This window comes from Glacieibacterium arshaanense, from assembly GCF_004681125.1.
Taxonomy (GTDB): Bacteria; Pseudomonadota; Alphaproteobacteria; order Sphingomonadales; family Sphingomonadaceae; genus Polymorphobacter_A; species Polymorphobacter_A arshaanense.
The window spans coordinates 1-54,363 of the sequence record NZ_SIHO01000003.1; the positions used below are offsets into that span (position 1 = coordinate 1).

Below are 54,363 nucleotides of genomic sequence, written 5' to 3' on the forward strand. Positions count from 1 at the left end.
CGCCTCGCTGCGCGGTTCGGCTGGCTGGCTGCACACCAGTGGCGATCGGTCGCCGCAGGCTCTCGTCGCCATCACGGGCACCAACAGCCCGGCGTCGATCTACGGTGTGGCGTTCGACGAGGATGCGGCTTCGCTCGAAGCCGGTGTCGACTACAGCTTCGGCGCCTTCCGCGTCGGTGTTGGCTATGTCGGTGTCCTGGGCAAGAACACCAAGGACAACGGCGTGACCGCAACGCTGACCTGGGGCTTCTAAGCCAGACACGTCACACCTGCGGCAAAACACGCAAGCGGCGGGGGTCAACATTGACCTCCGCCGTTTCGCTGTCTAGCGCTGGTCCATGAACTTCCTGTCCGACAACGCCGCCGCCACTTGCCCCGAAGTCATCGAGGCCGTGCTCGCTGCCAATATGGCCACCGCGCAAGCCTATGACGGCGACGCCTGGTCAGCCCGCCTCGACGCCGCCTTCGCCGACTTCTTCGGTGCGCCGTGCAGCGTCTTCGCCGTGTCGAGCGGCACGGCGGCAAACGCCCTTTCGCTGGCGGCGATGGTGCCGCCCTTTGGGGCGGTCGTTTGCCACAGCGAGGCGCATATTCACGTCGACGAATGTGGCGCCCCCGAGTTCTTTACCGGCGGTGCCAAACTGTTGCTGGTCGACGGACCACACGGCAAGCTCAGCGTCGAGCGCATCACCGCCGGGCTCGCGGCACACCGCGGCGACGTTCACCAGGTACAAGCCCGGGTGCTATCGCTGACGCAGGCGACCGAATGCGGCACGGTCTATACGCCCGGCGAACTTGCGGCACTGGGCGCGAACGCGCGGGCACAAGGGTGGCGCTTTCACCTTGATGGCGCGCGCTTCGCCAATGCACTCGCAAGCCTTGGCTGCCACCCAGGCGATATCAGCTGGCGCGCCGGCGTTGATGCGCTGAGCTTCGGGACGATCAAGAATGGCGGCATGTCGGCCGAGGCCATCGTGCTCTTCGACCGGAGCCTCGCCGACGAGCTGCGTTTCCGCCGCAAGCGGGCCGGACAAATGCCGAGCAAGGGCCGCTTCAATGCTGCGCAGCTGCTGGCGATGGTTGAAACCGGCGCAGCGCTGCGCAATGCAGCTTCAGCCAACGCCGGCGCAGCGCGGCTGGCGCAGGCGGCTCCGGCGCGGATGCTGCACCCGGTCGAGGCCAATGAGGTTTTCGCGCAGCTGGGCACGGGCGGGCCCGAGAAACTGCGGGCGCTCGGCTTTAACTTCTACGACTGGGGCGATGCCGGGTCGAACGAGGCACGCTTCGTCATTGCGTGGGACACGCCTGCCGCCAGTATCGACGCGCTCGCTGCGGCATTGGCCGCGCTCTAGGTCTGACGCATGACAACAACGTCTGGCGCGCCAGCGACCCCACAGGTGCGCGCCTTCAACCCGGCAGTTGTAGCGCAATTTGCCGGCGTCACGCTGATCTGGGGCTCGACGTGGATCGTCATCCACAGCCAGCTCGCGCTGGTGCCGCCGGCATGGTCGGTGGCGTACCGGTTCCTGCTTGCCGGCAGCGTACTGCTCGCCACTTGCCTGCTACGGCGCGACCTGCGCCAGCAGTTGCTGGGGTTTGCCGCGCGCGACCATGGCTTCGCACTGATTGTCGCGCTGATGCAGTTCTCGATCAACTTCAACCTCGTCTACATTGCACAGCGCTATCTGACATCGGGGCTGGTGGCGCTGCTGTTCGCGCTCCTGCTGGTGCCCAATGCTGTGCTTGGTGCCGTGTTTCTCGGCCAGCGGCTGACACGGCGCTTCGTCGCCGGCAGCGTCATCGCCATCACCGGGCTGGCGTTGATGTTCGGCCGCGACCTGCTGTCGGCCGGCCATGACCGCGCCGGACTGCTCACCGGGCTGGGCTTCGCACTACTTTCGGTGCTTGGCGCGTCGGTGGGTAATGTCTTGCAGGCAACGCCACGTGGCCGCGCACTGCCGGTGACGCCGCTGCTGGCGCTCGCCATGGCCTATGGTAGCCTGCTCAACTGCGCCTATGCCTGGGTCAGTGCCGGACCACCGCAAATCAACCTGTCGCCGCTCTATATCGGCGGCTTGCTCTATCTGGCGCTGGTCGCCTCGGTGCTGGCGTTCAGCCTGTACTACCGGCTGCTCCGTAACATCGGCCCCGGCCCAGCGGCCTATACCAGCGTGCTGATCCCGGTGCTGGCGATGGCATTGTCGACGGCGTTCGAATCCTATGTGTGGTCACCACTCGCCGCAGCCGGCGCCGCACTCGCGATCGCAGGTATGGTATTGGCGTTAAGCGGCCGCCGCTGAGGCCGCCGTACCGGGTTCCTATTCGGCAGCGACCCGCGTTTCGAGTGCCTGACAGGCGCGCCAAACCTTTTCGACCGTCGCCGGCATTTCGATTTGGACCCCGTCCAGCGCATCGATGATGGCGTTGATGATCGATGGCATGGCGCCGATGGTGCCGGCTTCGCCGCAGCCTTTCACGCCGAGCGGGTTGGTCGGGCTGGGGGTGCCGAGCGTATCGAAATGGATGTGCGGCATGTCATCGGCGCGCGGCATGCCATAGTCCATGAACGAGCCGGTGACGAGCTGCGCGTCGTCCGAATAGACGACATCTTCGAGCAGCGCCTGGCCGAGACCTTGCGCGACGCCGCCGTGGATCTGGCCCTGCACGAGCATCGGATTGACCAGAATCCCGAGGTCGTCGCACAGGCTGTAGCGCGCCACCTTGGTGGTGCCGGTTTCGGGGTCGATCTCGACTTCGGCGATGTGGCAACCGTTGGGGAAGGTCGGGCGCGGGTTGTCCGGCTTGTAGCGCGCGCGGCCATCGAGCGCGCCGGGGTGGAGCGTCGCCAGTTCGGCAAGGCTCAGCGTGCGGTTGGTGGCACGGGCACGGAACACGCCTTCCGAATAGTCGACATTGGCGTCGTCGAGCGCGGTCTTGGCGAGCTCGATGCCGCGCGCGACCATCTCGTCGCCGGCCTGCAGTGTCGCGGCGCCACCCCAGGCCATGCTGCGCGAGCCGCCGGTGCCGTTGCCCTGATCGAGGCGGTTGGTGTCGCCTTGGACTATGCGGACCTGCTCCATCGGGATGCCCAGCCGTTCGGCGAGGACCTGCGCATAGACGGTCTCATGGCCCTGGCCGTTCGACTGGGTGCCGACAGCGGCTTCGACGATGCCGGCCGGGTTGACCTTGATGTCGGCGAATTCGTCCTGGCTGCCGCCGCCGGCGATTTCGACATAATAGGCCATGCCGCGACCGTAGCGGTGGCCACGCTTTGCAGCCGCCGCCTTGCGCGCCGGGAAGCCGGCCCAGTCGGCGTCGGCCAGCGCCTTGTCGAGCACGGCGGGGAAGTTGCCGACATCGAACTCAAGGCCGAGGCCGTTGTGGTGCGGCAGTTCATCGGGGCGCAGCAGGTTGCGGCGGCGGATTTCATCGGCGGGGATGCCCAGCGTCCGGGCGCCAGCCTCGATCAGCCGCTCCATGATGTAGGTCGATTCGGGACGACCGGCGCCGCGATAGGCATCGACCGGTGCAGTGTTGGTCATCACGCCATGGACATGGTTGTGGATGGCGGGAATCCGGTAGACGCCGCCGATGATGCGGCCGCCGGCCATCGTCTGGATCGCCGGGCCGAACTGCGCCTGATAGGCGCCGAGGTCGGACCAGGTTTCGACCTGCAACGCGGTGATCATGCCGTCCTTGTCGAAGCCGAGCTTGGCATCGCTGACCATGGCGCGGCCGTGCGAGTCGGTCTGGAAGGCGTCGCTGCGCTCACCGGTCCATTTGACCGGCTTACCGAGCGCGCGCGCGGCGTGCAGCACCAGAACATATTCGGGGTACATGAACGCTTTCATGCCGAAGCCGCCGCCGACATCGCCGGTGACGACGCGGACCTGGTCGGGGGTGGTGCGCAGGATGCCGGCGATCATCGGCCGGCCGGCGGCGACGCCCTGGCCGCCGAAAGTCAGCGTGAAGCCGGTGGTTGCGTCATATTCGCCGACAGCGGCGCGGACTTCCATCGATGTCGGCGCGACGCGGTTCTGGACGATGCGCAGGCTGGCGACATGGTGCGCGCCGGCGATGCCCTTGGCAGCGCCTTCGCCGTCCCCGAGCTGCCAGTCGAAGATCAGGTTCGACGGCGCATCGGGCCAGACCTTGGGGGCGCCCGGCGCGATGGCGGCGTCGATCGAGGCGACCACCGGCAGTTCGTCATAATCGACCTCGATCGCCTCGGCGCCGGCCCGCGCGGCTTCGCGGGTTTCGGCGACGACGAAGGCGACGCCGTCACCGACGAAGCGGACGCGCTCGGCGGCGAGCAGCGTGCGCGGTGTCTTGATCGGGCCCGATAACGGCACCAGGCACGGCACCTCGCCATACTCGGCGATATCCTTGTAGGTATAGACCGCCACGACACCTTCGACGGCGAGCGCCGGTGCGGTGTCGATGCTGCGGATGACGGCATGCCCATAGGGCGAGCGCAGCGTCACGGCGAACAGCGTGCCGGGCAGTTGCAGGTCATCGGTGTAGCGCCCGGCGCCGGTCAGCAGCCGGAAATCCTCGACGCGCTTGACTGATTGTCCAACCCCGAATTTCATCGATCCATATCCTTCAGACAGCCCCGCAGGCCTTGTACATAGTCAGCGTAGCGCAACCGCACGCCAAGGTCGCGCGTCATTTTCGTCGCAGCGATTCGGCGGTTTTCAGCATAGAATCCGCGCGCCATTTGCGAAAGCAGCGGCGTGTCGAGCGGCTCGATCGGCGGGTAGGGTACGCTGAGTAAGTCGCAGGCAAATTCGATCACCGCGTTGCCGGTGGCGGGCAGGCTGTCGGCGATGTTGTAGACGCCCGGCGCACCGCGCGTCAGGCTCGCCATCACCGCCTGCACGATGTCATCGACATGGATGCGGCTGAACAAATGCCCAGGTGCGTCGATGCGGTGGGCATTGCCGCTGGCGACGCGGTCAAGCGCCGAGCGGCCGGGACCATAGATGCCGGGCAGCCGGAATACGCGGACTGCGGGGTGCAGTGCCTGCCACGCCAGATCGGCGGCGACGCGCGCGCTGCGACGGCCATTGCCGACGGGCGCGGTTTCATCGACCCAGGCGCCATCGGTGTTGCCATAGACGCCCGTCGACGACAGGTAGCCGAGCCATTGTGCCGGGGCAGCGGCCAGCGCGGCGGCGTGCGCGGCGAGCACCGGATCGCTGCCATCGCGTGCCGGCGGCACCGATGACAGAATGTGCGTCGCGGTGGCGATTGTACCGGGCAGTTCGGGTGAGTCGAGCGTCAGCACGCCGGCGCCGGGTTGCGAACGCACTGCCGTGACGCTGCCGCCCAGCGCAGTGAACGCCGCGGCAACGCGCGACGCAGTATAACCGAGGCCAAGGACGAGTAGGTGCATCGACAACCCAATACGTCGGCAAGCTGCCCGTGGCGAGACTATGCAGTGCGGTTGCGATAAATTCCCCCTCGGCGTTATGCTGTGATGCCGACTCGGCAGGACGATCGCGCGGCATCGGGGAGATAGAGGATGGCCACACCGACATTGGCGCATTTTGCTGCGGATACCGCAATCGAACCCTTGATGGCCGCGCTGCGCCGTGACGGTGCGGTGATTGTCGATGACGTTATCGCCCCTGACGCGCTCGCCGCGCTAAATGCTGAGCTGGCGCCCTATATTGCGGCAACGCCGAACGGGCGCGACAGCTTTACCGGCAATCTGACGACGCGGACCGGCGCGCTGGTAGCGCGGTCGGCGCAAGTGCGCACGCTTGTCATGGACAGACTGATTGCAGCCGCTGCCGACGCGTTGTTGCTGCCGTTCTGCGAGCGCTGGCAACTCCATCTAACGCAGGCCATCCGCATCAAGTCAGGGCAGGGTGCACAGGTCATCCACCGCGACCGCTGGGCCTGGGGCACGCACCTTGGGCATCTCGAGCCGCAGCTCAACACCATCTGGGCGGTGACCGATTTCACCCGGGCCAATGGCGCAACGCAGGTAGTGCCGGGCTCGCTCGAATGGCCCGATTCACGCAAGCCCGAGCCGCATGAAATTGGCTATGCCGAAATGAGTGCCGGTTCGGTGCTGATCTACACCGGCGGGGTGTTCCACGGCGGCGGCGCCAATGTCAGCGACGGTGATCGCATCGGGCTTAACATCACCTACACGCTGGGCTGGCTGCGGCAGGAGGAGAACCAGTATCTCGCTTGCCCGCCGGACATTGCGCGCGGCCTGCCACCCGAGCTGCAGGCGGTGCTGGGCTATGCGATGGGCAGTTATGCGCTGGGCTATTATACGCCGCCGCTGCCGCCGGGCGCGGGGCCGGAGGTGGTTCCACCTGAATACTCGCTCGGCCGCAGTGCTGCCGATGCAACTTTGGGCGATGCTGCATTGCTCGCCGCGATTTCAGCAGAAGTTGCTGCAAACTAAGCCGAAAATGCCGGTCTCGGGCGGCGGAGTATGCCGTCAATCTGTTCAGTCTTTACGGGTCTAGCGTATTTGCACGATATAGTTTGATATCAAACTATATCGTGCTTGGCGTTCCGGCCTATTCGACCCCCGGCTCACCCAGATGCTCGGCCTTCCACTGCATCGCGGTTTCAACGCGGGTACGGCCTGACGGGTGGTCGTAGAAGATGATTTCTTCCCACTTGCCGGGTTCGAGCTTGCGGTAGGCCGACAGCTTCATCGCGGTTGCGGCAAAGCCGTCGGGCGCGCGTGCGGCGTTGAGGCCGAACTGGTCGGCTTCCTGTTCCTGAACGCGGATGATGGTGTTGACCAGCGGCGTCATCACCACGAAGTACGCCGATATCACCAGGATCGCGATCGGAAGGGCGCCGGGGTCGGCAAGCGATTGCACTCCCCATTTCGGGTTGCGGCGCAGCAGCGCCGGCACGAAATGGTTGATTGCCAGATAGCCGCCCAGAATGATCAGCGCGAAATAGATGACCATCGACCAGATGTGGTTGAGCACATAATGGCCGAGCTCATGGCCCATCACCGAGCGCACCTGCGCCGGTGTCGCCTGGTTGAGCAGATTGTCATTGAGCGCGACGCGCATCGTGCTGCCCAGCCCCGCGACATTCGCCGAGATGCGCTTGGTCTGGCGCGAGGCATCGACGACCAGCACGTCATGCGCGGGCACGCCGTTGGCGCGCGCCATCGAAAGGATCTGGTCGCGCAGCGGGCTTGCGGTCATCGGCTTGTAGGTATTGAACAGCGGTTCGACAAACACCGGCGCCACGGCAATGAAGAACGCCATGAAGAAGGCGGTCACCACCGCGCCCCACGCCCACCAGTTTTTCGGCGTCGCGCGGATCAGTCGCAGCATCCCCGACGCCAGCAGCGTGAAGACGATCAGGCTAATCAGCGCGTTCTTGACCCAGTCGCCGAGCCATTGCCCGAAATTCTGGTTCGACATGCCGTACTGGTGTTCGCGGAAATACGTGACGTAAAGGTCCCACGGGAACTGCAAGAGCGCGACGATGCCGATCAGCACGAACGCCGCCAGCATCGCGTGCAGCCATGGACGGTTGCCAGTGACACGCTTGGCCCAGGCCGAAATCTTCGCCGCCCAGCCCGACCGCATCAGAAAGATCATGATCACCGCGGTGACCACGAAGCTCCACAGGATCAGCCAATAGCCGCCTTCGAAATAGGCGTCGGACTTGGCCCGCGCCACGCCGCTGACGGTGGCCAGATAGGCCTGTGTCGCCGCTTCCACTGAAAATGCCGGATTGGCCATGGTCGTGAGTCCCTGTGTTATCTTGATATAACACTAATGCTGTCCGCAATTGCGCGCAACTGCAAATCCGCTGGCCGGAAAACGCTGATTGGCGGGAACCCCGGTGCCCGTCAGGGGTTGAGACTGTATCCGGTCGGCACGGTGCCACCGGTTGCAAATCAGGAGCCACCGACATGGGCGAATTGATCGACAAGACCAAGGGCCTCGGCAACGAGATCGCCGGCAAGGCCAAGACGGCACTCGGCGAAGCGACCGACAATCCCAAGCTGACCGCCGAAGGCGATGTCCAGCAGGTCAAGGGCCAGATGCAGAACGTCAAGGGCAGCGTCAAGGGCGCGCTCGGCGACAAGATCTGACCGTGATGCCCGGTGCGCCAGCCCCCCGGCGCACCGGGCACTACATTCTGACGCGCGCCGGTCAGCCTTTGGTATTGGACGTGGCCGGCGACGCAAGCACCACCAGCCGGACCAGCGCGGGCAACGACTTCGCGCCGATCTTCTTCATGATCGCGGCACGGTGTGTCTCGACGGTGCGCTGGCTCAGGCCGAGATCTGCCGCAATGTTCTTGCTCGGCTGGCCCGCCAGCACGCGGTCCATCACTTCACGCTGACGCGGCGTCAGCGTTGCGAGCCGCGCCTGCGCGACCCGTCGCGCGCCTTCCGGTTCGTCCACCTGGCGTTGGCCGAGCACTGCAGTGATGCTGGCGACCAGCGTGTCGCCGCGCACGGGCTTGGCAATGAAGTCGCTGGCGCCGGCTTTCATCGCCTCGACCGCGATACCGATGTCGCCGTGCCCGGTGATCATGATGGCGGGCGAACTGTCGCCACGTGCCGCCAGTTCACGAAGCAGTTCGAGCCCGCTCATGCCTGGCAACCGCACATCGATCAGCAGGCAGCCGCCGCCATTGCCGCGCCGGCGCGAACCATGGCCGCTATAGTCTGCCAGAAATTCCTCGGCGGAGGCAAAACCCCGCGACAACCAGCCATGGTCTTCGAGTAGTGCACACAGCGCGGTGCGCACCGCATCATCATCATCGATGACACATATCAGTCCGTCACCGGCACTCGCGTCACGTGGTGCCAATACCGGTAACGTTCCCGGCGCCAGCAAGTCGCCGATGATCCGCGACAGCGCCGGCAGCTTCACCGGCTTGCTGAGCTGGACGCAATTATGATGCGTGATGTCGCGCAGGCTGCGGGTCGAGATGTCGCCGGTCAGGATGATCGCCGGGATCAGCCGCCCGGCCCGGCCGCGCAGCTGGGTCACCAACTGCAGCCCGTCGATGCCGCCCGGCAGATTATAGTCGGCGAGAATCAGATTGGGCTCGACCCCGAGCTTGGCGACCATTTCAAGCGCCGCGGTGGCGTTCACTGCGGTCAGCGTGTCGAAGCCCTCGCCGGTGAGGATGAGGTCGAGCAGGTCGAGAATTTCGGGATCGTCGTCAACGATCAGGATGGTGCCCGCGACCGACCCGTTGACAGCCGGTACCTCGGCTTCGGCCGGTGGCGCCGCCAGTTGCGCGGTGACCGGCGGTACCTCGACGGCGACGCCGAACATCGAACCACGTCCCGAGGCCGAACGGACGCTGATCTTGTGACCCAGCAAAATCCCCAGCCGCTTGACGATCGACAGCCCCAGGCCGAGACCGCGGCTGCGTTCGCGCGCTTCATTGTCGAGCTGGTGATATTCCTCGAAAATCGCCTGCTGTTCGGCTTCGGGGATGCCGATGCCGGTGTCCCATATCTCGATACGGATTTCGCCGTGCCGGCGCCGACAGCCGACGAGCACCTTGCCGCGCTGGGTGTATTTGAGCGCATTCGACAGCAGGTTGCGCACCATCTGTTCGAGCAGCGCTGGATCGCTGTAGACGTGCAGCGCTGATGGCACGACGCGCAAGTCGATGCCCTTGGCGCGCGCGCTATAGCCGAATTCGGTGCGCATGCGGTCGAGCAGGTCGCCCACCGGAAACGCCAGCTTCTCGGCATGGACGTTGCCGGCTTCGATGCGGTTGATATCGAGCAGCGCATTGAGCATCCCCGACATCGCGCCCAGCGTTTCGTCGAGCCGCGCCACCAGCCGCGTTGCCTGCGTGCCGGTGACGACGCGCGCCAGCAGCCCGTGCAGCAGCGTCAGCGTCTGCAGCGGCTGGCGCAAGTCATGGCTCGCCGCGGCCAGGAACCGCGACTTGGCAATGGTGGCGAGCTGCGCGACGCGCTTGGCGGCTTCGAGCGCTTCGGCGATTTCGCGGCGTTCGGTGATGTCGACGAAGGTGATGACGACGCCTTCGACGCTGCCGTCCTGCGCGCGGTACGGCATGATGCGGCGCATGTACCAGGCGCCGGTGCGCGCTTCGATTTCGCGCTCGATCGGGGTTTCGGTCTTGAGCACGGTGCGCGCATCGGCGGGCAGCGCGCTGTCGGCGGCGAGCGAGCTGAGGTCCGACAGCGGCCGCCCGACATCGCCGTCAATGACGCTGAACAGCAGCTTGGTCGCCGGGGTGAAGAAGCGGATGTTGAGTTTGGGATCGAGGAACAGCGTTGCGACATCGGTGCTGAACAGCACGTTCTGCAAATCGTTCGAGGTCGTGCGCTGGCGTTCGAGCGTTTCCTGCAACTGGCTGTTGAGCGCGGTCAGTTCCTCGTTGAGCGACTGCAGCTCCTCTTTCGAGGCCAGCATTTCCTCGTTGGTCGCCTGATACTCCTCGCTGACCGACAGCGCCTCCTCGTTGATCGCCTTCTGCTCCTCGCCCGACATTTCGAGGCTGCGGATCGCGCCGTGGAGTTCCTCGCGGGTCGCGGCGAGTTCGGCTTCGAGTTCGGCGACCCGGCTCTGGTCGCGCGCCGGAACGGCATGACGCCGCGCCGCCGGCACATCGTCATCGATGAAGGCGACAAAGACCAGCGCCTCGCCGTCGCTGGTCACCGGTTGCGCGACGATGCGGAAACCGGTTCGGATGCCGTCGTGGAGCAAATGGCCGCCGCCGACTTCGACGCGCGCGGCCTTTTCCTGCGCCAGCCCGATCGCCGACCGCAATTTGGTGCGCACCCCGTCGCGCGCCATCGCCAGCACGTCGTTGGCCGGCAGCCCCGGGGCGATGCGCAGGTAGCGGTCGGTCGGGCCGAGGTGGAACAGGCATTCGTTGCGGGCATTGACCAGCACTGCGGCAGGGGCGAAATTGTCGACCACCATCAGGCGGCATAGCTCGCCGAGCACCGCGGCGCGTGACGGCTTCTGCGGCGTGCGGTTGCGCGCTGGCGGCGCGCCGCTTGCCGACGTCAGCGCCAGTGGCGTGGTGCTGTTGGCGCCCTGCTTGCGGAAAATTCGCCCGGCCTTGCTGATGACGGTAAAGCGCCCGTCGCTACTGTTGACGGTTTCGGCGCTGCCGAGCAACAGGACGCCGCCGATGCGCAGCGCGAAGTGGAAGATGGAGATGACCCGCGCCTGCGCCTCGGGCTGCAGGTAAATCAGCAGATTGCGGCACGAAATCAGATCGAGCCGCGAGAATGGCGGGTCGCCGAGCACATCCTGACGCGTGAAGACCACGGCGTTGCGCAGATCGGGCACGATGCGGTAGCCGTTTTCTTCGCGGGTGAAGAAGCGCGCCAGCCGGGCCGGGGTGATGTCGGCAACAACGGCTTCGGGATAGACGCCCTCGCGCGCACGGTTGACCGAGTCGAGGTCGAGATCGGAGGCGAAAATCTGCAGCTTGATGTCGCGTTGCGCGGCGGCAACGCCCTCGCGCAGCAACATCGCCAGCGAATAGGTCTCCTCGCCGCTGCTGCAGCCGGCAATCCACACGCGCAATGTCTCGCCCGCCGCCTTGCCCTTGATCAGCGCCGGGATGATTTTCTGTTCGAGTTCGTCGAAAACCTTCGCATCGCGGAAGAAGCTGGTGACATTGATCAGCAGGTCCTTTGACAGCGCCTCAAGCTCCTTGTCGTCCTTTTTGAGCAGCTCGATGTAGCGGTCCATGCCGTCGGGTTCGATCGCCGCCATCGCCAGCCGGCGCTCGGTGCGGCGTTGCAGCGTGCCGGGCTTGTAGAGGCTGAAATCATGCGCGGTCTTGGCGCGCACCAGTTCGATGATATCGTTGAGCCAGTGCGCCGCGCCTTCGGGCTCGCCATCGGCCTGTGTATCCGAAAGCCCGATGCGGCGGGTGTACTTGGCCAGCGCCGCCGGGATCGCCGCGACATCGAGCACCATGTCGACAAGCCCGGTCGCCATCGCACTGCGCGGCATGCCGTCATATTCGGCCTGTTCGGGCGTTTGCGCGACGATCAGCCCGCCGGCTTCCTTGATGGCCTTCAGCCCAAGGCTGCCATCGCCGCCGGTACCTGACAGCACCACGCAGGCAGCGCGGCGACCGTAATCGTGCGCCAGCGACAGCAGCAAATGGTCGAACGGCAGCCGCGACCCGTGCGGCGCGAGCGGCGGGCTGACGCGCAGCATGCCGGCTTCCACCGACAGATAGGTGCCCGGCGGAATGATGTAGAAATTGCCCGGCTCGACTGCCATGCCGTCGCCGGCCTCGACAACGCGCATCGTCGTATGGTGCGCGAGCAGTTCGGCCATCAGGCTCTTGTGGTTCGGGTCGAGGTGCTGGACGAGGATGAACGCCATGCCGCTGTCGGGCGGCACCGCATCGAGCAGCTTGCTGCAGGCATCGAGCCCGCCCGCCGAAGCACCGATGCCGACCACGGCAAAGCCCGGTCGCGGCGCGGCCGTCGTATTGGCTTTGCGGGCCGCTGCAGGCATGGCAATCGGCACTCTTGCTTTCCGGCGCGACGGCGCGGTGGCCCTTTGGCTGGGCGTAACGGCGCAATCGGCGCCGGGCGGGTGCCACACTAGCGAACCTTCGGGCCGCGCTGTCAACCTCGGGACCGCCACTACGTAGATTCCGAGGGGGTATGTCAGTAGCAGTCATGCGGTATCAGTCGCCATGGTCGCCACCTCATCCAAATGCGCCATCTTGATCGTCGAAGATGATGCGATGATCGCCATGCTGCTCGCCGAGATGCTCGAAGCGATGGGCCATAGCGTCTGTGCCATCGAGGCGACCGAAGCCGGCGCCGTGGCGGCAGCGCTTGCCCACCGGCCGGGACTCATGATTGTTGATGCGCATTTGCAACAGGGTAGCGGCGTCGCTGCGGTGACCGCCATCCTCGCCACCCAGTCCATCCCGTGCATTCTGGTCAGCGGCGATATCGCCGAAGTCCTTGGCCAGAGCCCGCGCGCCGTCATGCTGGCGAAACCGTATAGCGAAGCGGGGCTGGCCGCAGCGATCAGCCGGGCCGTCGCAAGCTGAGGGAACCCTTGTGGTGTCGGTGCGTTGAGCGCGGCAAGCCGCTGTTGACACGATTGTGTGTTGGCACCGGTAGCACAAGGAAGCCCAACATGCGCACCATCCTGATCACGTCGACTATCGCTGCAGCACTGCTGCTGACCGCCTGCAACACCATGTCGGGCGCCGGCAAGGACGTCAGCTCGGTCGGCAAGGCCACCACCAAGGCTGCCGACAAGGCCAAGAACTAGTCGCTCGGCTCAGGCAGGCCACACTGACTGTTGCGAAATAGCGACAGTCCGCTGCCGAGTTCCTCGTGCACCGGAACCTACAGTGCGCCTGCCTGTTCTAGACCGCGTCAACTCTGACGCCGGATTATCCCGAAAAGGGGAAAAATTTGAAACACATCCTATTATGCGCCGTGCTGCTGGCTGGCACTGCATCCGTTTCGGCCCAGGCCTATGAATTCGACGGCTTCCGCGTTGAAGGCCAGGGCGGCTGGGACAATCTGAAGTTCGATGGCGTCGGCCAGGGCTTCAACACCAAGGTCGATGACAAGGGCTGGGTGTACGGCGCCGAAGGCGGCTACGACATGCGCCTGTCGGACAGCATGATCCTCGGCGTGTTCGGCAACTATAACTGGTCGACCGTCAAGGCGACCGGCTTCGACGGCCTCGGCGGCGTGACCACCGCAGATGCCAAGCACGAATGGTCGGCCATGGGCCGCCTCGGCTTCAAGATCACCCCGTCGACGCTGCTGTACGTCGCCGGTGGGTACGCCAAGACCAAGGTCGACTACAATTATACCCCGGTTGCATCGCTGGTCAGTTTCGACTCGTCGCAGAGCTATGGCGGCGTCCGCGGCGCTGTCGGCCTCGAGCAGGGCCTCGGCAGCCACGTCTATGCCAAGGTTGAGTACCGCTACACCAACTATCAGGATGGCCTGTCGCGCAACCAGGTCGTCGGCGGTATCGGTGTCCGCTTCGGCCAGTACAGCCCGCCGCCCGAAGCCGCTGCACCGCCGCCGCCGCCGCCCGCGCCGATGGCTGAAGCTGCACCGTTGCCGCCTTGTCCGCCCGCAGCCGTGACGCCGGGGCCGTTCCTGGTGTTCTTCGACTTCGACAAGTCGCTGATTACGCCTGAAGCCTCGGCGATTCTCGATCGCGCTGCCGAGCAGTTCGCTGCAACGGGCCAGGTCAGCGTCGCACTGACCGGCAACACCGATACCTCGGGTAGTGCCGACTACAACATGGCACTGTCGCAGCGTCGCGCCGATGCCGTGCGCAACTACATGGTCGGCAAGGGCGTTCCCGGCGGTGCCGCATCGGCAACCGGCGTCGGTGAAACCAACCTGCTCGTGCAGACCGCCGACGGCGTCCGCGAACCGCAGAACCGCCGCGTCGAAATCGTCTTCGGCGGTGTCGCCGCGACGATGCCGGCAACCCCCTGCACGCCGCAATAACGGCGACGCAGGCCATCGGCCGATAATCGGGGGCGTCCGCAAGGGCGCCCCCTTTTTTTTCGGTAACAGGGGACGAACAAGGGCCTCCGGCGGGCAGGCCGCAGGCCTGCACCAATTGATTTGGGGCGGTGCCGCCGCGCGCCACCTGCCGCCGCTTCAACCAAACAAAACCCGCTCATCCCGAGCGAAGTCGAGGGACACGCCCGACCGTAGGCGCGTCCCTCGACTTCGCTCGGGATGAGCGGGGTGGGTGATTGTCTGCCAAATCAATTGGTGCAGGCCTGCGGCCTGCCCGCCGGAGGCTCTTGAATCCTGTCAGCTGTGCTGCTGCAGCATCTCGACCTGGTCCATGATCTGGTCGACCATCGGCGCAGAGTTTGCCTTGTCGCCCTTCTGCCTCGACGGCAGGACGCCGGTCTCCATCATCGCGGCCAGCGCGACGCGGCCGCGGGCGACACGGCTTTTGATGGTGCCGACCGCGCAGCCGCAGATTTCGGCGACTTCTTCATATGCCATGCCGCCGGCGCCGACGAGGATCAGCGCCTCGCGCTGCAGATCGGGGAGCTGGAGCAGCCCGCGCTGGACGTCGGACAGCGCGATGTGGGCTTCCTGGTTGGCGGGCTGGGCGAGCAGCAGGTCGGCGGTGAATTCGTCCCACTCACCCTTGAAGCGGGCACGCCGGACCTGGCTGAAATAGTGGTTGCGCAGGATGACATAGGTCCAGGCGCGCATGTTGGTGCCGGCGCGGTAGCGGCTGCGCGCGCTCCACGCCTTGAGCAGCGCTTCCTGCACCAGATCATCGGCGAGATCGACGCTGCCCGAAATCGAACGGGCATAGATGCGCAGCGGGGCGATCACCGCGCTGAGCTGGTTCTTGAATTCGGTGTCCGACAGGCCTTCGGGTGCCGGCGTAGCGACGGCTTCGTCTTGGCCAAGCCGGTCGAGCAGGTCGATGAAGGCTTGCGGCAGCTTGGCGGCTTCGGCTTCGGCGAAGGCGACGCGCAGCAGCGCGCCGAGATCGCGCTCGGCCGCAGTTTGTGCCGCAGCGCCGGGCAGACGGCCGGATTTGGGCGGGAGCGATGATGCCATGGTCGGGGCCTTTCTGCTGGGGTTCATGGGCGCCATGTCAGCCGCCGATGCGCGCGGTCGAGTTGAAGAACATCGCCTGCGAAATCGCTGCCTCGACGGTGGGCACCTGGAACGGCTTGGTGATCAGGAAGGTCGGCTCGGGGCGCTCGCCGGTCAGCAGCCGTTCGGGGAACGCCGTGATAAAGATCACCGGCACAGGGCGTTCGGCGAGCATCGCCTTGACCGCGTCGATACCGCTGCTGGCGTCGGCGAGCTGGATATCGGCGAGCACCAGCCCCGGCGGCTCGGCGTGGAACGCCGACATGGCTTCGGTCAGCGTCGTCGCGATGCCGGTGACGTCATGGCCAAGGTCGCGGACGATGGTTTCGAGGTGCATCGCGATGATCGGTTCGTCTTCGATGATGAGCACGCGGGCGCGCGTCTGGCGTTCGATATCGGCGAGCGCCTGCGCGACATGCGCGCGAACTTCGTCTTCGCTGCAACCGAGCAACCAGGCGCTGTCGGTGACGGTGAAGCCCTCCATCGCGCCAAGCAGCAGTGCCTGCCGGGACTTGGGCATCAGCGCCGCGAGCCGCGCTGCTGCCACCGATTCGAAGCTGTTGCCGGCATCGACTTCGACAGGCTCCAGCGCATCGGCATCAAACGCCGCCTGGAAGCATTTGTAGAGGCCGAGGTTGGGCGCGACGCCAGCCGGAAAGCATGACGGGTCGGCGACAATGGCGGCAAGCGTCGCTTCGACCAACCGGTCGCCGGCCGCCTGTGACCCCACAAGCGCGCGTGCATAGCGACGCAAAAACGGGAGATGCGGAGCGATCTGCGTGGCGAGCGGCATTGCAGGGAACCTCTTGGTATTTGAAACATTATCGAACTGCACGTCCGGTGCCTGCGGGTCTCGCCGGCGCCACGGGCGAGCTACATCAGGTTGACAACACACAGGCCAAACAATGGTTCCACCCCGGCAGAAATTTTTTGCGCCCAGTCGATGATGGCCTGCAAACGCCCTTCCGATGCACGGTCGCCAGCCGACGCGCTGCTGCCGGCACTGTCGCTTGATCCACATGGGCTTAGCACATTGCTTCACTTGGCGTATGATCCGGTTTTGGCCGTACCAGCCTCGCCACGCATTGCGGCGCTGCTGCGCCAGCTTGAATGATCGGCGCCCGTCGCGATGTCTCTGGTCTCCCGCACCGCGTCCAGTCGCTTGCCACTGTCGGCGCTGGTGCTGCTCGTCATGGCGATGATGCTGCTGCCGCTGGGAATCCTCGCGACACTGCTGACGATGGCCGACTACCGCGCCGCGATTGCCGGGCCGGCGCCGCTGGTGCTGGCGCAGTGGGTGCGGATTGCGCTGCCGTTGCTTCTGTGGGTGCTGGCGCTGGCGGGCGGCTGGTTCGCGTTGCGCGCCATGACCATATTGCCGCTGCGCCATTTGCAACGCCTCGTCGAAGCGTCCGGGCATGACCTCGAACACGCCGACTATGGCAGCCGCGAACTTGCGACGCTGGCCGAAAGCATCGTCGCGCTGGCAGCCGCTGTCGATCGCCACAATGCCGAACTCGATGCCGCGCTGGTCGAACAAAGGCGGCTGACGCGCGAAGTCCACCACCGCGTCAAGAACAGCCTTCAAATTGTATCGAGCCTGTTGTCGTTGCACGCGCGCGGGCTGTCGACGCCGGCGATTGTCGCGACCTATGCGGCGATGCAGGCCCGCGTCAGCGCGCTGACGATGGTCCACCGCTGGATCTATGACGAACGCGGTGCCGATGCCGTGGACTTGCGCGCACTGGTCGCCGACCTGGCCGGGGCGCTTGAGCTCAGCCTCGCCGGACCCGAGCACCGCAGCGTCGGCATTGCGCAGCGCGATGTGACGGCGCTCGATATCGCACCCGATTCGGCGATTCCGGTGGCCTTCCTGATTACCGAGCTCGCCAGCATAGCCGTGCAGGCAAGCCCGCCGGGCCGGGTCATGCTGGCGATCGGCGCAGCGCGCGACGGTGATGCGGTATCGGTTGCGGTGAACACCGACGCGTTCATCGGCGGCGATTGTCTCGGCGCCGATGATAATATTGCGTCGACGCGGATCATCTACGGGATGGTGCGCCAGTTGCGCGGCAAGCTTCACCACGACAGTGTCGCGGGCAGCTACCGGCTCGATTTCTCCGACGTCCGCTAGGCGGTCGCACCCGTCAGGCGTTTCCACAGCCGCAGCGCCAGCGACGGTGTGAAAGCGTCTTCGCCGGCTTCGACCGCGGTGCGTGCTGCGACCACAGCGGCGGCTGTCCGCACATCGCGGTCGATCGGCCCGGCGCGGTCGGGCACCATGCCTTCGTCGGCGGCGTTGCTGCGGTCGGCAAGGTCTTGCGCCCATTCGTCGAGCAGCTGCAATTTTTCAGCGCGCGACAGGCTCGCGTCATCGACAACGGCCTGCGGGGTTTCGAAAAACGCCGCCGGGTCGCCGGCCACGACATCGAACGGGGCGCTGTTATCCTGGGTGTCCATCTGGCTTCTCCGCTTGGTTGACCTTGCCGAGACCAACGACGGCGGTGGTTGGTTCCGCCCGGAAAAGGCACCCGGACGCGGCAAAGGAACCTTTTGGCGGATGCTTTGTTGAACCTTGCAATCACTCCCCGGCACCGCGCCGGGTCCAGCGCAAGGATCTGCACATGCTTCGTTACGCCCTGATCTTCCTCATCATCGCCATCGTCGCCGGCGTGCTCGGCTTTGGCGGCATTGCCGGCGCCGCTTCGCAGATCGCGGTGCTGCTATTCTGGGTTTTCGTGGTGCTCTTCATCGTGGGTCTGGTCATGCACCTGGCGCGCGGTCGCGGCGCCTCGCTTTAACTGCATCGCTTCACCAACCGTCAGCCCAGGGGGTCGGCCGTGTCCATTTCGCCCTACCATGATCTCGAAACAGCGAAACCGCTTCACCGTGGCCAGCGGGCCTATTGGGGTGGGCTGGGGATGATCCTGATTGGGCTGCTGGCCATCGCCAGCTACTTCATCTTCCCCGCTATCGCGGCACCTGCCGCTGCCGGGTCGCCAACCGCGACCCACGCAGTCGCCCCACGCTGAGCCACCAACGCATCAATCCGGAAAGGAAATCGCCATGCCCATCATGAGCCTGCTTATCACCCTGATCGTCGTCGGCGTCCTGCTCTGGCTGGTCAACAGCTACATCCCGATGGATGCCAAGATCAAAAACATCCTCAACATCGTTGTCGTGATCATCGTCGTGCTCTGGCTGTTGCAAGCCTTTGGCGTCCTTGGCTCGCTCGGCGGGATGCGCGTCGGCTAACACACCGATCGCGCGGCGTGGTCATGCCAACTCCCCTGCAACGCCCCCCGCAGAGGCATGACCACGCCACTTTTCTGAAGTCCAAGGAGTCTACATGCTCAAGACCCGCAACACCCTGTCCGAAGCCGTCCGTGCCAAATCGGTCGCGTTGCTCAACACCCACCTGGCCGCTGCCATCGACCTGCATGCACAGCTCAAGCAGGCGCACTGGAATGTTCGTGGCCCCGGCTTCATCGCCGTGCATGAACTGTTCGACACGGTCTCGGCGTCGGTCGAGGACTATTCTGACCTGATCGCCGAGCGCGCCGGCCAGCTCGGCGGCACTGCCGAAGGCACGATCCAGATCGCCGTCAAACAGTCCAAGCTGGTGCCGTACCCGCTCGGCCTTGCCGACGAGGACAGTCACATCTTCGCCGTCAGCGGCGCGCTCGCGGCTTTCGGGCAGATGGTGCACGCCGCCATCGATGCCTCGACCAAGGCTGGCGACAGCACCACAGCCGACCTGTTCACCGAAATCTCGCGCGGTATCGACAAGGAACTTTGGTTCGTCGAATCGCACGCCGCGTTCAAAAAGTAGCGTTCATTCACCTGTTACCCGTCGCGCCGTCACTCCACGCAACAACATCAAAGGAAATCCCCATGAAACGTATTCTTATGCCGTCGATCCTCCTCGCGACCGCCGCGCTGACGCTCGCCAGCTGCCAGAAGAAGACTGAAGACGTTCAGGCCGATGCTGTCCGCAACGACACCCAGGCCACCGCCGCGGCAGTCGATGACCGTGCCGACACCATCGAAGCCAACGGCAAGGCCGACGCCAGCATGACGAAGAACGCCACCGAGAACCAGGCTGACGCGTTGCACAACCAGGCCGACGCCATCGAAAACAACGGCGAAAAGCGCGCCGATGCCATCGAAGACGGCAAGGTGCCGCCGGCACCGGTCACGCCCAAGCCTTAAACGCCTGACAGTGACGTGGGCGCTGCGGCGCCCACGTCACTGTCACGGCAAAACTTTCCCCGCCGGGTGATGCGGCTTGCCAGCGTTCGCTGCAGCATGCCAAGGACGTGAAAACGACCAAAATCCAGGGGAACACCATGCTGACAGCCGGCGACGACTATCCGATTCATCAGGCGGCGACGCCGGTGGCGATTGCGGGCACCGACCGCAATTTCTACGACCGCTTCTTCTTCAACGGCTACTCCCCCGACGGCACGCTGTTTTTCGGCGGTGCGATGGGGATTTATCCGCATCTCAACATCATCGATGCGGCGTTTTCGGTCACCGACGGGGTGACACAGCGCTCGATGTTCGCATCGCGCAACCTCAACCACGAACGCATGGACACGCGCGTCGGGCCGATTTCGGTGAAAATCGAACATCCGCTGCAGCGCGTGCGGCTGACGGTTGCCGACAATGAGTCCGGGATATCGGCCGATCTAGTCTTCACCGGTCGCGCCGCGCCGATCGAGGAGCCGCGCTTCACGCGCACCAACGGCGCACGCACGCTGATGGATATCACCCGGATGACGCAGAACGGCAGCTACGCCGGCCATCTGAAAATCGACGGCAAGACGCATGACGCCAAGGGCTGGATGGGCACGCGCGATCGCAGCTGGGGCGTGCGGCCGATCGGCGCGCCCGATACGCAGCCGATGCTGCCGCCGGTGCCGTTCCAGTTCTACTGGCTGTGGGCGCCGCTAAATTTCAAGGACTATGCGCTGTTCTTCCACACCAACGACGATTCGACCGGCGCGCCGTGGAACCGCTCGGCGCTGCTCGTGCCGCTCGATGGTTCGGAACCGATCCATCTGTCGGCCCCGGCGTCGACTTTGGTGTTCAAGCCCGGCACGCGCCACGCGAGTTCAGCCCAGCTGACCGGCATGACGCCGGCCGGGCCGGTGACCGTCGACCTGCAGATCGAACGCACCTTCTTCATGAATGGCATCGGCTATACGCATCCGACGCGCGGCCACGGCATGTACCAGGGCGAGGACTCGCTGGCGTTCGAAACGCTCAACGTCGGACCATCGACCGAAGCCGAAGTCGGCAACAATCACATCCAGGCGCTGGCGTCGGCGACGCTGACGCTGCCCGATGGCCGCAAGGTCGAAGGTCGCGGCGTGCTCGAGCAGTTGATTATCGGGCCGCATGCGCCAACGGGGTTCAAGGATATCTTCGACCTCGCTTAATTCGAGGGGGCGTAATGCGGGGTGCTTGCGAGGCGGCACCGCGAACCTTAGGTCATGGCTGAACGCGGTCCGCCACCACCGCCCTGCCCATAAGGATTGCCGATGATCGACGCCGCCGGAACGCCGCAGACAATCCGCCTCAGTGATTACCGTCCGCCGGCCTGGCGCGTGCCGCAGGTCGCGCTCGACTTTAATCTCGGCGCCGAAAGCACCCGCGTCACCGCGCGGCTGACGGTCGAGCGCAACGGCAAGCGCAGCGAACCGCTGGTGCTCGACGGGCAGGGGCTGACGCTTGTTTCGGTCAAGCGCGACGGCGTGGCGCTCGATGTGCAACCGGTCGGCGAGACTTTGACCATCGACATTCCCGGTGACAGCGCGGTCATCGAAACGGTTGTCGACATCGCACCCGCCACCAACACGCGGCTGATGGGTCTCTATGCGTCGGGCGGCATGTTGTGCACTCAGTGCGAGGCCGAGGGCTTCCGCCGCATCACCTTCTTCCCCGACCGCCCCGATGTGCTGTCGGTTTATGACGTCAAGCTGACCGCCGACGCGGCGCTGTATCCGGTGCTGCTGGCGAACGGCAACGAAGTCGCGACAGGGCAATTGCCCGACGGCCGCCACTGGGCGCAGTGGCACGACCCGTGGCCCAAGCCGAGCTATCTGTTCGCGGCGGTCGCGGGCAATCTGTCGCCGCTGCGCGATACGTTCGTCACCGCGTCGGGGCGCACGGTCGACCTGGCGATCTGGGTGGCGGCCGACGATGTGCCGCGCTGCGCGCATGCGATGGCGGCGCTCAAGACCTCGATGCGCTGGGACGAGGTCAACTACGGCCGCGAATATGACCTCGACCGCTTCAACATCGTCGCGGTCGGCGATTTCAACTTCGGCGCGATGGAGAACAAGGGCCTCAACATCTTCAACTCGCGCTACATATTGGCCGACGCCGATACCGCGACCGACGCCGATTTCGACGCCATCGCCGCGGTCGTCGCGCATGAGTATTTCCACAACTGGACCGGCAACCGCATCACCTGTCGCGACTGGTTCCAGCTGTCGCTGAAGGAAGGCCTGACGGTGTTCCGCGACCAGCAGTTCAGCGCCGACCAGGGCTCGGCGGCGGTACGCCGCATCGATGACGTGCGGATGCTGCGCGCCGGCCAGTTCCCCGAAGACGCCGGGCCGATGGCACACCCGATCCGACCGGATTCATATATCGAAATCAGCAATTTCTACACCGCCACCATCTACAACAAGGGCGCCGAAGTCATCCGCATGATGGCGACCTTGCTCGGCCCAGATGGCTTCCGCGCCGGCACCGACCTGTATTTCGACCGCCACGACGGCCAGGCCGTGACCACCGAGGATTTCGTCCGCTCCATGGAGGATGCCTCGGGGGTCGACCTCGCGCAGTTCCGTAACTGGTATGCCCAGGCCGGTACGCCGCACCTCGATGCGCGCATCACCCACGATGCCGCCGCGCGCACCGCGCAGCTCCACCTGTCGCAGACGCTGGCGCCGACGCCGGGCCAGCCGGTCAAGCCGGTGATGCAGCTGCCGCTGCGCGTCGCGCTGTTCGGCGGCACCACCGGCAAGCGCCTTGGCGACGAGCGGCTGGTCAGCCTGACCGAGGCTTCGGCCACCATCGACTTCGACAATATCGACGAGCCGCCGGTCGCCTCGCTGAACCGCGGCTTTTCGGCGCCGATCATCGTGCAGTCCGACCGTAGCCGCGCCGATCTGGCGTTCCTGTCGGCGCACGACGATGACCCGTTCGCGCGCTACGAGGCGCTGCAGCAGCTCGGCCAGGCGACCTTGCTCGACAGCGGCGATGACAGTGACCTCGTCGCGGCGATTGGCGCGACGCTGAACTCGGGCCTCGACGCGGCGTTCATTGCCGAGGCGGTGCTGCTGCCGTCCGAAGCGATGGCCGGCGACGCGATGGCGGTCGTCGATGTCGATGGGCTCCACACACGCCGCGAAGCCGTGCGCCGCCGCATCGGCAGCGACCTCAACGCGCAGTGGTGGGCGGTTTATCACGCCAACAACGCCAACCGCTACGAGCTCACCCCCGAAGCCAAGGGCCGCCGCCGGCTGCGCAACGTCGCGCTGGGATACCTGATGGCGAACGACGATGCCGAGGCGGTCGCAACCGCCTTCAAGCAGTTCGAAACCGCCGACAACATGACCGACCGCATGGCGGCGTTGAACGTGCTCAGCCACTCGAACGCCCCCGAACGCGATGCCGCACTCGCCGCGTTCCACGCGCGCTACGCCGACAACGCGCTGGTGCTCGACAAATGGTTCAGCGTGCAGGCGATGTCGACGCGCGCCGACACCCCCGCCGCGGTCGCCGCGCTGATGACCCACCCCGATTTCAGCTACACCAACCCCAACCGGCTACGCGCACTCGTCGGCGCCTATGCTGCGAACCAGGTGCGCTTCAACGCCGCCGACGGCAGCGGCTACCGGCTGGTCGCCGACGCGGTGCTCGCCGTCGATGCACTCAACCCGCAAGCGGCGGCGCGACTGGTGTCACCGCTCGGCCGCTGGAAACGCTTCGACGCCGCACGCGCGGCGTTGATGCGCGCCGAGCTGGAGCGGATTGTCGCGACCGAAGGGCTGTCGAAAGACGTGTTCGAGATTGCCAGCAAGAGTTTGGTTTAAGGGCCTCCGGCGGGCAGGCCTGAGGCCTGCACCCGATTGTTGGGTGCAGGGGCTAGCCCCTGCCCGCCGGAGGCTCTTAGGATCTGTAATCGGCGTTGATGCTGATGTAGCCGTGCGTCAGGTCACACGTCCACACGCGGGCGCGACCGTCGCCGAGCTTGAGATCGACGTGGATGCTGACTTCGTCGCCGGCCAGATGCGCGGCGACGGGGGCTTCGTCATAGCCGGGCACGACGGCGCCGTCCTGCGCCACCAAAGTGGCGCCGAAGCTGATGTCGAGGCGGTCGCGGTCGGCGGCTTCGCCGGCCTTGCCGACGGCCATGACGACGCGGCCCCAGTTGGCGTCACCGCCGGCGATCGCGGTTTTGACCAGCGGCGAGTTGGCGATGCTCAGCGCGACGACCTTCGCGGCGCGGTCATCCTCGGCGCCTTCGACATCGACAGTGATAAGCTTGGTCGCGCCTTCGCCGTCGCGCACCACCAGTAGCGCAAGCTGCGTGCAGACGTCTTGCAATGCGGCGGCGAATGCATCGGCGCCGGGGCACGCATAGCTGGTGATTTCGGCATTGCCGGCCGCACTGGTGGCGAACGCCAGCACGGTGTCGGACGTCGAGGTGTCGCTGTCGACGGTGATGGCGTTGAAGCTGGTCGCGGTGGCTTGCGTCAGCGCCATTTGCAGGAAGTCGGGCGCGACGGCGGCATCGGTGAAGATGAAGCCGAGCATCGTCGCCATGTCGGGGGCGATCATGCCCGATCCCTTGACGATGCCATTGATGACAATCCGCTTGCCGTCGACGATGGCGCTGGCGGTGGCGCCCTTGGCGAAGGTGTCGGTGGTGCCGATGGCGTTGGCGGCGTCGATATAGTCGGCGGGGTCGCTCGCCAGCCGTGATGCGGCGTCAGCCACGCCGGCACGTGCCTTGGCGGCGGACAGCGGCACGCCGATGACCCCGGTCGAGGCGACGAACACTTGGTGCGGCGTGCAATCGAACGCGGTGACCGCGGCCGACACCACCGCCTGCACCGCGGCTTCGCCGGCCTTGCCGGTAAAGGCGTTCGAATTGCCGGCGTTGACGACCAGCACGCGGGCTCGGCCCTGCGGCAAGGCGCTGCGGCACCAGTCGACTTCGGGCGACGGGCATTTCGACCTGGTCGTCACGCCGGCAACGCTGGTGCCCGGCGCCAGCTCGGCGAGCGTCAGGTCGGCGCGGTCCCAAGCCTTGTAGCCGGCGCGCGCGACGGCGAGGCGGACACCGGCAACCGGCGGCATGGCGGGGAAGGGCTGGGCGAGCGGCGATATGGTCATGCGCGCTTCAATATGGCCAACACGGGTGCGGCGCAATTGACTATAGAGGCCGCGCTCCCTATGTCCCGCCGGTCGCGGGGCGTGTCGCAAGCAGGCGGCGCTTCAGCCCTGCCCGGTTTCAGTAAGGACACTCATGTTCGGTCTCGACGGCATAGCGAAGCGTATTTTCGGCTCCTCGAACGATCGGTACGTCAAGTCGCTCGGCCCGTTGGTCAAGCAGATCAACGCGCTCGAGCCGACGATTGCGGCGCTTTCGGACGACGATCTGCGCGCGCAGACGGAGAAGTTCCGGGCGCGTTTGGCTGCTGGCGAAAAGCTCGACGCGCTGCTGCCCGAAGCGTTTGCGACGGTGCGCGAAGCGTCGAAGCGCACGCTCGGCCAGCGCCATTATGACGTGCAGATGATCGGCGGCATCGTGCTGCACCGTGGCGAAATCGCCGAAATGCGCACCGGTGAAGGCAAGACGCTCGTAGCGACGCTCGCCTGCTATCTCAACGCGCTGACCGGCGAGGGCGTCCATGTCGTCACCGTCAACGACTATCTCGCCCGCCGCGACAGCGAGTGGATGGGCCAGATCTACAAGTTCCTCGGCATGTCGGTCGGCGTCATCGTGCCGAACATCGATGACGACTCGCGCCGCGCCGCCTACGCCTGCGACATCACCTACGGCACCAACAACGAATTCGGCTTCGACTATTTGCGCGACAACATGAAGTATGCGCGCGAGCAGATGGTGCAACGCCCGTTCAGCTTCGCCATCGTCGATGAAGTCGATTCGATCCTGATCGACGAAGCCCGCACGCCGCTGATCATTTCCGGCCCGACCGAGGACAAGTCCGAGCTGTATATGCAGGTCGATGCGGTGGTGAAGCTGTTTGTCGCCGATGACTATGAGGTCGATGAGAAGGCCAAGTCGGTCATCCTGACCGAAAGCGGCACCGAAAAGGCCGAGCGCGCATTCGAAGCCGCCGGGATGCTCGAAGGCGAGAATCTCTACGACTACGAAAACACCCAGGTTGTCCACCACCTCAACCAGGCGCTGCGCGCCAACGTCATCTTCCGCCGCGACACCGACTATATCGAACGCGACGGCAAGATCGTTATCATCGATGAATTCACCGGCCGCATGATGGACGGGCGCCGCTGGTCGGACGGCCTGCACCAGGCGGTCGAGGCCAAGGAAGGCGTCCAGATCCAGCCCGAAAACCAGACGCTCGCGTCGATCACCTTCCAGAACTACTTCCGCATGTACCCGAAACTCGGCGGCATGACCGGCACCGCATCGACCGAAGCGGCCGAATTCTACGACATCTACAAGCTCAACGTCGTCACCATCCCGACCAACCTGCCGGCGCAGCGCAAGGACGTCGACGACGAATTCTACAAGAACGCCGATGAAAAGTTCGGTGCCATCGTCAAGACCATCCGCGAATCGCAGTTGCGCGGCCAGCCGATCCTGGTGGGCACCGTGTCGATCGAAAAGTCCGAACTGCTCAGCGAATTCCTCAAAAAGGAAAAGGTGCCGCACACCGTGCTCAACGCGCGCTTCCACGAACAGGAAGCGCATATCGTCGAACAGGCCGGGCGGCTGGGCGCTGTCACCATCGCCACCAACATGGCCGGCCGCGGTACCGACATCCAGCTCGGCGGCAACTTTGAAGCGCGCGTCATCCGTGAACTCGAAGGCGTCGAAGGCGCCGACCGCGACGCCGGCATCGCGCGCATCAAGGCCGAGGTGCAGGCCGAACGCGAAGCCGTGCGCGCGGCAGGCGGGCTGTTCGTGCTCGGCACCGAACGCCACGAAAGCCGCCGTATCGACAACCAGCTGCGCGGCCGTTCGGGCCGCCAGGGCGATCCGGGGCTCAGCCGTTTTTACCTCAGTCTCGATGACGATCTGCTGCGCATCTTCGGCCAGCAGGGCATGCTGACGCGGATGATGAACAACGGCCTCGCCGAAGGCGAAGCCATCGTCCACCCGTGGATTTCAAAGGCCATCGAAACCGCGCAGAAGAAGGTCGAAGCCCGCAACTACGACGTCCGCAAGCAGCTGCTGCAGTACGACGACGTGATGAACGACCAGCGCAAGGTCATCTATGAACAGCGCGCCGACATCATGGATTCGGAAACCGTCGGCGACGTCGTCGTCGATATGCGCCACGAAACCATCAACACGCTGGTCGGCACGCATTGCCCGGCCAACGTCTATCCCGAACAATGGGACGTCGAAGGCCTGACCGCCGCTTGCGCCAACACGCTGGCGCTCGACGTGCCCGTTGCCGACTGGGTCAAGGAAGCCCAGATGGACGCCGAAACCGTCGTCGAACGGCTGATCGAACAGGCCGATGCCGCCGTCGCCGCCAAGGCCGCCGCGCTGCCGCCCGAAACCTGGGTGCAGATCGAAAAGAACTTCCTGCTGCAGGCGCTCGACCACCACTGGAAAGAGCACCTCTCGACGCTCGACGCGCTGCGCCAGGTCATCCACCTGCGCGCCTATGCGCAAAAAACCCCGATCAACGAATACAAGCGCGAAGCCTTCGGGCTGTTCGAACGCATGCTCGTCCAGGTCCGCCAGGACGTGACGCGGATGATGTCGAACGCGCAGTTCCAGATGACGCCGCCAGCCTACGACGACCAGCCGCTGCCCGACTTCATCACCACCCACATCGACCCGTTCACCGGCCAGAACGATGCGTTCGGCTCACTCCCGGCGGGTAATTTGGCAATGGCACAAGCCGCAGCGTTGGCCATCGCCGACGACTATGACGCCGAAACGGTGGCCGACTGGGTGCGCACGACGTCGCGCAACGCCGAATGCCCGTGCGGTAGTGGCAAGAAGTTCAAGCATTGCCATGGGACGATTGCCTAGGTCGCCTAGCGGCGGGCTTTGAGGAATTAAGGGCCTCCGGCGGGCAGGCCTGAGGCCTGCACCCGATTGTTTTGCGCCATATGCTGCCTGCTCCCCTCCCTGCAGGGGAGGGGTCGGGGTGGGCTTTAGCGGCCGGTCAGCAAATGACCCCGTTGCGAACCAAGCGCGTTGATCTTGAATTGCTCTATAGCCGACATAGCCGAGGTTATGTAACCTGCTGGGATGGGCACACGCTTGCAAAGCTATCTGAAGCGGGCTGTAGGAGTGGCCGCATCTTTGGCAATCGGTCTCACTGTCGTCGCGATAAACAACACGGTTTGGGCAGTCTCCCAAGATTTTCCATTAACGGAACTTTGGGGTGAGGCAACCTTGTTCCAAGTTATGACAGCAAGTTCTCCTTTTCTTGTCCTTTCGATTTTCGGCATCAGCGCATGCCGGTCGTGGATAGTTGGATTATCCCTCACCGTAGCGCTTTGGGGCTACTATCTTTGGGACACTACTCATTACAAAGGTGGCGGCGCAAACATTGGGCTTGGCATCCTATTGTTGTTTTCACCCGTTCCGATCACCATTGCCAGCTTGGCAGCGCTTGCAACGTACGGCAATCGAAGAGCAGCGGACGGCGTAGACGCTGACCGCTAACGTGATGGTGGGACTGAAGGCTGCCTGTCCGCTTCCCACCCCATTCCGTTCGTTCCCCCGCCCTGATCTGCGCACTTACCCCACACCGCACGATGGGCCGAAGTAAGCGGGGCGCAAATCAATAGGGTGCAGGCGTCACGCCTGCCCGCCGGAGGCTCTTCCCCTTACTTCAACTTGCGCACCTGACCGATCAGCGTTTCGAGCCGCGCCGCCGGCACGCGGCCGGTGACCAGATACGGCCCCACCAGCAGCATCGGGGTGCCGACGAAGCCCAGCGCGCGGGCGTGGAGGTCGGTATCGGCGAGGAGTGCGTCGATTTCGGCGGCGTGGGTGGCGAGGTCGGTTTGCAGGCGGGGCCAGTCGACGCCGGCCTGGGTGGCGGCGGCGCGGAGGGCGGGTTCGGTGAGGCCGGGGCTGCGCATCAGCGCTTCGTCGAACGCGGTGTGGCGGTTCTGGCGGGTGCTGGCGATGGCGAGGCGCGCGGCCTGGCGGGAGGCGGCGCCGAACACCGGCCAGTCGCGGTAAACGATTCGGACGTCGGGATGGCGCGCCAGCAGGGCCTGCAGGTCGGGGTGCAGCGCGCGGCAGGCGGGGCAGGCATAGTCCGAGAACAGGATGATAGTGACGGCAGCGTTGGCGGGGCCGGCGGTGGGGGCGCGCGGGTCGATCAGCGCGGGGGCGCTGGCGACGAAGGCGGGTTGTGGCGGTGCGGGGGCGGGTTGCAGCCATTGCGACACCAGCTGGATGGCGGCGAACAGCCCCAGCAGTGCGAGCAAGGCGAGGAGGGCGTGGCGGCGCGTCATGGCAGGGTTATCGGCGTTGCGGCGTCGGTGCGCCAGATTCAAGTTGTGATGGGAACGCCCAAGAAATGGCGTTGACCTGAACCGAGTCGGGACGTATAGGGCGCCTTCGCTCGCGCAGCCGGTATCCGGGACTCGTCCCAGCCGCCTGTTCGCACGGGCCAGAAACGACAGGCTGAGCTGTGCGCGGCGGGTTCCGGTGACGGAGCCCACTGCGCTTATGCCGTGAGGGCGGTTCAGACTTGGAGTAGGCGGTGCCGGCAACGGTGCCACCGAACAGCAGGATGATACGAATACGATGCCTACGATTAACCAGTTGATCCGTCATGGCCGCACGCCGCAGCGCGTGCGCGAAACCGCGCCGGCCATGGAAGAATGCCCGCAGAAGCGCGGCGTTTGCACCCGCGTCTACACGACGACGCCGAAGAAGCCGAACTCGGCACTCCGCAAGGTTGCCAAGATTCGCCTGACCAATGGCTTTGAAGTCATCGGCTACATCCCCGGCGAAGGCCACAACCTTCAGGAGCACTCGGTGGTCCTGATTCGCGGCGGCCGCGTCAAGGATCTTCCCGGCGTGCGCTACCACGTGCTGCGCGGCGTGCTTGATACCCAGGGTGTCAAGAACCGCAAGCAGAGCCGTTCGAAGTACGGCGCCAAGCGTCCTAAGTAAGACTTAGTCCGCTTCCGTCCCCAGCGCCCGAAATAAGCGAGAAATATCATGGCCCGTCGTCGCCGCCCCGAAAAGCGTGAAATCCTTCCCGATCCCCGTTTCGGAGATCTGATCCTTTCGAAATTCATGAACCTCGTCATGTACGAGGGCAAGAAGTCGGTCGCTGAGTCGATCGTCTACAACGCCCTTGATTCGGTCGAGGCCAAGACCCGTCGCGAACCGCTCGCCGTGTTCCACGACGCGCTGACCAACGTGAAGCCGGGCATCGAAGTCCGCTCGCGCCGCGTCGGTGGTGCGACCTATCAGGTTCCCGTCGAAGTCCGCCCCGAGCGTTCGCAGGCGCTTGCCATTCGCTGGCTGATCAGCGCTGCGCGCAACCGCAGCGAGAACACCATGGCAGCGCGTCTGTCGGGTGAGCTCATCGACGCCGCGAACAACCGTGGCACCGCCGTCAAGAAGCGTGAAGATTCGCACCGGATGGCCGAAGCCAACCGCGCCTTCTCGCATTATCGCTGGTAGCAGCGGTAAGACCGATCACTCTCGCTGGTAGTAAAGAAAATGACGCGCACCACTTCGCTCGACAAATACCGCAACATCGGGATCATGGCGCATATTGACGCCGGGAAAACCACGACCACCGAGCGGATTCTCTACTACACCGGCAAGTCGTACAAGATCGGCGAAGTCCATGAGGGCACCGCCACGATGGACTGGATGGAACAGGAGCAGGAGCGCGGCATCACGATCACGTCCGCCGCGACGACGTGCTTCTGGAACGACCACCGCATCAACATCATCGACACCCCCGGCCACGTCGACTTCACGATTGAAGTCGAGCGTTCGCTGCGCGTCCTCGATGGTGCCGTTGCTTGCTTCGACGGCGTTGCCGGCGTCGAGCCGCAGTCGGAAACCGTGTGGCGCCAGGCTGACAAGTACAAAGTGCCGCGCATGTGCTTCGTCAACAAGCTTGACCGCACCGGCGCCAACTTCGATCGCTGCGTGCAGATGATCAAGGACCGCCTCGGCGCGCGTCCGGCGGTTCTGTATCTCCCGATCGGCCTCGAAGGCGATTTCATCGGTCTCGTCGACTTGGTCGAGAACCGCGCGATTGTCTGGCTTGAAGAAAGCCTCGGCGCCAAGTTCGAATATAAGGAAATCCCCGAAAATCTGAAGGATGCGGCTGCGGTTGCACGTTCGGAACTGATCGAGATGGCCGTCGAACAGGACGACGACATCATGGAAGCCTATCTCGAAGGCACCGAACCGACCACTGCGCAGCTCAAGGCTCTGATCCGCAAAGGTACGCTGTCGTTCTCGTTCGTCCCCGTGCTGTGCGGCTCGGCGTTCAAGAACAAGGGCGTGCAGCCGCTGCTCGACGCCGTCGTCGACTATATGCCGAGCCCGCTCGACATCCCGCCGATGTACGGTATCAACGCCAAGGACGAGGAAGAAGTCCGCGAAGCTTCGGATGACGCACCGTTCTCGGCGCTGGCGTTCAAGATCATGACTGACCCGTTCGTCGGCACGCTGACCTTTGCCCGCATCTATTCGGGCAAGATGGAAGCTGCCTCGACCGTGCTCAACTCGGTCAAGGACAAGCGCGAAAAGATCGGCCGCATGCTGCTGATGCACGCCAACAACCGTGAAGACATCAAGGAAGCCTATGCCGGCGACATCGTTGCGCTGGTCGGCCTCAAGGATGTGACGACGGGTGACACGCTGTGCGCGCCGCTGCGCCCGATCGTTCTCGAGCGCATGGAATTCCCCGAGCCGGTCATCGAAGTCGCGGTTGAACCCAAGACCAAGGCCGACCAGGAAAAGATGGGCATCGCGCTCAATCGTCTGGCGCAGGAAGATCCGTCGTTCCGCGTGACGTCGGACGCCGAAAGCGGCCAGACGATCATCAAGGGCATGGGCGAACTCCACCTCGAAATTCTCGTCGACCGTATGCGTCGCGAGTTCAAGGTCGAAGCCAATGTCGGCGCGCCGCAGGTGGCTTATCGTGAATCGCTCGCCCGCAAGGTCGATATCGATTACACCCACAAGAAGCAGTCGGGCGGCTCGGGCCAGTTCGGCCGCATCAAGTTCACCGTCGAACCCGGCGAGCGCGGCTCGGGCATCATCTTCAAGGATGACGTCAAGGGCGGCAATATTCCCAAGGAATATATCCCGTCGGTCGAAAAGGGCATCCGCGAAGTCGCCGCTTCAGGCAGCCTCATCGGCTTCCCGATCATCGACTTCACCGCGACGCTGTATGACGGCGCCTATCATGACGTCGACTCGTCGGCGCTGGCGTTCGAAATCACCGGTCGCGGCGGTATGCGCGAAGCCGCCACCAAGGCCGGCATCAAGCTGCTCGAACCGATGATGAAGGTCGAAGTCGTCACCCCCGAAGATTTCATGGGCGACGTCATCGGCGACTTGAACAGCCGTCGTGGCCAGATCCAGGGCACCGACAGCCGCGGCAACGCACAGGTCATCGAAGCGGTCGTGCCGCTGGCGAACATGTTCGGCTACGTCAACCAGCTACGCTCGATGAGCCAGGGCCGGGCGCAGTATTCGATGCAGTTCAGCCACTACGAAGAAGTCCCGGCAAACGTCGCCGAGGAAATCAAGCTCAAGATGGCCTGATTTCTGCCACAACCAGTCACTAGTCAGCGCGACCTTCGGGTCAAAACCAACTGAACCAAACGCAAGCAAGAGGGTTTAAAAGCCATGGGTAAAGCCAAATTCGAGCGGAACAAGCCGCACTGCAACATCGGTACGATCGGCCACGTCGATCATGGCAAGACGTCGCTGACGGCTGCCATCACCAAGATTCTGGCTGAAACCGGTGGCGCTACCTTCACCGCCTATGCCGACATCGACAAGGCTCCCGAAGAGCGTGAGCGTGGCATCACCATCTCGACCGCACACGTCGAGTATGAAACCAAGGATCGCCACTACGCGCACGTCGATTGCCCCGGCCACGCCGACTATGTGAAGAACATGATCACCGGCGCGGCGCAGATGGACGGCGCTATCCTGGTGGTTTCGGCGACCGACGGCCCGATGCCGCAGACCCGCGAGCACATCCTGCTGGCGAAGCAGGTCGGCGTGCCGGCGATGGTCGTTTTCATGAACAAGGTCGACCAGGTTGACGATCCTGAAATCCTCGAGCTCGTCGAAATGGAAATCCGCGAACTTCTGTCGAAGTACGATTTCCCGGGCGATGACATTCCGATCATCCAGGGTTCGGCGCTGATGGCGCTCGAAGGCAAGCGCGACGAAATCGGCCGCGAAGCCGTTCTCAAGCTGATGGCTGCAGTCGACGACTACATTCCGCAGCCGATGCGCGCGCTCGACCGTCCGTTCCTGATGCCGATCGAAGACGTGTTCTCGATCTCGGGTCGCGGCACCGTCGTCACCGGCCGTGTTGAATCGGGCGTCGTCAAGGTCGGCGAAGAAGTCGAAATCGTCGGCATCCACGACACGCGCAAGTCGGTCTGCACCGGCGTCGAAATGTTCCGCAAGCTGCTCGATCAGGGCCAGGCCGGCGACAACATCGGAGCGCTGCTCCGTGGCGTTGGTCGTGAAGACGTCGAACGCGGCCAGGTGCTCTGCAAGCCCGGCTCGATCAAGCCGCACACCGAATTCGTCGCCGAAGTCTACGTGCTGTCGAAGGATGAAGGTGGCCGTCACACGCCGTTCTTCGCCAACTACCGCCCGCAGTTCTATTTCCGCACGACCGACGTCACCGGCACTGTCGAGCTGCCTGAAGGCACCGAGATGGTCATGCCCGGCGACAACGTCCAGCTGACCGTCAAGCTCATCGCCCCGATCGCGATGGACCAGGGTCTGCGCTTCGCAATTCGCGAAGGTGGCCGCACCGTTGGTTCGGGCGTGGTTGCAAGCATCATCAAGTAAGTGTAAGGGGCCGCTCCACTCTCGTTGATGGCGATTCGGAAGTTACCGAATCGGCACTGATTGGAGCGGCCTTGTTCTTTGACAGGTTGAATGGTTGAACTGATGGAAACGCAGAATATCCGTATTCGCCTCAAGGCGTTTGATCACCGTGTGCTTGATATGGCCACGAGTGAGATTGCCGATACGGCCAAGCGGACCGGCGCTGCAATTCGCGGCCCGATTCCTTTGCCGACGCGTATCGAAAAGTTCACCGTCAACCGGTCGCCCCACGTCGACAAGAAGAGCCGCGAGCAGTTCGAAGTCCGGACTTACAAGCGCCTCCTCGACATCGTCGACCCGACGCCGCAGACCGTGGACGCGCTGATGAAGCTCGACCTCGCAGCCGGCGTCGACATCGAGATCAAGCTGCAGGCTTAACGTCTGATTCTACGGCCGGGGCGACAGTCCCGGACGACATACGCGGAGCGATTTGTTTTGGATCACGCCCGGTTCGCCCGGGCCTCTGACAGGAAAGGATAAGATCATGCGCACTGGCGTGATCGCGAAGAAAATGGGAATGACCCGTCTGTTTCAGGACGACGGTCGCCATGTGCCGGTAACGGTACTCGCACTCGAAAATTGCCAGGTCGTCTCGACCCGCACCGCAGACCGCGACGGTTACGTCGCTGTCCAGCTCGGCGCCGGTACGAAGAAGGCCAAGAACACGACGAAGCCCGAGCGCGGCCATTTCGGCAAAGCCGAAGTCGAGCCCAAGGCGAAGGTCGTCGAGTTCCGCGTGTCCGAAGACGCGCTGCTCACCGCCGGCGAAACCATCTCGGCGGATCATTTCATTGCCGGCCAGCTGGTCGACATCACCGGTCACACCGTCGGTAAGGGTTTCCAGGGCGCCATGAAGCGCTGGAACTTCGGCGGTCTGCGTGCCACGCACGGTGTCTCGGTCTCGCACCGTTCGCACGGTTCGACCGGCCAGCGCCAGGATCCCGGCAAGGTGTTCAAGGGCAAGAAGATGGCCGGCCACATGGGCGACCGTCAGCGCACCCAGCAGAACCTCGAAGTCGTCTCGACCGATGTCGAGCGCGGGCTCATTTTCGTCAAGGGTTCGGTTCCGGGCCACAAGGGCAGCTGGCTGACCGTCAAGGACGCCGTCAAGGGCCCGCGCCCCGACGCCGCGCCGTACCCGGCCTCGCTCAAGAGCAACAACGTTTCGGCTCCTGCCGTGGCTGACGCCGCGCCGGCCGCCGAAGCTCAGACCGAAGAGGCTTGAGCATCATGAAACTTGAAGTCAAAACCCTCGCCGCCGCCGCCAGCGGCAGCATCGAGCTCGACGAAAACGTGTTCGGCAAGCCCGCCCGCGTCGACATCCTGCACCGCGTTGTCACCTGGCAGCTCGAAAAGCGTCGCGGCACTGCCCGCGGTGCTGCCGAGCGCTCGGACGTCAAGCGCACCGGCAAGAAGCTCGGCAACCAGAAGGGTGGCGGTAGCGCCCGTCACGGTAACCGCGCCGCACCGCAGTTCATCGGCGGTGGTAAGGCCCACGGTCCGCGCGTTCGCGATTTCAACCCCGGCCTCAACAAGAAGATCCGCAGCCTCGGCCTCGCGACTGCCTTGTCGGTCAAGGTTGCCGAAGGCAAGCTCGTCATCGTTGAAGACCTCGCCCTCGGCGACGCCAAGACCAAGGTGCTCATCGAGCGCTTGAACGGTCTGGGCATCACCAGCGGCCTGTTCGTTGATGGTGCAGCGGTCGATGCCAGCTTCGCGCTCGCCTGTGCGAACCTGCACAAGATCGACGTGATGCCTGCCGTTGGCGCCAATGTTTACGACATCCTCAACCATGACACGCTGGTCCTGACCCGCGCTGCCGTGGCTCAGCTGGAGGCACGGATCAATGGCTAAGGCCCCCAAATCGGCCGCTACGGCCATCGACCTGAAGCATTACGATATCATCGTGAAGCCGGTCATCACCGAGAAGTCGACGCTGGTGAGCGAATTCAACCAGGTCATCTTCAAGGTCGCGCGCGATGCGTCGAAGCCCGAGATCAAGGCCGCTGTCGAAGCGCTCTTCTCGGTCAAGGTGCTCGCCGTGAACACGATGGTCCAGAAGGGCAAGAACAAGCGCTGGAAGGGCAAGCCCTATCAGCGTTCGGACGAGAAGAAGGCCGTGGTGACGCTCGCTGAAGGCGACCGCATCGACGTGACCACCGGTATCTGAGGCAGGATCGATGGCACTCAAACATTATAATCCGACTTCGCCGGGCCGTCGTGGCCTGATCCTGGTCGACCGTTCGGCGCTGCACAAGGGCCGTCCCGTCAAGTCGCTGACCGAAGGTCTGCGCAAGACCGGTGGTCGCAACAACATGGGTCATGCGACCGCACGCGGCATCGCCGGCGGCCACAAGCAGCTGTATCGCATCGTCGATTTCAAGCGTCGCATCTGGGACCAGCCGGCAACGGTCGAGCGTCTCGAATACGATCCCAACCGTTCGGCGTTCATCGCGCTGGTCAAGTATCCCGATGGTCAGCAGACCTACATCATCGCGCCGCAGCGCCTTGCTGTCGGTGACACGATCGTCGCGGGCAAGAAGGTCGACGTGAAGCCGGGCAATGCGATGGAAATCGGCCAGATGCCGGTTGGCACCATTGTCCACAACGTCGAGTTGAAGCCCGGCAAGGGCGGCCAGATCGCCCGTGCCGCCGGCACGTTCGTGCAGGTTGTCGGCCGCGACAAGGGCATGGTCATCATCCGCCTCAACTCGGGTGAGCAGCGCTACACGCGGTCGGAATGCATGGCCACCGTCGGTGCCGTGTCGAACCCCGACAATTCGAACACCAACCACGCCAAGGCTGGCCGGACGCGCTGGCTCGGCCATCGCCCGCTGACCCGCGGTGTGGCGAAGAACCCGGTCGACCATCCGCACGGCGGTGGTGAAGGCCGGACCTCGGGCGGTCGCCATCCGGTGACCCCGTGGGGCAAGCCGACCAAGGGCGCCAAGACCCGGTCGAACAAGTCGACCGACAAGATGATCATCCGCTCGCGTCATGCGAAGAAGAAGAGGTAAGCGATGAGCCGCTCCGTTTGGAAAGGTCCGTTCGTAGACCTGCATTTGCTGAAGAAGGCCGAAACCCAGCAGGAGGCCGGGTCGAACGCGCGCCCGATCAAGACCTGGTCGCGCCGCTCGACGATCCTCCCGCAGTTCGTCGGCCTGACGTTCACCGTCTACAACGGCCGCAAGTTCGTGCCGGTGTCGGTCAATGAAGACATGGTCGGCATGAAGCTGGGTGAATTTGCGCCGACGCGCACGTTCACCGGCCATGCCGCCGACAAGAAGGCGAAACGCTGATGGGCAAGCCCGTAAATCCGCGCCGCGTTGGCGAAAAGGAAGCACTTGCGGTCGCGACGACCGTGCGTGGTTCGCCGTACAAGCTCAACCTCGTTGCGGGCCTGATCCGCGGCAAGAAGGTTGGCGACGCGCTCAACATCCTGACCTTCTCGAAGAAGGCCATGGCGATTGACGTGCGCAAGGTGCTGGCTTCGGCCATTGCCAACGCCGAAAACAACCACAACCTCGATGTCGATGCTCTCGTCGTCAAGGAAGCCAGCGTCGGCAAGGCGCTGGTGATGAAGCGCTTCACGCCGCGTGCGCGTGGTCGTGCTTCGCGCATCATCAAGCCGTTCAGCCGTATCCGCGTCGTTGTGCGCGAACTCGGTGACGAAGCGGAGAACGCATAATGGGTCACAAGTCCAACCCGATCGGTCTGCGCCTGCAGATCAACCGCACCTGGGACAGCCGCTGGTTTGCCGAAGGCGAAGACTATGGCCGTTTGCTGATCGAAGACATCAAGATCCGCAACTTCATCGTCAAGACGCATGCGCAGGCAGCGATCTCGAAGGTGGTCATTGAACGCCCGGCCAAGCTGTGCCGCGTGTCGATCTATGCCGCCCGCCCGGGTGTCATCATCGGCAAGAAGGGCGCCGACATCGACAAGCTCAAGCAGCAGATCGGTGCGATGACCAAGAGCGACGTTTCGGTCAACATCGTCGAAATCCGCAAGCCGGAAATCGACAGCCGCCTGGTTGCCCAGGGCGTTGCCGACCAGCTCGAGCGTCGTATCGCATTCCGTCGCGCTATGAAGCGTGCGGTCCAGTCGGCACTGCGTCTGGGTGCCGAAGGCATCAAGATCACCTGCTCGGGTCGTTTGGGCGGCGCTGAAATCGCCCGCACCGAATGGTATCGCGAAGGTCGCGTGCCGTTGCACACGCTGCGCGCCAATGTCGATTACGCCGAAGCCCAGGCCCACACCGCCTACGGCGTGTGCGGCATCAAGGTCTGGATCTTCAAGGGCGAAATTCTCGGCAATGATCCGATGGCGCAGGACCGGTTGATGATGGAAGCCCAGACTTCCGGCGTCCGGCCCGCCCGTTAATCGCGCTAAGGGATAGTTCAAATGTTGCAGCCAAAGCGCACAAAATTCCGCAAGCAGTTCAAGGGTCGCATCCATGGCGACGCGAAGGGCGGCACTGCGCTCAACTTCGGCGCGTTCGGCCTGAAGGCGATGGAGCCCGACCGTATCACGGCACGCCAGATCGAAGCCGCACGTCGTGCGATTTCGCGTCATATCAAGCGCGCCGGCCGGTTGTGGATCCGCATCTTCCCCGACGTGCCGGTCACGTCGAAGCCTGCGGAAGTCCGCATGGGTAAGGGTAAGGGTGCTCCCGAATTCTGGGCCGCCCGTGTCAAGCCGGGCCGGATCATGTTCGAGCTCGACGGCGTGCCGTACGATGTCGCCAAGGGCGCATTCGAACGTGCTGCTGCCAAGCTGCCGATCAAGACCAAGGTCATCGTTCGCCTCGGCGAGCCGACCGGCGAAGCATAAGGTAAGGTAAGATGACCAAGATCGATGATCTGAAGGTTGCCAGCGACGACCAGCTCGCTACGCAGCTCGGCGACATGAAGCGCGAGCAGTTCAACCTGCGCTTCCAGGCCGCCACCGGCCAGCTCGAAAAGCCGAGCCGCGTCCGCGAAGTGCGCCGCAACATTGCGCGCATCAAGACGCTGCAGGGCCAACGCGCCGCTGCCGCGCAGAAGGAGATTTAATCATGCCGAAGCGCGTGTTGCAGGGCAAAGTCGTGTCGGACAAGACCGACAAGACCGTGGTTGTGCTGATCGAGCGCAAGGTTGCGCATCCGGTCTATGGCAAGATCATCCGTCGTTCGAAGAAGTATCACGCCCATGACGAGGGCAATGTCATCCGCGAAGGCGATACCGTCCGCATTGAAGAATGCGCGCCGATCTCCAAGCTGAAGACCTGGAAAGTGCTCGAGAAGGTCGGCGGTTAATCCGCCTGATCGTTCTCGTTTTCACGAATTTTAGAGGAAGGATCGTACCATGATCCAGATGCAGACGAACCTTGAAGTGGCCGACAACAGTGGCGCCAAGCGGGTGATGTGCATCAAGGTGCTGGGTGGCTCGAAGCGTCGCGTTGCCGGCGTTGGTGACACCATCGTCGTTTCCGTCAAGGAAGCCGCACCCAAGGGCAAGGTCAAGAAGGGCGACGTGCATCGTGCTGTCGTCGTTCGCACCGCCAAGGATATCCGCCGCGCCGATGGCTCGGTCATCCGTTTCGATACCAATGCCGCCGTTCTCATCAACAAGAACGAAGAGCCGATCGGCACGCGTATCTTTGGCCCCGTCGTGCGCGAGCTGCGCGCTTCAGGTCACATGAAGATCATCAGTCTCGCGCCGGAGGTGCTGTAATGTCGGCTGCCAAAATCAAGAAGGGCGACAAGGTCGTCGTCCTGTCGGGTAAGGACAAGGGCCGCCACGGTGAAGTCACCAAAGCTATGCCCAAGGAAGGCAAGGTCGTGGTCAGCGGCGTCAACATGATGACGCGCCACCGCAAGCCGACCCAGGCCAACCCGCAGGGTGGCCTCGAGCGTATCGAAGCGCCGATGTTCGTGTCGAAGGTCGCAATCGAAGACCCCAAGACCGGCAAGCCGACGCGCGTGGGTTTCAAGATTCTGGAAGATGGTCGCAAGGTACGTGTTGCCAAGCGGTCGGGTGAGGTGATCGATGGCTGATGCAGCTAAACTGACCAAGATGCAGCAACTGTACGTGGACAAGATCCGCGGACAGATGGTCGAGCAGTTCGGTTACAAGAACCTGATGCAGGTGCCCAAGATTGACAAGATTGTCATCAACATGGGTGTCGGTGATGCGACGCAGGACAAGAAGCTTGTCGATGCGGCTGCCGCTGAAATGGCGCTGATTGCCGGCCAGAAGCCGGTCGTCACACGCGCCAAGAAGTCGGTCGCCGTGTTCAAGCTGCGCGAAGGCATGCCGATCGGCTGCAAGGTGACGCTGCGCCGCGAGAAGATGTACGATTTCCTCGACCGCCTGATCACCATCGCGCTGCCGCGCGTCCGAGATTTCCGTGGTGTGAACCCGAAGTCGTTCGATGGCCGTGGCAATTATGCGATGGGCCTCAAGGAACAGATCGTGTTCCCGGAAATCAACTATGACCGCATCGCCAAGATCCGCGGCATGGACATCATCATCACGACGACCGCGAAGACCGACGATGAAGCGCGGGCGTTGCTCTATGCATTCGGCATGCCGTTCACCGGCATGAACGAAGCCAAGAAGGCTGCTTGAGATGGCAAAGAAGAGCTCAGTTAACAAGAACAACCGCCGCAAGGCGATGGTCAAGCAGTATGCGCCCAAGTTCGCAGCCTTGAAGGCGATTGCCGCCGACGAGAGCAAGGACGAAGGCGAGCGCCTGATGGCCCGCCTGAAGATGGCGGAACTGCCGCGCAACGCGAACCCGACGCGGGTCCGCAACCGTTGCGAGCTGACCGGTCGCAGCCGCGCCGTCTATCGCAAGTTCAAATTGTCGCGCATCATGCTGCGGGAACTGGCCAACAAGGGCCTCATCCCCGGCGTGACGAAGTCGAGCTGGTAAGGGCACGATATGTCATTGACTGATCCCCTGGGTGATATGCTCACCCGCATCCGTAACGGCCAGCAGGCCCGCAAGGATTCGGTGCTGACGCCGGCGTCAAAGCTGCGCGCCCGCGTTCTCGATGTGCTGCAGCGCGAAGGCTATATTCGCGGCTACAGCGATGCCGATAGCGGCAACGCCCAGGCGGCGCTGCGCATCGATCTGAAGTATTTCGAAGGCCAGCCGGCGATCCAGCACATTGCGCGGATCTCCAAGCCCGGCCGTCGCGTCTATTCGGGCGCGAACGACCTGCCGCGGATCCGCAACGGTCTCGGCATCGCCATTGTTTCGACGCCCAAGGGTGTTCTGTCCGACGCGGAAGCGCGTGAGCAGAATGCCGGCGGCGAAGTCCTTTGTCAGGTATTCTAAGCCATGTCGCGCATCGGTAAGAAATCGGTTCCGGTTCCAGCCGGAGTCACCGCCACCATCGAAGGCGGCCAGATCAGCGTCAAGGGTCCCAAGGGCACCCTGTCGATGCCGCTGGTCGAAGACATCAGCTACACGCTTGAAGACGGCGCCATCTCGGTGATGCCGGCGAACGAGTCGAAGCGCGCGCGCGCCTTCTGGGGCATGCAGCGCACGATGGTTTCGAACCTCGTGGTTGGCGTCTCGGACGGCTTCACCAAGGTCCTCGAAATTACCGGCGTCGGCTATCGTGCCAGCGTCCAGGGGTCGAACCTCAAGCTGCAGCTCGGCTACAGCCATGACGTCGACTTCCCGATCCCGACCGGCATCGCCATCAAGACTCCCGACCAGACGACGGTCGAGATCAGCGGTGCCGATCGCCAGCAGGTCGGCCAGGTCGCGGCGGAAATCCGCCGCTGGCGCAAGCCCGAGCCTTACAAGGGCAAGGGTATCAAGTATCGCGGCGAGTTCATCTTCCGCAAGGAAGGGAAGAAGAAGTAATGGGCAAAGAACTATCCTTGTTCGAACAGCGCCGCCGGCGCGTTCGCACCGCACTCAAGGCGAAGTCGAGCGGACGTCCGCGTCTGTCGATCCATCGCTCGTCGCAGCACATCTATGCGCAGGTCATCGATGATGCCGCCGGCGTGACGGTGGCTTCGGCCTCGACGCTCGAAAAGGACGTGCGCGGCACGACCGGCGCGACCACGACGGCCGCGAACGAAGTCGGCAAGCGTCTGGCCGAACGCGCCAAGGCCGCCGGTGTCACCACCGTCGTGTTCGATCGCGGCGGCTTCCTGTTCCACGGTCGCGTCAAGGCTTTGGCCGAAGGCGCCCGCGAAGCCGGTTTGGAGTTTTAAGAGATGGCAGTCGAACCTCGTAACGGCCCCGGCGCTGGTCCTGGCGGTAACCGCAACGGCCCTGGTGGTCCCGGTGGCGGTCGTGGCCGTGGTGGCGGCGATCGTGATCGCAACCAGCGTGGCGGCCGTGGCGGCCCGCAGGCCGGCGGCATCGAAGGCGGCGAAGAACTGGTCGAAAAGCTCGTCCACATCAACCGCGTTTCGAAGACCGTCAAGGGCGGCAAGCGCTTCGGTTTTGCGGCACTCGTCGTCGTCGGCGACGGCAAGGGTCGGGTCGGCTTCGGTCATGGCAAGGCGCGCGAAGTGCCCGAAGCCATCGCCAAGGCGACGGCTGCTGCCAAGAAGGCGATGATCCGCGTGCCGCTGCGCGATGGCCGCACGCTGCACCATGATGGCCGTGGCCATTTCGGCGCCGGCAAGGTCTATGTGCGCTCGGCGACGCAGGGTACCGGCATCATCGCCGGTGGTCCGATGCGCGCCGTGTTCGAAAGCCTTGGCGTTGCCGACGTGGTGACCAAGTCGGTCGGCACCAACAACCCGTACAACATGATCCGCGCAACGTTTGCCGCGCTTGGCGAACAGACGTCGCCGAAGTCGGTGGCGCAGCGCCGTGGCAAGAAGATTGCCGATCTGCTGTCGCGTCGCGGCGATCTTTCGGCACGTACCGCCGAAGTCGACGCCGAAGCGATCGTGGCTTAAGGACACACACCATGAGCACGCTCAAAGTCACCCAGATCGGTTCGCCGATCCGCCGCCAGCCCGATCAGGAAGCAACCCTGGTCGGCCTGGGTCTCAACAAGATGCATCGCACGCGTGAACTCGAAGACACGCCGTCGGTGCGTGGTATGATCCGCAAGGTCAGCCACCTTGTGAAGGTCGAAAACGCCTGAGGCGTTTCGGCCATCCTCCCATCAGTCTCCGGCCCTGGGCCGGTGCGCGTCCACAGCGAAAGCGAGTGCAAAGACCATGAAACTCAACGATCTTCACGATAATGCCGGTGCCCGCAAGTCACGCGTCCGCGTTGGCCGCGGTATCGGTTCGGGCGTCGGCAAGACCGCCGGCCGTGGTCAAAAGGGCCAGAAGTCACGCTCGGGCGTGGCCATCAAGGGCTTCGAAGGTGGCCAGATGCCGCTCCACATGCGTATCCCGAAGCGTGGCTTCAACAACGCGCTGCGTGTTGAATACGCCGAGGTCAACCTCGTGACGCTGCAGAAGGCCGTCGATGCCGGCAAGATCAAGGCTGGCGACAGCCTCGACGGTGCCGCGCTGGTTGCCGCCGGTGTCATCAGCCATGCCCGCGAAGGCGTCCGCCTGCTCGGCAAGGGCGCGCTGACCGCCAAGCTCAACCTCAAGCTCGCCGGCGTCACCAAGTCGGCGCGTGCCGCGGTTGAAGCCGCCGGTGGCAGCATCGAACTGCCGGTCGTCAAGCCGGTGGTCGAACGCAAGCCGCGCAACGCCTGATCCTGACAGACCCGCGCCGCCAACTGGCCGCGCGGGTTTTGTCGTTTAAGGCATAGCCATTGACGCAATGCGTCCCTATCTAGACGCGACACGGGGCCTCTCGCGTATTCGGGCAGCGTATTGGGATGGCACTCCAAGCGTCATCGATTTGATTGGGTAAAGCGAACATGGCGTCTGCAGCGCAGCAAATGGCGGGCAACCTCAGCCTCGCCAACTTTTCCAAAGCAACCGAGCTCAAGAAGCGCCTGTGGTTCACACTCGGCGCGCTGATCGTGTTCCGCCTGTTGTCGTTCGTGCCGCTGCCCGGGATCGACCCGACGGCGCTGGGCTCGCTGTTTGCGAGCACCAAGGGCGGCGTGCTCGACTTTTTCAACATGTTCTCGGGCGGCGCGCTGTCGCGCATGTCGCTGATCGCGCTTGGCGTGACGCCGTACATTACCGCCTCGATCATCATCCAGCTGATGACGTCGCTGGTGCCGTCGCTGGCGTCGATCAAGAAGGAAGGCGAGTCGGGCCGCAAGAAGCTCAACCAGTACACGCGCTACGGCACCGTGCTGCTGACCGCGATCCAAGGCTATTCGATTGCCGTCGGGCTTGAAAGCTGGGGCGCTGACCAAGGCCTGTCGGCGGTCATCGATCCGGGCTATTTCTTCCGCATCACCACCGTCATCAGCCTGATTGGCGGCACGATGTTCCTGATGTGGCTGGGTGAACAGATCACTAGTCGCGGCATCGGCAACGGCGTTTCGCTGATCATCATGGCCGGCATCGTCGCGCACATGCCGACCGCTATCGGCCAGCTGTTCGAACAGACGCGCACCGGCGCGCTGTCGGCGCCGTTCATCCTGCTGGTGGCGATCATTGCGCTCGCCACGGTGGCGTTCATCTGCCTGATGGAGCGTGCACAGCGCCGCATCCTGATCCAGTATCCCAAGCGTCAGGCCGGCAACCAGATGTTCCAGGGCGACAGCTCGCATCTGCCGCTGAAGATCAACACCGCCGGTGTCATTCCGCCGATTTTCGCATCGTCGCTGCTGCTGATGCCGCTGACCATCGCGCAGTTCGCCGGCCAGTCGGGCAAGGGGCCGGATTGGCTACTGACCGTCACCACTGCGCTGCAGCACGGCGCGCCGCTGTACATGGCGCTCTATGCGGCCGGCATCATCTTCTTCAGCTTCTTCTACACTGCGGTGGTGTTCAACCCCGAAGAAACCGCGGACAATCTCAAGAAGCATGGCGGCTTCGTGCCCGGCATCCGGCCCGGCGCCAAGACGATGGAGTATCTCGACTACGTGCTGACGCGGATTACCGTGGTTGGCGCGGCGTATCTGACGCTCATCTGCCTGCTGCCTGAGTTCCTGATCTCGAAGATGTCGATTCCCTTCTATTTCGGCGGCACCTCGCTGCTGATCGTCGTCAACGTGACGATGGATACCGTCGCGCAGATCCAGAGCCATCTGCTTGCGCACCAATACCAGGGCCTCATCAAGAAGGCGAAGCTGAGGGGTAACCGCCGTTGAAGATCATCATCCTGCTCGGACCTCCCGGCGCAGGAAAGGGTACCCAGGCTGCACGGCTGACCGCCGCGCGTGGCATGGTGCAGCTTTCCACCGGTGACATGCTGCGCGCTGCAGTCAAATCGGGCAGTGCGCTCGGTGTGCAGGCCAAGGCGGTGATGGATGCCGGTGCGTTGATGCCCGACGAAGTCGTCAGCGGACTCATCGCCGAGCAGCTCGATGTTGGTGCCGATCACCCCGGCTTCATCCTTGATGGTTATCCGCGCACGCTCGGTCAGGCGCAGGCGCTCGACGCGATGCTGGTAGCGAAGCGCCTCAACCTCGATCACGTCATCGAACTCGCCGTCGACGAAGACCTGCTGGTCGACCGCGTTACCGGTCGCTTCACCTGCGCCACCTGCGGCGAAGGCTATCACGACCGCCACAAGCAGCCCAAGGTTGCCGGTACCTGCGACGTCTGCGGCGGCCACGAGTTCAAGCGCCGGCCCGACGACAATGCCGAAACCGTGCGCGCCCGCATGGCTGAATATCGCGCCAAAACCGCGCCGATCCTGCCGTACTATGACGAGCGCCAGCTGGTGACCCGCGTCGATGGCATGGCGAGCATGGACGACGTTGCTGCCGCAATTGATGCGGTGCTCGACAAGTAACGCGGCACGGGGAGGCGGCGATGGCTGAACTCGCAGGCAAACGCATCGTGATTATCGGCGGCTCGTCAGGCATCGGCTTCGGTGTCGCCACGGCAGCGCTGGCTGCCGGCGCTTACGTCATCATTGCATCTCGCCGCCAGGAACAGGTCGATGCCGCATGCGCTAAGCTTGGCGCCGGGGCCAGCGGTCAGGCGCTCGATGTGTCGGATGAAGCTGCGGTTGCCGCGTTCTTTGCGCAGGTCGGCGCGCTCGATCATCTCGTCTACAGTGCCGGCGACTGGTCGGCGGCTGGCAGCGGCAGCATCGCCAGCCTTGATCTCGATGCCGCGCGCGCAGTGTTTGGCATCCGCTTCTGGGGCGCACTCGCCTGCGTCAAGCATTCGCTCGGCACGCTTGCTGCCGACGGGTCGATCACGCTGACCGACGGCAGCATGGCGCAGCGCCCGGTCAAGGGTCGCGCGGTGACCAGTGCGATGCTCGGCGCGATCGAGCATCTGGCGCGCAGCCTTGCCGTCGATCTCGCGCCCATTCGCGTCAACGCAGTTTGCCCCGGCGCCATCGCCACGCCGGCCTGGGACTTCATCCCGGCCGACCAGCGCGCGACGCGAATCGCCCAGATGACGGCGAACACCCCGCTGCCGCGCATGGGCGAGCCCGCGGAGATTGCGCTGACCTATCTGCACCTGATGCAGGCGACCTATACCACGGGGCAGGTGCTGCGCGTCGACGGGGGGTTGTCGCTGGTTTGACGGCGCTGCGACGGGCCGTGCGGCAAGCCCCGTCATTGCGACTTGACACGGACGGAATTGCCCACTAGCACGCGCAATTCCGAACAAACGGAATTCACACGCCGGGTGCCTTATTGGCGCTCGGTTTAAGCTTTGAGATGGGACGCCTGCCCTCGCGTCCCGTGGAGCAGGAGAAAAATCTGTGGCACGTATCGCGGGTGTTAATATCCCGACCAACAAGCGCGTAGAAATCGCGCTGACTTACATTCATGGCATTGGCCGGACCAAGGCGCTGTCGATCGTCGAGAAGCTCGAGATGCCGCGTGAGCGCCGCGTCCAGGACCTCACCGACGCCGAAGTGCTGGCGATCCGCGAGATGATCGACCGCGACTTCACCGTCGAAGGCGATCTGCGTCGCCAGACCGCGATGAACATCAAGCGTCTGATGGATCTGGCCTGCTACCGCGGCCTGCGCCACCGTCGTGGCCTGCCCGTCCGCGGCCAGCGCACCCACACCAACGCCCGCACCCGCAAGGGCAAGGCCAAGCCGATCGCCGGCAAGAAGAAGTAAGCGCGTCAGCGCTCACAACTTCATTTTTTCGGCTTAAGTCAGGATTTTTCGATGGCACGCGAACCAGCACGTATCAAGCGCCGCGAGCGCAAGAACATCACCAGCGGCGTTGCACACGTCAACGCCAGCTTCAACAACACGATGATCACCATCACCGACGCCCAGGGCAACGCGATTGCCTGGTCGAGCGCCGGTACGATGGGGTTCAAGGGCAGCCGTAAATCGACGCCGTACGCGGCGCAGATGGCCGCCGAAGATGCCGGCAAGAAGGCCGCCGAACATGGCGTCCGGACGCTCGAAGTCGAAGTCCGCGGCCCCGGTTCGGGCCGTGAATCGGCACTGCGCGCGCTGCAGGCTGTCGGGTTCCAGATCACCGCAATTCGCGATGTGACGCCGATCCCGCACAACGGTGTGCGCCCGCCGAAGCGTCGCCGCGTCTGACGCGCCACCGTCGCCGGATGCATCCGGCGATTTCAATTTGTCGGAGTGCGCATGACGATGCGCCTCCCAATACCGAGGTGAAGCTGTGGCAGTGATCGCAAAGAACTGGACTGAACTCAAGAAGCCGAACAAGCTCGACGTCCGCGCCGGCACCGATACCAAGCGCAAGGCAATCTTTGTTGCCGAGCCGCTCGAGCGTGGCTTTGGCCTGACGCTCGGCAACGCATTGCGCCGCGTGCTGCTCTCGTCGCTGCAGGGTGCTGCCGTGACCGCCATCAAGATCGATGGCGTGCTGCATGAATTCTCGTCGCTCGCCGGTGTGCGCGAAGATGTCACCGACATCGTGCTCAACATCAAGCAGGTCGCGATCCGCATGCAGGGCGATCAGGTCAAGCGCCTCAACCTTGCCGCGACTGGCCCGAGCGTGGTTACCGCCGGCCAGATTCAGGTTACCGGCGACATGGAAATCATGAACCCCGACCTGGTGATCTGCACGCTCGACGAAGGCGCGACGCTCAACATGGAATTGTTCGTCGCGGCCGGCAAGGGCTATGTCCCCGCCGCCGACAACCGCCCTGTCGATGCGCCGATCGGCCTCGTGCCCGTCGATGCGCTGTATTCGCCGGTGCGCCAGGTGGCGTACAAGGTCGAAAACACCCGCGTCGGTCAGGAACTCGACTACGACAAGCTGACGCTCAACGTTGAAACCGACGGCACGCTGACCCCCGACGATGCACTGGCCTATGCCGCGCGCATCCTGCAGGACCAGCTCCAGCTGTTCGTCAACTTCGACGAGCCGACCGCCGTCAGTGCCGTCCAGCACGCTGCTGGCCCGGTCGAAGTCGATGACACCGCCGCACTCAACCGTCACCTGCTCAAGAAGGTCGACGAGCTGGAACTGTCGGTGCGTTCGGCGAACTGCCTGAAGAACGACAACATCATCTACATCGGCGATCTGGTCCAGAAGACCGAAAGCGAAATGCTGCGCACCCCGAACTTCGGTCGCAAGTCGCTGAACGAGATCAAGGAAGTGCTGTCGGCGATGAACCTGCGCCTCGGCATGGAAATCCCCGGCTGGCCGCCGGAGAACATCGAGGAAATGGCGAAGAAGCTCGAACAGGAGTACTAAGCGCCGCGCGGCGCGGCACTAAGTCGGAAATTGCTCTTGCGATTTCCGACTTAGCGCCCGACTCGCGCAAGCTCGGCCGGCGGGTGGCCTATTTCAGGCCAACCCGTCCGACGGGGACGCGGCTTTGCCGCGGCCCAGCCTGCCGAGAACCAAGTTTAACACCCCCCTTTCACGGCCTGGGGGAACCAAAGGCCAGCTCCGGGGTACCTCGCACGGCCCCCGAACGAACGGAGAAGAAAAATGCGTCACGGTAATGCCCATCGTAAACTCGGTCGCACGACCAGCCACCGCCTCGCCATGTTCCGCAACATGGCCGCATCGCTGATCAAGCACGAGCAGATCACCACCACGCTGCCCAAGGCACGCGAAATTCGCCCCTACGTCGAAAAGCTCGTCACGCTCGCCAAGACCGGCGGCCTGTCGAACCGCCGCCTCGCGCATGCCCGCCTGCAGGACGACGCACAGCTGGTCAAGCTGTTCGACGTCATCGCGACGCGCTACGCCGAACGCCAGGGCGGCTACATCCGCATCGTCAAGGCCGGCATCCGCCGCTCGGACGCGACGCCGATGGCCATCGTCGAATTCGTCGACCGCGACACCAGCGCCAAGGGCCAGGACAGCGGCCCGGTGTTCAGCGACGCCGACGGCGACGACGCCTGAGCTTCGACTGACCGATAAGAACAGGGCCGCAGGCGCAAGCTTGCGGCCCTTTTTTATTGAAGGGCCTCCGGCGGGCAGGCCTGAGGCCTGCCCGCCGGAGGCCCTTATCAGCCTGCGTCTTTCGCACTAGTGTTCAAAATTATGACTGAACGCACCCCCATGCGCACGCGCGACGCCTATCGCCATTTTACGCCGATCCAGACGCGCTGGCTCGATAATGACGTATACGGGCACGTCAACAACACGGTTTACTACAGCTGGTTCGATACAGCGGTGAACGCCTATCTGATCAACGCCGGCGTGCTCGATATCATCAACGGCAAGACCATCGGCCTCGTCGTCGAAACCGGCTGTCGATATGCACGTGCGGTGGCATTTCCGGAGACCATCGAGGCGGGCATTCGCGTTGCAAAGCTCGGCACGTCGAGCGTGCGCTATGAGATCGGGCTGTTCACTGCCGATCATGACGCGCCGGCGGCGGAGGGGTTCTTCGTCCACGTCTATGTCGACCGGGTGACGCGGCGGCCGGTGCCGGTCGATGCCGCGTACCGCGCCGCGCTGGAGGCGATTGCTGGTTGAACGGCGTTCGCAGACGATTTTGCACGGTTCATCGCGCGTATAGCTATTTTGCGCTATAGGCAGCGTGTCGGTCGATTGTCGTCCGTGGAGTGAGTGGGATGTCGTTCAAGTCTGTTGCAGCTCGGGTTTCGCTGGCGCTCGCGGTTTCGGGTGCGCTTGCGGCGGCGCCGGTCGCCGCCGGTGGTTACTACGGTGGCTATCACGGCGGTTATTATGGCGGCCCGCGCGGCTGCTATAACTGCGGCTACAACAACAACGGCAACGTCTTCGGTGCGGTTGTCGGCACCGCGGTGGCGCTTGGTTTCATCGCGGCAATTGCGTCGGCGAGCAAGCCCAAGACCGTCGTCGCGCCGCAGCCGGCCTATACGCCGGTCTATCCCGCACAGCCGGTTGCACAGGCCTATCCGGTGCAGCCTGCCCAGCCCGATCAGACGGCGGCGGGCGCGCAGGCCGAAATGTGTGCGCGTGCCGCCGAACGCACCGCGCAGAACTACGGCGGCTTTGCGCGCACCGTTTCGATCGATTCGATCACCGGCGCACAGGCCAATGCCGTCATCCGCGGCACGCTGGAAATCAACCCGAACAACGGCCAGCCGGTCAATCGCGCCGCGTTCACCTGCACCGCGAGCTATGGTCAGGTCACTGGCGTCCAGCTCGGCTGACGCTCGGCACCGGCGCGCAATACTGGACAGCAGGCCGCACTTCGCCTAGTCCCGCGCACTCGCAACAGCGGAGGCTTAAAGTGACGGTCACACCCGGCGAATCGATTCTGATTCTCGATTTCGGTAGTCAGGTCACGCAGCTGATTGCGCGCCGCATCCGCGAGGCCGGCGTCTATTGCGAGATCGTCCCGTTCAGCAGCGGCGCCGAAGCTGTCGCGCGGCTGGCGCCCAAGGGCATCATCCTGTCGGGCAGTCCTGCATCGGTCAGCGAAGCGGCGTCCCCGCGCGCCCCGCAAGCCGTCTTCGAAGCCGGAGTGCCCGTGCTCGGCATTTGCTACGGCGAACAGGCGCTGTGCGCGCAGCTCGGCGGCAATGTCGCGCCGTCGGACCACCGTGAATTCGGCCGCGCCTTCCTCGAGATCGTCGATGACTGCAAGCTGTTCGACGGCGTCTGGGCCAAGGGCGAACGCCACCAGGTGTGGATGAGCCACGGCGACCGCATCGACGCGATCCCCGCGGGCTTCCGCAGCGTCGGCAAGTCCGATGGCGCACCGTTCGCCGCCATCGCCGATGACGACCGCCGCTACTACGGCGTCCAGTTCCACCCCGAAGTCTATCACACCCCCGACGGCGGCAAGCTGCTGGCGAACTTTGTCCATAACGTCGCGGGCTGTTCGCGGAGCTGGACGATGGCCGGCTACCGCGATGCGAAGATTGCCGACATCCGCAAGCAGGTCGGCGACGGCAAGGTCATCTGTGGCCTGTCTGGCGGCGTCGATTCGGCGGTCGCGGCGGTGCTCATCCACGAAGCCATCGGCGACCAGCTGACCTGCGTGTTTGTCGACCATGGCCTGATGCGCGCCAACGAAGCCACCGAAGTCGTGACGCTGTTCCGCGAGCATTACCACATCCCGCTGGTCCATGTGGACGCCTCAGAAGCCTTCCTCGGCGGGCTGGCCGGCGTCAGCGACCCCGAGGCCAAGCGCAAGTTCATCGGCAAAACCTTCATCGACGTGTTCGAGGCCGAGGCGAAGAAGATCGGCGGCGCCGGCTTCCTGGCGCAGGGCACGCTGTATCCCGATGTCATCGAAAGCGTGTCGTTCACCGGCGGGCCGAGCGTCACCATCAAAAGCCACCACAACGTCGGCGGGCTGCCCGAGCGCATGAACATGAAGCTGGTCGAACCGCTGCGCGAGCTGTTCAAGGACGAAGTCCGCGCACTGGGCCGTGAACTCGGGCTGCCGCAGGCGTTCGTCGGCCGCCACCCGTTCCCCGGTCCCGGCCTCGCCATCCGCATCCCAGGCGAGGTCACCAAGGAAAAGTGCGACGTGCTGCGCAAGGCCGACACCATCTACCTCGACGAAATCCGCAAGGCCGGGCTGTACGACGCGATCTGGCAGGCGTTCGCGGTGCTGCTGCCGGTCAAGACCGTCGGCGTCATGGGCGACGGCCGCACCTACGACAACGTCTGCGCCCTGCGCGCCGTCACCTCGGTCGATGGCATGACCGCTGACGTCTATCCGTTCGACAGCGCCTTCCTCAGCGCCGTCGCGACGCGCATCGTCAACGAGGTCAAGGGCATCAACCGCGTCGTCTACGACTATACATCGAAACCGCCGGGCACGATCGAGTGGGAATAAGGCAGGGGGTTACCCCTGCACCCTGTAGTTTGGCGCTCTTCAATCGGGTGCAGGCGTCACGCCTGCCCGCCGGAGGCTCTTCCAACTTTGCTGTCCTGCTGTAGTATCCCCGCTTAATCGCGCGGGGAGGCTGACATGCATAAAGCGCCGAAGTGGTATTGGTGGGCGAGCGGCGCAGCGCTGCTGTGGGCGCTGGCGGGATGCTACGCCTATTATTCGCAGGTCAGCATGACGGCTGACGATCTGGCGAAGCTGTCGCAGGCGCAACGCGATATCTGGATGCTGATGCCCAAGTGGGTAATCGGCGCCTATGCGGTTGCGGTCTGGTCGGCGCTGGCTGGCGCGGTCGGGCTGTTGTTGCGCCGACGTTGGGCGTTGCTGCTGTTCTTCATCTCGCTGATCGGTATCGCGGTGCAGTTCGGCTGGACCTTCATGGCAACGCCGCTGCTCGCGGTGATGGGCTTGTCGGCGGCGGCGTTTCCGCTGTTTATCTTCGTGGCCGGCATCGCGATGCTGTTGCTGTCACGTCATGCGACGCGGCGCGGCTGGCTGAGCTGATGCTGCAGCTGATCGGCCAGTATGACTCGCCGTTCGTGCGGCGCGTTGGCATCGCACTGCGGCTATACGAGCTGCCGTTCGACCACAAGCCCTGGTCGGTGTTCGGCGATTTCGAGAAGATCCGGCCGTACAACCCGCTGCTGCGCGTTCCGACGCTGGTGCTGGGTGACGGCACCGCGCTGATCGATAGCGCCAGCATCCTCGATTATCTCGACGGGCAGGTGCCACCGGGGCGCGCGCTTTTCCCGCGGCAAGAGCCGGCGCGTCACCGCGCGCTGCGTGTGGCCACGCTCGCCACCGGCATGGCGGAAAAGGCGGTCAGCCTGTTCTATGAACTGCGCTTCCACGAGCAACGCTCCGACCTGTGGGTCAGCCGCTGTCGCGCGCAGATCGACGCGGTGCTGCAGGTGCTGGAGGACGAGCGCGTCATGCACACCGGCGCCTGGTGGTTCGGCCCCGGGCTCGGCCACGCCGACATCGCGGTGTGCGTGGTGCTGCGCTTCATCGCCGACGCCCACCCCGGCCTGATCGACATGACCGCCTATCCGGCGCTGACCGACCTCGCCGCGCGTTTCGAGGCGCTGCCGGTGGCGCGCGAGATCTCGCAGGCGTTCACGCCCTCGGCCTGAACCGGCCTAGCCAAGCCGCAGTTCGGGGATGCCGCAGTCGGCCAGCCAGCTATCGACCGCGTCATATTCGGCCGGTGGCCGCGTCGCATCTTCGGCATCGCCGCGCGGCACGAAGATCACCATGCCTTGGCGGGCGCGAGTAAGGAGCACGCGGTAGGCGTTGCGGACATACTCGGCGCGGCCGATGGCGTCGTCGCCGGCGCGGATCATCTGCCATTTGGTGCCGCGGAAATCGCGGGCTTGCCAAGCGTCGGTGTCATCACGGCGAAGGTTGAGGTCCCACGCGACGCAGGTCCAATCGAGCTCAAGGCCCTGCACGGCAAATTCGGTCGCGGCGTCCTCGAGCGCGTTCGATGAGCGCACGTCGGCGGTTTCGTTGAGGAACCAGTTGCAGACATCGAGTTCGTTCTTGACGAAAATGCCTTCGGGTTTGAGCCGCAGGGCATTCGACGACGCCAGCAGACCGGCACGTTCGGTGGCGCGGCGCTGCCCGCGCAGCCAGCGCCGTGCCGCACCAAGGTCGCGCGTCCGCAGAATCGGGAACTGGCCGGCGTCGGGCAGAACCGCGCGCGCCGCTGAAGCCTCCGGCCCAAGCAGCGCGCCAACATAGGCTGAAACCGTTTCCGCACGGAATGAGCGGATCGACACGGCCAGATGCAGCGCCGGCTCAGGGGGCTGCGCGCGTTGTTCAAGGTGCCAGCGCATCGCGCCATCGATGCCACCGGTCGGCCCCAGCAAATGCGGCGGCAGGAATATTTGCCAGTGGCGCAAGTCGCCCTGTAGCGCGCGCAGCCATTCGCCGATACCGGCTTCGCCGCGGTTGATTTCCTGACCCTCGCCGATCAGGCATACGACGACGCACCAATCGGGACGGCGGTCCATCACCGACAACAGAAACGCCGGCTCGGACTGGTCGAAATCGGGCAGCCCGCGTTTGGTCTGCATGAAGCGTGCGGTGGCAGTGCG

The 54,363-nt window shown here is 64.3% G+C and carries 65 protein-coding genes (1 of these 65 only partly in view); 55 read left to right on the top strand and 10 right to left on the bottom strand.

Annotation, left to right across the window (positions count from 1 at the left end; genetic code table 11):
- From EUV02_RS15690 to EUV02_RS11880, 3 genes are all read left to right on the top strand, one after another.
- The coding region (locus tag EUV02_RS15690; RefSeq protein WP_166430616.1) for an autotransporter domain-containing protein at positions 1-253 on the top strand (253 nt) is incomplete at its 5' end.
- Positions 254-338: 85 nt separating this feature from the next.
- Positions 339-1,352, top strand: a complete 1,014-nt coding sequence (locus EUV02_RS11875) for a threonine aldolase family protein (RefSeq protein WP_135246514.1) — start codon at positions 339-341, stop codon at positions 1,350-1,352.
- A 9-nt stretch (positions 1,353-1,361) separates the two neighbouring features.
- Positions 1,362-2,300 (top strand): DMT family transporter, encoded by a 939-nt coding sequence (locus tag EUV02_RS11880; RefSeq protein ID WP_135246515.1) that lies wholly within the window; start codon positions 1,362-1,364, stop codon positions 2,298-2,300.
- 18 nt (positions 2,301-2,318) lie between these two features.
- On the opposite strand, the gene EUV02_RS11885 is transcribed toward EUV02_RS11880, so the two are convergent.
- Together EUV02_RS11885 and EUV02_RS11890 are read right to left on the bottom strand one after the other, a co-directional pair.
- On the bottom strand, positions 2,319-4,592 hold the full coding sequence (locus EUV02_RS11885; RefSeq protein ID WP_135246516.1) for a xanthine dehydrogenase family protein molybdopterin-binding subunit: 2,274 nt from the start codon (positions 4,590-4,592) through the stop codon (positions 2,319-2,321).
- Entirely contained in the window at positions 4,589-5,398 is an 810-nt protein-coding gene (locus tag EUV02_RS11890) for a Rossmann-fold NAD(P)-binding domain-containing protein (protein WP_135246517.1), read from the bottom strand. The genes EUV02_RS11885 and EUV02_RS11890 overlap by 4 nt, the downstream gene beginning before the upstream one ends.
- 129 nt (positions 5,399-5,527) lie before the next feature.
- Here EUV02_RS11890 and EUV02_RS11895 point away from each other — a divergent pair, with 129 nt between their 5' ends.
- Complete coding sequence (locus EUV02_RS11895) at positions 5,528-6,427, top strand: phytanoyl-CoA dioxygenase family protein (protein ID WP_135246518.1); 900 nt, start codon at positions 5,528-5,530, stop codon at positions 6,425-6,427.
- A 118-nt stretch (positions 6,428-6,545) separates the two neighbouring features.
- Here the strand turns inward: EUV02_RS11895 and EUV02_RS11900 are convergent, their stop codons facing one another.
- Positions 6,546-7,742: a M48 family metallopeptidase gene (locus EUV02_RS11900; protein WP_135246519.1), complete on the bottom strand. Its 1,197-nt coding sequence runs from the start codon at positions 7,740-7,742 to the stop codon at positions 6,546-6,548.
- A 173-nt stretch (positions 7,743-7,915) separates the two neighbouring features.
- Between EUV02_RS11900 and EUV02_RS11905 the strand changes: the two genes are divergently transcribed.
- The gene (locus tag EUV02_RS11905; protein ID WP_135246520.1) at positions 7,916-8,098 is read left to right on the top strand and encodes a CsbD family protein; all 183 of its coding nucleotides are present in this window, start codon (positions 7,916-7,918) and stop codon (positions 8,096-8,098) included.
- Between the two features lie 61 nt (positions 8,099-8,159).
- Here EUV02_RS11905 and EUV02_RS11910 read toward each other — a convergent pair whose 3' ends face one another.
- Positions 8,160-12,497: a chemotaxis protein CheB gene (locus tag EUV02_RS11910; protein WP_135246521.1), complete on the bottom strand. Its 4,338-nt coding sequence runs from the start codon at positions 12,495-12,497 to the stop codon at positions 8,160-8,162.
- 184 nt (positions 12,498-12,681) lie between these two features.
- Between EUV02_RS11910 and EUV02_RS11915 the strand changes: the two genes are divergently transcribed.
- From EUV02_RS11915 to EUV02_RS11925, 3 genes are all read left to right on the top strand, one after another.
- Complete coding sequence (locus EUV02_RS11915; RefSeq protein WP_135246522.1) at positions 12,682-13,047, top strand: response regulator; 366 nt, start codon at positions 12,682-12,684, stop codon at positions 13,045-13,047.
- An 89-nt stretch (positions 13,048-13,136) separates the two neighbouring features.
- Positions 13,137-13,274, top strand: a complete 138-nt coding sequence (locus tag EUV02_RS11920; protein ID WP_135246523.1) for an entericidin A/B family lipoprotein — start codon at positions 13,137-13,139, stop codon at positions 13,272-13,274.
- A gap of 146 nt (positions 13,275-13,420) precedes the next feature.
- A complete protein-coding gene (locus EUV02_RS11925) occupies positions 13,421-14,485 on the top strand; it encodes an OmpA family protein (protein WP_166430617.1) in 1,065 nt (354 codons plus the stop codon).
- Positions 14,486-14,800: 315 nt separating this feature from the next.
- Here EUV02_RS11925 and EUV02_RS11930 read toward each other — a convergent pair whose 3' ends face one another.
- Together EUV02_RS11930 and EUV02_RS11935 are read right to left on the bottom strand one after the other, a co-directional pair.
- Positions 14,801-15,433, bottom strand: a complete 633-nt coding sequence (locus EUV02_RS11930) for a sigma-70 family RNA polymerase sigma factor (RefSeq protein WP_424022196.1) — start codon at positions 15,431-15,433, stop codon at positions 14,801-14,803.
- A gap of 178 nt (positions 15,434-15,611) precedes the next feature.
- A complete protein-coding gene (locus EUV02_RS11935; protein WP_135246526.1) occupies positions 15,612-16,406 on the bottom strand; it encodes a response regulator in 795 nt (264 codons plus the stop codon).
- A 336-nt stretch (positions 16,407-16,742) separates the two neighbouring features.
- Here EUV02_RS11935 and EUV02_RS11940 point away from each other — a divergent pair, with 336 nt between their 5' ends.
- Complete coding sequence (locus tag EUV02_RS11940; protein ID WP_135246527.1) at positions 16,743-17,747, top strand: sensor histidine kinase; 1,005 nt, start codon at positions 16,743-16,745, stop codon at positions 17,745-17,747.
- Here the strand turns inward: EUV02_RS11940 and EUV02_RS11945 are convergent.
- Entirely contained in the window at positions 17,744-18,073 is a 330-nt protein-coding gene (locus tag EUV02_RS11945; RefSeq protein ID WP_135246528.1) for a hypothetical protein, read from the bottom strand. The genes EUV02_RS11940 and EUV02_RS11945 overlap by 4 nt on opposite strands.
- A 164-nt stretch (positions 18,074-18,237) precedes the next feature.
- Here EUV02_RS11945 and EUV02_RS11950 point away from each other — a divergent pair, with 164 nt between their 5' ends.
- From EUV02_RS11950 to pepN, 7 genes are all read left to right on the top strand, one after another.
- On the top strand, positions 18,238-18,414 hold the full coding sequence (locus EUV02_RS11950; protein WP_135246529.1) for a DUF1328 domain-containing protein: 177 nt from the start codon (positions 18,238-18,240) through the stop codon (positions 18,412-18,414).
- A 39-nt stretch (positions 18,415-18,453) separates the two neighbouring features.
- Complete coding sequence (locus EUV02_RS11955) at positions 18,454-18,645, top strand: hypothetical protein (protein WP_135246530.1); 192 nt, start codon at positions 18,454-18,456, stop codon at positions 18,643-18,645.
- A 34-nt stretch (positions 18,646-18,679) separates the two neighbouring features.
- Positions 18,680-18,868 (top strand): Thivi_2564 family membrane protein, encoded by a 189-nt coding sequence (locus EUV02_RS11960; protein WP_135246531.1) that lies wholly within the window; start codon positions 18,680-18,682, stop codon positions 18,866-18,868.
- 94 nt (positions 18,869-18,962) lie between these two features.
- Positions 18,963-19,445: a DNA starvation/stationary phase protection protein Dps gene (gene dps / locus EUV02_RS11965; RefSeq protein ID WP_135246532.1), complete on the top strand. Its 483-nt coding sequence runs from the start codon at positions 18,963-18,965 to the stop codon at positions 19,443-19,445.
- A gap of 62 nt (positions 19,446-19,507) precedes the next feature.
- A complete protein-coding gene (locus EUV02_RS11970) occupies positions 19,508-19,825 on the top strand; it encodes a hypothetical protein (protein WP_135246533.1) in 318 nt (105 codons plus the stop codon).
- A 107-nt stretch (positions 19,826-19,932) separates the two neighbouring features.
- Positions 19,933-21,057 (top strand): Rv3169 family protein, encoded by a 1,125-nt coding sequence (locus EUV02_RS11975; RefSeq protein WP_243445896.1) that lies wholly within the window; start codon positions 19,933-19,935, stop codon positions 21,055-21,057.
- Between the two features lie 102 nt (positions 21,058-21,159).
- Complete coding sequence (gene pepN / locus EUV02_RS11980; protein ID WP_135246534.1) at positions 21,160-23,724, top strand: aminopeptidase N; 2,565 nt, start codon at positions 21,160-21,162, stop codon at positions 23,722-23,724.
- Between the two features lie 76 nt (positions 23,725-23,800).
- Here pepN and argJ read toward each other — a convergent pair whose 3' ends face one another.
- Positions 23,801-25,030 carry a bifunctional glutamate N-acetyltransferase/amino-acid acetyltransferase ArgJ gene (gene argJ, locus EUV02_RS11985; RefSeq protein ID WP_135246535.1) on the bottom strand — a complete coding sequence of 410 codons (1,230 nt, stop codon included), beginning with the start codon at positions 25,028-25,030 and terminating at the stop codon, positions 23,801-23,803.
- A 133-nt stretch (positions 25,031-25,163) separates the two neighbouring features.
- Between argJ and secA the strand changes: the two genes are divergently transcribed.
- A complete protein-coding gene (gene secA, locus EUV02_RS11990; protein WP_135246536.1) occupies positions 25,164-27,896 on the top strand; it encodes a preprotein translocase subunit SecA in 2,733 nt (910 codons plus the stop codon).
- Positions 27,897-28,118: 222 nt separating this feature from the next.
- On the top strand, positions 28,119-28,538 hold the full coding sequence (locus EUV02_RS11995; RefSeq protein WP_135246537.1) for a hypothetical protein: 420 nt from the start codon (positions 28,119-28,121) through the stop codon (positions 28,536-28,538).
- 164 nt (positions 28,539-28,702) lie between these two features.
- On the opposite strand, the gene EUV02_RS12000 is transcribed toward EUV02_RS11995, so the two are convergent.
- Positions 28,703-29,341 (bottom strand): DsbA family protein, encoded by a 639-nt coding sequence (locus tag EUV02_RS12000; RefSeq protein WP_135246538.1) that lies wholly within the window; start codon positions 29,339-29,341, stop codon positions 28,703-28,705.
- Between the two features lie 295 nt (positions 29,342-29,636).
- Here EUV02_RS12000 and rpsL point away from each other — a divergent pair, with 295 nt between their 5' ends.
- The 37 genes from rpsL (at position 29,637) to EUV02_RS12185 (ending at position 53,397) form a co-directional block, all read left to right on the top strand.
- Positions 29,637-30,008 carry a 30S ribosomal protein S12 gene (rpsL, locus tag EUV02_RS12005; protein WP_135246539.1) on the top strand — a complete coding sequence of 124 codons (372 nt, stop codon included), beginning with the start codon at positions 29,637-29,639 and terminating at the stop codon, positions 30,006-30,008.
- Positions 30,009-30,056: 48 nt separating this feature from the next.
- Positions 30,057-30,527 carry a 30S ribosomal protein S7 gene (gene rpsG, locus EUV02_RS12010; protein WP_135246540.1) on the top strand — a complete coding sequence of 157 codons (471 nt, stop codon included), beginning with the start codon at positions 30,057-30,059 and terminating at the stop codon, positions 30,525-30,527.
- 39 nt (positions 30,528-30,566) lie between these two features.
- A complete protein-coding gene (gene fusA / locus EUV02_RS12015; protein ID WP_135246541.1) occupies positions 30,567-32,639 on the top strand; it encodes an elongation factor G in 2,073 nt (690 codons plus the stop codon).
- An 84-nt stretch (positions 32,640-32,723) separates the two neighbouring features.
- On the top strand, positions 32,724-33,914 hold the full coding sequence (gene tuf / locus EUV02_RS12020) for an elongation factor Tu (protein WP_135246542.1): 1,191 nt from the start codon (positions 32,724-32,726) through the stop codon (positions 33,912-33,914).
- 102 nt (positions 33,915-34,016) lie between these two features.
- Positions 34,017-34,331 (top strand): 30S ribosomal protein S10, encoded by a 315-nt coding sequence (rpsJ, locus tag EUV02_RS12025; RefSeq protein ID WP_135246995.1) that lies wholly within the window; start codon positions 34,017-34,019, stop codon positions 34,329-34,331.
- A 106-nt stretch (positions 34,332-34,437) separates the two neighbouring features.
- Positions 34,438-35,178: a 50S ribosomal protein L3 gene (gene rplC / locus EUV02_RS12030; protein WP_135246543.1), complete on the top strand. Its 741-nt coding sequence runs from the start codon at positions 34,438-34,440 to the stop codon at positions 35,176-35,178.
- A gap of 5 nt (positions 35,179-35,183) precedes the next feature.
- Positions 35,184-35,807 carry a 50S ribosomal protein L4 gene (gene rplD, locus EUV02_RS12035; protein WP_135246544.1) on the top strand — a complete coding sequence of 208 codons (624 nt, stop codon included), beginning with the start codon at positions 35,184-35,186 and terminating at the stop codon, positions 35,805-35,807.
- A complete protein-coding gene (locus EUV02_RS12040; protein WP_135246545.1) occupies positions 35,800-36,123 on the top strand; it encodes a 50S ribosomal protein L23 in 324 nt (107 codons plus the stop codon). Before rplD ends, EUV02_RS12040 begins: the two co-directional genes overlap by 8 nt.
- 10 nt (positions 36,124-36,133) lie before the next feature.
- Positions 36,134-36,970, top strand: coding sequence for a 50S ribosomal protein L2 (gene rplB, locus EUV02_RS12045; protein WP_135246546.1), 837 nt, complete (start codon positions 36,134-36,136; stop codon positions 36,968-36,970).
- 3 nt (positions 36,971-36,973) lie between these two features.
- Complete coding sequence (rpsS, locus tag EUV02_RS12050) at positions 36,974-37,252, top strand: 30S ribosomal protein S19 (RefSeq protein ID WP_135246547.1); 279 nt, start codon at positions 36,974-36,976, stop codon at positions 37,250-37,252.
- Positions 37,252-37,641 (top strand): 50S ribosomal protein L22, encoded by a 390-nt coding sequence (gene rplV / locus EUV02_RS12055; RefSeq protein WP_135246548.1) that lies wholly within the window; start codon positions 37,252-37,254, stop codon positions 37,639-37,641. Before rpsS ends, rplV begins: the two co-directional genes overlap by 1 nt.
- A complete protein-coding gene (rpsC, locus tag EUV02_RS12060; protein WP_135246549.1) occupies positions 37,641-38,336 on the top strand; it encodes a 30S ribosomal protein S3 in 696 nt (231 codons plus the stop codon). The genes rplV and rpsC overlap by 1 nt, the downstream gene beginning before the upstream one ends.
- Positions 38,337-38,357: 21 nt before the next feature.
- On the top strand, positions 38,358-38,786 hold the full coding sequence (gene rplP, locus EUV02_RS12065) for a 50S ribosomal protein L16 (protein ID WP_135246550.1): 429 nt from the start codon (positions 38,358-38,360) through the stop codon (positions 38,784-38,786).
- A gap of 11 nt (positions 38,787-38,797) precedes the next feature.
- On the top strand, positions 38,798-39,007 hold the full coding sequence (gene rpmC, locus EUV02_RS12070) for a 50S ribosomal protein L29 (protein WP_135246551.1): 210 nt from the start codon (positions 38,798-38,800) through the stop codon (positions 39,005-39,007).
- Positions 39,008-39,009: 2 nt separating this feature from the next.
- On the top strand, positions 39,010-39,249 hold the full coding sequence (rpsQ, locus tag EUV02_RS12075) for a 30S ribosomal protein S17 (protein WP_135246552.1): 240 nt from the start codon (positions 39,010-39,012) through the stop codon (positions 39,247-39,249).
- Between the two features lie 49 nt (positions 39,250-39,298).
- Positions 39,299-39,667 carry a 50S ribosomal protein L14 gene (gene rplN, locus EUV02_RS12080; protein ID WP_135246553.1) on the top strand — a complete coding sequence of 123 codons (369 nt, stop codon included), beginning with the start codon at positions 39,299-39,301 and terminating at the stop codon, positions 39,665-39,667.
- Positions 39,667-39,990 carry a 50S ribosomal protein L24 gene (gene rplX, locus EUV02_RS12085; protein WP_135246554.1) on the top strand — a complete coding sequence of 108 codons (324 nt, stop codon included), beginning with the start codon at positions 39,667-39,669 and terminating at the stop codon, positions 39,988-39,990. The genes rplN and rplX overlap by 1 nt, the downstream gene beginning before the upstream one ends.
- Complete coding sequence (gene rplE / locus EUV02_RS12090) at positions 39,983-40,564, top strand: 50S ribosomal protein L5 (protein WP_135246555.1); 582 nt, start codon at positions 39,983-39,985, stop codon at positions 40,562-40,564. Before rplX ends, rplE begins: the two co-directional genes overlap by 8 nt.
- A 1-nt stretch (position 40,565) precedes the next feature.
- Positions 40,566-40,871: a 30S ribosomal protein S14 gene (gene rpsN, locus EUV02_RS12095; RefSeq protein WP_135246556.1), complete on the top strand. Its 306-nt coding sequence runs from the start codon at positions 40,566-40,568 to the stop codon at positions 40,869-40,871.
- 9 nt (positions 40,872-40,880) lie between these two features.
- On the top strand, positions 40,881-41,279 hold the full coding sequence (gene rpsH, locus EUV02_RS12100; protein ID WP_135246557.1) for a 30S ribosomal protein S8: 399 nt from the start codon (positions 40,881-40,883) through the stop codon (positions 41,277-41,279).
- 3 nt (positions 41,280-41,282) lie between these two features.
- The gene (gene rplF / locus EUV02_RS12105; protein ID WP_135246558.1) at positions 41,283-41,816 is read left to right on the top strand and encodes a 50S ribosomal protein L6; all 534 of its coding nucleotides are present in this window, start codon (positions 41,283-41,285) and stop codon (positions 41,814-41,816) included.
- Complete coding sequence (gene rplR / locus EUV02_RS12110) at positions 41,816-42,172, top strand: 50S ribosomal protein L18 (RefSeq protein ID WP_135246559.1); 357 nt, start codon at positions 41,816-41,818, stop codon at positions 42,170-42,172. The genes rplF and rplR overlap by 1 nt, the downstream gene beginning before the upstream one ends.
- A 3-nt stretch (positions 42,173-42,175) precedes the next feature.
- Positions 42,176-42,871, top strand: a complete 696-nt coding sequence (gene rpsE / locus EUV02_RS12115) for a 30S ribosomal protein S5 (RefSeq protein WP_135246560.1) — start codon at positions 42,176-42,178, stop codon at positions 42,869-42,871.
- Between the two features lie 11 nt (positions 42,872-42,882).
- Complete coding sequence (rpmD, locus tag EUV02_RS12120; protein WP_135246561.1) at positions 42,883-43,062, top strand: 50S ribosomal protein L30; 180 nt, start codon at positions 42,883-42,885, stop codon at positions 43,060-43,062.
- Between the two features lie 76 nt (positions 43,063-43,138).
- A complete protein-coding gene (gene rplO, locus EUV02_RS12125) occupies positions 43,139-43,633 on the top strand; it encodes a 50S ribosomal protein L15 (RefSeq protein ID WP_135246562.1) in 495 nt (164 codons plus the stop codon).
- Between the two features lie 167 nt (positions 43,634-43,800).
- The gene (gene secY, locus EUV02_RS12130; RefSeq protein WP_135246563.1) at positions 43,801-45,153 is read left to right on the top strand and encodes a preprotein translocase subunit SecY; all 1,353 of its coding nucleotides are present in this window, start codon (positions 43,801-43,803) and stop codon (positions 45,151-45,153) included.
- 2 nt (positions 45,154-45,155) lie between these two features.
- Positions 45,156-45,800 (top strand): adenylate kinase, encoded by a 645-nt coding sequence (locus EUV02_RS12135; RefSeq protein WP_135246996.1) that lies wholly within the window; start codon positions 45,156-45,158, stop codon positions 45,798-45,800.
- A gap of 20 nt (positions 45,801-45,820) precedes the next feature.
- Positions 45,821-46,549: an SDR family oxidoreductase gene (locus EUV02_RS12140; RefSeq protein ID WP_135246564.1), complete on the top strand. Its 729-nt coding sequence runs from the start codon at positions 45,821-45,823 to the stop codon at positions 46,547-46,549.
- Between the two features lie 181 nt (positions 46,550-46,730).
- Positions 46,731-47,099: a 30S ribosomal protein S13 gene (gene rpsM / locus EUV02_RS12145; protein WP_135246565.1), complete on the top strand. Its 369-nt coding sequence runs from the start codon at positions 46,731-46,733 to the stop codon at positions 47,097-47,099.
- Between the two features lie 51 nt (positions 47,100-47,150).
- Positions 47,151-47,540, top strand: coding sequence for a 30S ribosomal protein S11 (gene rpsK, locus EUV02_RS12150; protein WP_135246566.1), 390 nt, complete (start codon positions 47,151-47,153; stop codon positions 47,538-47,540).
- 85 nt (positions 47,541-47,625) lie between these two features.
- The gene (locus EUV02_RS12155; protein ID WP_135246567.1) at positions 47,626-48,669 is read left to right on the top strand and encodes a DNA-directed RNA polymerase subunit alpha; all 1,044 of its coding nucleotides are present in this window, start codon (positions 47,626-47,628) and stop codon (positions 48,667-48,669) included.
- Between the two features lie 240 nt (positions 48,670-48,909).
- Complete coding sequence (gene rplQ, locus EUV02_RS12160; protein WP_135246568.1) at positions 48,910-49,329, top strand: 50S ribosomal protein L17; 420 nt, start codon at positions 48,910-48,912, stop codon at positions 49,327-49,329.
- Positions 49,330-49,470: 141 nt separating this feature from the next.
- A complete protein-coding gene (locus EUV02_RS12165; RefSeq protein WP_135246569.1) occupies positions 49,471-49,908 on the top strand; it encodes an acyl-CoA thioesterase in 438 nt (145 codons plus the stop codon).
- A gap of 98 nt (positions 49,909-50,006) precedes the next feature.
- Positions 50,007-50,570 carry a hypothetical protein gene (locus EUV02_RS12170; protein ID WP_135246570.1) on the top strand — a complete coding sequence of 188 codons (564 nt, stop codon included), beginning with the start codon at positions 50,007-50,009 and terminating at the stop codon, positions 50,568-50,570.
- Positions 50,571-50,650: 80 nt separating this feature from the next.
- Entirely contained in the window at positions 50,651-52,210 is a 1,560-nt protein-coding gene (gene guaA / locus EUV02_RS12175) for a glutamine-hydrolyzing GMP synthase (protein WP_135246571.1), read from the top strand.
- 135 nt (positions 52,211-52,345) lie between these two features.
- Positions 52,346-52,768: a hypothetical protein gene (locus EUV02_RS12180; RefSeq protein WP_135246572.1), complete on the top strand. Its 423-nt coding sequence runs from the start codon at positions 52,346-52,348 to the stop codon at positions 52,766-52,768.
- A complete protein-coding gene (locus EUV02_RS12185) occupies positions 52,768-53,397 on the top strand; it encodes a glutathione S-transferase family protein (protein ID WP_207790182.1) in 630 nt (209 codons plus the stop codon). The genes EUV02_RS12180 and EUV02_RS12185 overlap by 1 nt, the downstream gene beginning before the upstream one ends.
- 6 nt (positions 53,398-53,403) lie before the next feature.
- On the opposite strand, the gene EUV02_RS12190 is transcribed toward EUV02_RS12185, so the two are convergent.
- On the bottom strand, positions 53,404-54,363 hold the end of the coding sequence (locus tag EUV02_RS12190; protein WP_243445897.1) for a DUF2075 domain-containing protein. It continues 1,047 nt past the right edge of the window; the window shows 960 of its 2,007 coding nt (coding positions 1,048-2,007); its start codon lies beyond the right edge, outside the window; it ends in the stop codon at positions 53,404-53,406.

Excerpts from the sequence above, each read along its gene's own strand:
- secY (WP_135246563.1), top strand. The coding sequence starts at position 43,801 with ATGGCGTCTGCAGCGCAGCAAATGGCGGGCAACCTCAGCCTCGCCAAC.
- EUV02_RS12140 (WP_135246564.1), top strand. The coding sequence starts at position 45,821 with ATGGCTGAACTCGCAGGCAAACGCATCGTGATTATCGGCGGCTCGTCA.
- EUV02_RS11970 (WP_135246533.1), top strand. The coding sequence starts at position 19,508 with ATGAAACGTATTCTTATGCCGTCGATCCTCCTCGCGACCGCCGCGCTG.
- tuf (WP_135246542.1), top strand. The coding sequence starts at position 32,724 with ATGGGTAAAGCCAAATTCGAGCGGAACAAGCCGCACTGCAACATCGGT.
- EUV02_RS11910 (WP_135246521.1), bottom strand. The coding sequence starts at position 12,497 with ATGCCTGCAGCGGCCCGCAAAGCCAATACGACGGCCGCGCCGCGACCG.
- argJ (WP_135246535.1), bottom strand. The coding sequence starts at position 25,030 with ATGACCATATCGCCGCTCGCCCAGCCCTTCCCCGCCATGCCGCCGGTT.
- rpsC (WP_135246549.1), top strand. The coding sequence starts at position 37,641 with ATGGGTCACAAGTCCAACCCGATCGGTCTGCGCCTGCAGATCAACCGC.
- rplP (WP_135246550.1), top strand. The coding sequence starts at position 38,358 with ATGTTGCAGCCAAAGCGCACAAAATTCCGCAAGCAGTTCAAGGGTCGC.
- rplO (WP_135246562.1), top strand. The coding sequence starts at position 43,139 with ATGAAACTCAACGATCTTCACGATAATGCCGGTGCCCGCAAGTCACGC.
- EUV02_RS11950 (WP_135246529.1), top strand. The coding sequence starts at position 18,238 with ATGCTTCGTTACGCCCTGATCTTCCTCATCATCGCCATCGTCGCCGGC.
- EUV02_RS11905 (WP_135246520.1), top strand. The coding sequence starts at position 7,916 with ATGGGCGAATTGATCGACAAGACCAAGGGCCTCGGCAACGAGATCGCC.
- EUV02_RS11935 (WP_135246526.1), bottom strand. The coding sequence starts at position 16,406 with ATGCCGCTCGCCACGCAGATCGCTCCGCATCTCCCGTTTTTGCGTCGC.
- EUV02_RS12040 (WP_135246545.1), top strand. The coding sequence starts at position 35,800 with ATGGCTAAGGCCCCCAAATCGGCCGCTACGGCCATCGACCTGAAGCAT.
- rpsS (WP_135246547.1), top strand. The coding sequence starts at position 36,974 with ATGAGCCGCTCCGTTTGGAAAGGTCCGTTCGTAGACCTGCATTTGCTG.
- EUV02_RS11940 (WP_135246527.1), top strand. The coding sequence starts at position 16,743 with ATGTCTCTGGTCTCCCGCACCGCGTCCAGTCGCTTGCCACTGTCGGCG.
- rpmD (WP_135246561.1), top strand. The coding sequence starts at position 42,883 with ATGAGCACGCTCAAAGTCACCCAGATCGGTTCGCCGATCCGCCGCCAG.
- rpsH (WP_135246557.1), top strand. The coding sequence starts at position 40,881 with ATGTCATTGACTGATCCCCTGGGTGATATGCTCACCCGCATCCGTAAC.
- dps (WP_135246532.1), top strand. The coding sequence starts at position 18,963 with ATGCTCAAGACCCGCAACACCCTGTCCGAAGCCGTCCGTGCCAAATCG.
- rpsJ (WP_135246995.1), top strand. The coding sequence starts at position 34,017 with ATGGAAACGCAGAATATCCGTATTCGCCTCAAGGCGTTTGATCACCGT.
- pepN (WP_135246534.1), top strand. The coding sequence starts at position 21,160 with ATGATCGACGCCGCCGGAACGCCGCAGACAATCCGCCTCAGTGATTAC.
- rpsN (WP_135246556.1), top strand. The coding sequence starts at position 40,566 with ATGGCAAAGAAGAGCTCAGTTAACAAGAACAACCGCCGCAAGGCGATG.
- secA (WP_135246536.1), top strand. The coding sequence starts at position 25,164 with ATGTTCGGTCTCGACGGCATAGCGAAGCGTATTTTCGGCTCCTCGAAC.
- rplC (WP_135246543.1), top strand. The coding sequence starts at position 34,438 with ATGCGCACTGGCGTGATCGCGAAGAAAATGGGAATGACCCGTCTGTTT.
- rpsK (WP_135246566.1), top strand. The coding sequence starts at position 47,151 with ATGGCACGCGAACCAGCACGTATCAAGCGCCGCGAGCGCAAGAACATC.
- rplE (WP_135246555.1), top strand. The coding sequence starts at position 39,983 with ATGGCTGATGCAGCTAAACTGACCAAGATGCAGCAACTGTACGTGGAC.
- rpmC (WP_135246551.1), top strand. The coding sequence starts at position 38,798 with ATGACCAAGATCGATGATCTGAAGGTTGCCAGCGACGACCAGCTCGCT.
- EUV02_RS11895 (WP_135246518.1), top strand. The coding sequence starts at position 5,528 with ATGGCCACACCGACATTGGCGCATTTTGCTGCGGATACCGCAATCGAA.
- EUV02_RS11890 (WP_135246517.1), bottom strand. The coding sequence starts at position 5,398 with ATGCACCTACTCGTCCTTGGCCTCGGTTATACTGCGTCGCGCGTTGCC.
- rplN (WP_135246553.1), top strand. The coding sequence starts at position 39,299 with ATGATCCAGATGCAGACGAACCTTGAAGTGGCCGACAACAGTGGCGCC.
- rplD (WP_135246544.1), top strand. The coding sequence starts at position 35,184 with ATGAAACTTGAAGTCAAAACCCTCGCCGCCGCCGCCAGCGGCAGCATC.
- rpsL (WP_135246539.1), top strand. The coding sequence starts at position 29,637 with ATGCCTACGATTAACCAGTTGATCCGTCATGGCCGCACGCCGCAGCGC.
- EUV02_RS11960 (WP_135246531.1), top strand. The coding sequence starts at position 18,680 with ATGCCCATCATGAGCCTGCTTATCACCCTGATCGTCGTCGGCGTCCTG.
- rplR (WP_135246559.1), top strand. The coding sequence starts at position 41,816 with ATGGGCAAAGAACTATCCTTGTTCGAACAGCGCCGCCGGCGCGTTCGC.
- rpsG (WP_135246540.1), top strand. The coding sequence starts at position 30,057 with ATGGCCCGTCGTCGCCGCCCCGAAAAGCGTGAAATCCTTCCCGATCCC.
- rplX (WP_135246554.1), top strand. The coding sequence starts at position 39,667 with ATGTCGGCTGCCAAAATCAAGAAGGGCGACAAGGTCGTCGTCCTGTCG.
- rplV (WP_135246548.1), top strand. The coding sequence starts at position 37,252 with ATGGGCAAGCCCGTAAATCCGCGCCGCGTTGGCGAAAAGGAAGCACTT.
- rplQ (WP_135246568.1), top strand. The coding sequence starts at position 48,910 with ATGCGTCACGGTAATGCCCATCGTAAACTCGGTCGCACGACCAGCCAC.
- EUV02_RS11920 (WP_135246523.1), top strand. The coding sequence starts at position 13,137 with ATGCGCACCATCCTGATCACGTCGACTATCGCTGCAGCACTGCTGCTG.
- EUV02_RS11875 (WP_135246514.1), top strand. The coding sequence starts at position 339 with ATGAACTTCCTGTCCGACAACGCCGCCGCCACTTGCCCCGAAGTCATC.
- rpsQ (WP_135246552.1), top strand. The coding sequence starts at position 39,010 with ATGCCGAAGCGCGTGTTGCAGGGCAAAGTCGTGTCGGACAAGACCGAC.
- EUV02_RS12185 (WP_207790182.1), top strand. The coding sequence starts at position 52,768 with ATGCTGCAGCTGATCGGCCAGTATGACTCGCCGTTCGTGCGGCGCGTT.
- EUV02_RS12170 (WP_135246570.1), top strand. The coding sequence starts at position 50,007 with ATGTCGTTCAAGTCTGTTGCAGCTCGGGTTTCGCTGGCGCTCGCGGTT.
- EUV02_RS11880 (WP_135246515.1), top strand. The coding sequence starts at position 1,362 with ATGACAACAACGTCTGGCGCGCCAGCGACCCCACAGGTGCGCGCCTTC.
- EUV02_RS12180 (WP_135246572.1), top strand. The coding sequence starts at position 52,346 with ATGCATAAAGCGCCGAAGTGGTATTGGTGGGCGAGCGGCGCAGCGCTG.
- EUV02_RS11915 (WP_135246522.1), top strand. The coding sequence starts at position 12,682 with ATGGTCGCCACCTCATCCAAATGCGCCATCTTGATCGTCGAAGATGAT.
- EUV02_RS11995 (WP_135246537.1), top strand. The coding sequence starts at position 28,119 with ATGGGCACACGCTTGCAAAGCTATCTGAAGCGGGCTGTAGGAGTGGCC.
- rplB (WP_135246546.1), top strand. The coding sequence starts at position 36,134 with ATGGCACTCAAACATTATAATCCGACTTCGCCGGGCCGTCGTGGCCTG.
- fusA (WP_135246541.1), top strand. The coding sequence starts at position 30,567 with ATGACGCGCACCACTTCGCTCGACAAATACCGCAACATCGGGATCATG.
- EUV02_RS11885 (WP_135246516.1), bottom strand. The coding sequence starts at position 4,592 with ATGAAATTCGGGGTTGGACAATCAGTCAAGCGCGTCGAGGATTTCCGG.
- EUV02_RS11900 (WP_135246519.1), bottom strand. The coding sequence starts at position 7,742 with ATGGCCAATCCGGCATTTTCAGTGGAAGCGGCGACACAGGCCTATCTG.
- EUV02_RS12165 (WP_135246569.1), top strand. The coding sequence starts at position 49,471 with ATGACTGAACGCACCCCCATGCGCACGCGCGACGCCTATCGCCATTTT.
- rplF (WP_135246558.1), top strand. The coding sequence starts at position 41,283 with ATGTCGCGCATCGGTAAGAAATCGGTTCCGGTTCCAGCCGGAGTCACC.
- EUV02_RS12000 (WP_135246538.1), bottom strand. The coding sequence starts at position 29,341 with ATGACGCGCCGCCACGCCCTCCTCGCCTTGCTCGCACTGCTGGGGCTG.
- rpsE (WP_135246560.1), top strand. The coding sequence starts at position 42,176 with ATGGCAGTCGAACCTCGTAACGGCCCCGGCGCTGGTCCTGGCGGTAAC.
- EUV02_RS11945 (WP_135246528.1), bottom strand. The coding sequence starts at position 18,073 with ATGGACACCCAGGATAACAGCGCCCCGTTCGATGTCGTGGCCGGCGAC.